Here is a 54654-nt window from a genome sequence, read left to right on the forward strand (position 1 = left end):
GATGACGGATGCCGCCGTGAAGCCGAGCGGCCGGATGAGCAGCAGATTGGCGATCAGGCCGATGACGACGAAGCCCATCGCCTTCCAGTCGGTCGGCGTCTCCTTTTCCTCCTCCGGCTGCCAGCCGCCGCGAAGCGCGGCAAGGATGAGCAACAGCGAAAGAACCACCAGGCCGAACATGGTGAGGTAGGGAAAGACGGTCGGGCCGACCTTGGAGTAGAGCGGCGACACCGGGATTGCCAGCGTCTGCCAGGCGACGGCGCCGGCGCAGGCCAGGAGCCCGATGCCTATCAACAATTCCGGCACGGCAAGGCGCAACGGCGCCGCCTGCTGGTCGCTGGTGCTCATCGGTATCCTCCCAAGATGGCCGGCATCCTCCAGCCGGCCGCATCCGCAGTTTCGCCGCATCATATGTCCATGCGGCAGGCGAGATGGGAAGGGGGCGGCACTCTAACCGCCCCCTGAAGACATCAGGCGAGGCCGAGATCCTTGAGGATCGCGGTGATGCGGGCCGTGTCCTCGGTGAGGAATTTTGCGTAGTCGTCGCCAGTCAAAAGGATGGGCGTCCAGTTGCGGTTTTTGCATTCGGTTGCCCATGCATCGCTCTTGGCCATGGTCTCGATCATTGTGACCATCGCCGCCTTGTCGGCGTCGGAAACGCCGGGCGGTGCGAAGACGCCGCGCCAGTTGAACAGTTCGACATCGATGCCGGCTTCCTTCAACGTCGGTGCGTCGATGCCGTCCTGACGCTTGTCAGCCGAGATGGCGAGCAGCCGCAGCGCGCCCGCCTTGACCTGCTCGGAGAACTCGCCAAAGCCGGAGATGCCGGCCGCGACCTGGTTGCCGAGCAGCGCCGACAACGCCTCACCGCCGCCGGCGAACGGCACGTAGGACAGGTTTGTCGCCGGCACGCCGACCGTCTTGGCAATCAAGCCGAACAAGATGTGATCCGAGCCGCCGGCGGAGCCGCCGGCGAGGGGAACCTTTGTCGGATCGGCCTTGAGCGCGGCGACGAAATCAGCGGCCGTCTTGAACGGTGACTCCGCCGGCACGACCAGGGCCTCGAACTCGCCGGTGAGGCGGGCAATCGGGGTGACTTGCGTCAGATTGTTCGCGGCCTTGTTGGCAATGATGGCGCCGACCATGACCATGCCGGCAACCATCAGGGAATTGCCTTTGCCGTTCCACTGGCTGATGAATTGCGGCAGCCCGACAGTCCCGCCGGCGCCGCCGACATTGGTGATCTGCGAACCCGAGATCAGCTTTTCACTGCGCAGCACCTGGTCGATCGTGCGCGCCGTCTGGTCCCAGCCGCCACCCGGTGCGGCAGGCACGAAGAGCTGTATCTGGGGCGCGCCTTCGGCGTAAGCGGGAGAAAGATGCGACGTCATCAGCCCGGCACCCACGGCTGCGGTGCTCATCAAAAATCTGCGTCTGTTCAGCATGGGGATTCCTCCAAATCACGACACCTCCTCCGGTGCCCGCCAAAACGCGCCTGCATCCAGACCCGTCATCGATTTCAAGCAGATGTTACGGAGTTCTGTCAACGGAAACGATATTCTACTGGACAGAACGATTTGGCGGCGCGACAGAGTCGCGTCGCTCGGCTTTCTTCAAACTGGAACCACCATGGACTCGCCAAGCAAATCGGCAGATGGGGAAATAGATCGCACCTCGGCGGACGGTGTTGCCGCGCTTGATCGAGCCATTGCCATCCTCGATGCCTTCACCACGGATGACCGGTCGCTCAGCCTGGCCGAAATCGCGGCGCGCACCGGCCTCTACAAGAGCACCATCCTGCGGCTTGCGAATTCCCTCATGCGCGGACGATTGCTCGAGCGCCTCGACAATGGGCGCTACCGCGTCGGACCCGCGACCTTTCGGCTCGGTGCGCTCTACCAGCGTTCGGTCGTGGCGGTCGATATCCTGCTGCCGATCATGCGCGATCTTTCCGAGCGAAGCTGGGAGAGCGTTGCCTTCTATGTTCGCTCGGGCGACGTCCGCACCTGTCTCTACCGCGTCGAATCCAAGCACCCGATCCGCTACACGATACGCGAAGGCGACGTATTGCCTTTGCTGCTCGGCTCCGGCGGCCGCGTGCTTGCAGCGTTTTCGGGCCAGCAGGGCGAACCGTACGAGACCATCCGCAAGACCTGCAACTGCCTCGCCGTGGGCGACCGCGACCCCGAGACGGGGGGCGTGTCGGCGCCGGTGTTCGGCCCGGGAGGCGTCCTGCTCGGCGCCTTGACCCTGGCTGGACCCAGCACGCGCGTCGACGCGGCATTTCTGCAGCGCATGAAGCGGCCGCTGCTCGAGGCGGCGGCCCGCGCCACCCGCGCCTTCGGCGAGGACGCCTCCATGCTCGAGCGGGCAAGCCTGGCAGCGGACGCCATGCCGTAGAACACGTTCTCGTTGGAAGCCCCGCTCAAGTCAGTTTGACCAGACCACAGCGGTTCTTGGCGCGGCCCGCCTCGTCATCATTGCTGGCGACAGGCGCCATCATGCCGGCGCCGGCAGCTGTCAGCCCGCGGCTCAGGTCACCGCGCCAGCAGGATGGTCGGAGTGTCGTGATAGGTGGTCTTCACCACTTCCCGGTAACCGCACTTCGCAGCCACCCTCAGCGACGCGCCGTTTTCCGGATCGATGATGCAGACGGTCTTCTCGCGCCCGAAAATCTCTTCGCTCCACGCCAGGATGCGGCCAACCACCTCGGTGGCGAAGCCCGCCCCGTGCACGGCCGGAACCAGCGCCCACCCGGCCTCGGGAATGCCTTCGATCGATGGTTCCATGTCGCGCTTCAGGTCGTGAAACCCGGCCTCGCCGATGAAGCGTCCGGTCGCCTTCTCCTCAATCGCCCAGAAGCCATAGCCGAGCAGCGACCACAGGCCGGCGTGACGCAGGAAGCGCATCCAGCTTTCTTCGCGCGTGCGCGGCTTGCCGCCGATGAAGCGGGTGACGACGGGATCGGTCCACATCGCGGCATAGGTGTCGAAATCATCCAGCCGGTGTGCCCGCAGGATGGTGCGCTTCGTTTCGATGACAGGGGCGCTGGTCGCTTGTGGATTGTTCATGGGATCTGCCTCGTACGGATCGCCAGCGCTTAGCAAATCGCCGGTGCGGCGCAAGGGGCCAGCGCAACACGGCCCATCATCCAGGCGCCGCTATGGGAATTTTGCGAGACGGTGTTATTTTTTCACGGCAGGCCGATTCAACGCCTGCCAGCGCGACCTTTCAGGCGCGCATTGCTGCCGTCAACCCCAGGGAAAGAGCATGGACACCACCGATCTTGTGCTTGCGATCTTCCATCATCTGCTGGTTTTTTCGCTGGCGGGGATCATCGGCGCCGAATTCGTCCTGATCCGCGGCGATCTGGGCGCTGCGACGCTCAAGAGGCTCGCCGGCATCGACCGCCATTACGGCATCATTGCCACGCTGATCATCGTCGTCGGCATCGGCCGCGTCTTCTATGGCCTCAAGGGCTGGGAATTCTACGTCTACAATTGGGTGTTCTGGGCCAAGATAGCGGCGTTCGTCATGGTCGGCCTGCTGTCGATCATCCCGACCGTCCGCTTCATATCCTGGAACAGGCAGGCGAGCGGCAATGCCTCGTTCCAGGTACCGGCGGCCGAGCTTGCGTCCGTGAAGACTTACATCCGCGCCGAAGCTTTCATCTTCCTGCTCATCCCGGTCTTCGCCGCGGCGATGGCGCGCGGCTACGGCTATTGAGGCCGAACTCTATTCGCAAGGTGGTCTCGATTATAAACTAGCGGCAATCTCCTGGATAAAATCCAGAAATGCTCTGACCTTAGCCGGCGGCAGATGGCGCGATGGGTGATAGGCGTAGAGCGGATAAAGTTCTTCCGACCACTCCCGCAGGATCGGCACGAGGTCTCCCCGTGCCAGGAACGGCGCAAGGCCGATGGCGAGGCTTTGGAAAATGCCTTGGCCCGCTACGCAGGCTGTGACCGCGACGGAAGGATCATCCAACACCAGGCGGCTTGAGATCTTGACCCTGACGATCTCCCCGCCCCGGAGAAACTCCCATGGAAAAGGAAGGCCGGTTTGAGGATCACGGAAGAGAAGCGCCTCGTGATGGACGAGGTCGTGCGGCGACTGTGGCTGGCCGTGCCGTTCGAGATAGGCCGGCGCCGCAACTGTCAGGATCGGGGTTTCCAGGAGCTTGCGTATGATGAGGGATGAGGCATCGGGCGGCCCGAAGCGTATCGCCACGTCCACGCCGGTCATCATCTCCTCGCGGTAGTTGCTGGTCGAGAAATCCAGCATCAGCAGCGGATAGCGGGCGAGGAACCGCTGCAGCCCGGCCGCGAGCACCATGCGTGCGAACCACGGGTCCACCGATACGCGCAGCCGGCCGCGTACGAGCGCCGCCGCGCCCGCGGCCTCGGCAGCCGCCTCATCCAGGCCTGCAAGAAGCGGCATCACTTGTGCGTGGAAGCGGCGTCCTTCCTCGGTGAGGGTGACTGCACGCGGATTGCGATCGAACAACCGCACGCCGACCCGCGCCTCCAGACGCGCGACGGCCCGGCTTACCCCTGAAGGCGTCAGGCCGAGCATCTCCGCGGCGCGAGCGAAATTCCCAGCCTCCGCAACCGCTGCCAGAACCCCGACGCCGGTCAGAAGCCGCGTGTCGAAAACCATTCGATTCCCCTTCGCCTCCGAGGCGAGCAATAGTGAATCTGAGTCACTGTAACATTGATTCTAATGCGCGTGAATCATGTCATGGCACGACTTACAAGTGACGTCCTGGCAACATTGCGGGCGAGCGGCCGGGAAAATCGGATTTCCCTCGATCCAGAAAGGAGTTGGTCATGAACCAGATCACACGCAGAACCATGCTTCAGCGCGGAGGAATGCTGGGGGCCATTCTGGCTCTCGATACGGTCAGCCCCGCCTTGGCCAAAAGAATGCCAGCCGGCTCGTCAGTGCAGTTCAAGGCGATCGACGCCGCCTTGCAGGCAGGCGTCTCAAACGACGACGTAGCCGGTGTCATCGCCGTCGCGGCGACGCGCAAAGGCATGGTCTACGAAGGTGCCTTCGGCAAGGCCAACGTCGCAACGGGCGCACCGATGACGCTCGACACGGTATTCTGGCTGCTGTCGATGACCAAGGCGTTCACGGCGACGGCCTGCATGCAGTTGGTCGAACGGGGCCGCCTGCATCTGGACGATGATGCGTCGAAGTACCTGCCGGAACTGGCCTCTCCACAAATCCTCGACGGCTTTGCCGAGGATGGAACGCCGCGACTGCGGCCGGCCAAGCGCGCGATCAAGGTTCGCCATCTGCTGACGCATACCTCCGGCTGCACCTACTCGATCTGGAGCGAGGCTCTGACCCGCTACGAGAAAGTGACGGGCATGCCCGACATCGCGACCTGTAGGACCGCCGCCTTCACCGCCCCACTCGAATTCGAGCCCGGCGAGCGATGGGAATATGGCATCAGCATGGACTGGGTCGGCAAGCTGGTCGAGGCGGTGTCTGATCAGTCGCTCGAAATCTACTTTCGCGAGAACATTTTCGCGCCGCTCGGCATGAAGGATTCAGGCTTCCTGATCGGGACCGAGCAGAAGCGGCGTGTCGCCAGCTTCCATAGCCGCCGCGCCGATGGCGGGCTGGAGCCGGCACCCTTCGAGATGCCGCAGCGGCCGGAGTTCTTCATGGGCGGCGGCGGCGCCTTCTCGACGCCGCGCGACTACATGGCCTTTCTGCAGGCGCTGCTGAACGGCGGCACGCTGCATGGCGAGCGAATCCTGCATCCGGAGACGGTCGCCATGATGATGCAGAACCAGATCGGCGAGCTGAACGTCCAGGAGATGCATTCGGCGCAGCCGTCCTATTCCCGCAGCTTCGACCAGTTCCCGGGACAGCCGCATAAATGGGGTCTGTCTTTCGACATCAACATGCAGGCAGGACCGAACGGGCGCTCCGCCGGCAGCATCTCCTGGGCAGGTCTGCTCAACTGCTACTTCTGGCTCGATCCGGTGAAGCATGTCACAGGCGCGCTCTTCACCCAGGTCCTGCCCTTCTACGACGAGCGGGTCGTCGCGCTCTACGGCGCGTTCGAGCGCGGCCTCTATGCCGGACTTGCCTGAACCCAGGCGATCGACATCAACATCTGGAGAACCATCATGTACGCAATCACCGGAATCACCGGCAAGGTCGGCGGCGCACTTGCGCGCAGCCTTCTCGCCGGGGGACTACCCGTCCGCGCCGTTCTGCGCGACAAGGCCAAGGCGGCGGAGTGGAGAACCCGGGGCTGTGACGTCGCCCTGGCCGAGATGGACGATGCGGCAAGCCTGACTTCAGCGTTTCGGGGTGCCACGGGCGTCTTCATCCTGCCGCCCTCCGAGTTCGACCCGGAGCCCGGCTTTCCCGAGGCCAGGCGCGTCATCGCGACCGTGGCGGCGGCTTTGGCCGAGGCGCGTCCCGGCAAGGTGGTCTGCTTGTCGACAATCGGCGCTGATGCTCCGCACGAGAACCTGCTGACCCAGCGCATGCTGATGGAACAGTCGCTGGGGGAGATCGGCCTTCCGATCACCTTCCTGAGGCCCGGCTGGTTCATGGAAAATGCGCTCTGGGACGTTCCCTCGGCGCGCGATGAAGGCGTGTTGCGCAGCTTCCTGCAGCCGGCTGACAGACCGTTCCCGATGGTTGCGACGCAAGATGTCGGGCGCCAGGCCGCCATGCTCCTCCGTGAGGACTGGAGCGGGACGCGGGTCGTCGAGCTGGAAGGGTCCGCACGCGTCTCACCCAACGATCTCGCCCGCGCCTTCGCCACGGTGCTGGAGCGCCCGGTCAGGGTCGAGACAGTGCTGCGTGAAAGCTGGGAGGAGATCTTCCGTTCCCAGGGCACGCAAAATCCGTCACCCCGGATCCGGATGCTTGACGGCTTCAACGAGGGCTGGATCGAGTTCAGCGACCACGGCCGATCAGCGGTGAAGGGCACCACGACACTTGAAAGCGTCATCGTCGAACTCGTCAGGGCGTGCCAAGGCAAGACAGCCGCCTGATGGGATCACGACTTACCGCATGGACTCCCGAACCAGCGGCGGCGCGAAGCGGCGGGGCGCGCGTGTAGCCCCGCCGCCACATCCGCGAAAGGACACCATCATGGAATCATCACCACACAGGGCGTTGTGATCCCACGCCTCGGCTTCGGTACGTTCCGCAGGCCAGGAGGCGACGCCCAGCCGATTGTCGAGAGGGCGATGGGATGCCGCATGAAATTGCAGGCGCATCTCGCGATCAATCGCCAGCTTTGTGAACCCAAACTCTGAGAACCTTTTGAGTGCGGATATCTGCGGATATCGGCAGTTTGCCGTTTGAGCCCGGTTGCTATTTGCTAGCTTGCCCTAGTTGTTGCTTCATGCGCAGCCGGTGTTGAGAGGAGTTCCGCGCAGCGGTTGGAGATTCATATCCCGGGAGGAGATCACGATGAGAAGATTTGTCGCCACTCTGGCTGCTGCCGCGGCCGTCGCGCTTTATGGGTTCACTGCCGGCGCGCAGACCTATCCTGAACGCACCATCACCGTTGTGGTGCCGTTTGCAGCCGGCGGCCCGACCGACACGGTCACGCGCCTCGTCGCGGAAGCGATGTCGAAGGATCTCGGCCAGCAGGTCATCGTCGAAAATGTCGGTGGCGCCGGCGGCACGCTGGGTGCCGGTCGCGTCGCCAACGCCGAGCCTGACGGCTATACGCTGCTGCTCCATCATATCGGCATGGCGACAAGTGCGACGCTGTACAGAAAGCTCGCCTACGACACGCTGAACGCCTTCGAATATGTCGGCCTCGTCACCGAGGTGCCGATGACCATCGTCGGCCGCAAGGACCTGGAGCCGACCGATCTCAAGGGGTTGGTGGAGTACGCCAAGGCCAACAAGGATTCCATTACCGTCGCCAATGCCGGCATCGGTGCGGCCTCGCATCTATGCGGCATGCTGTTCATGAGCGCCATCAAGACGCCGCTGGTCACCGTGCCCTACAAGGGCACCGGCCCGGCCATGACGGATCTGCTCGGCGGCCAGGTCGACATCATGTGCGACCAGACGACCAACACCACCAAGCAGATCCAGGGCGGCACCATCAAGGCCTATGCCGTCACCTCGCCGGAGCGCCTCGATGTGCTGAAGGACGTGCCGACGACGGTGGAAGCCGGCCTTCCCGATGTGCAGGTCGGCATCTGGCATGGCCTCTATGCACCCAAGGGCACGCCGGCCGGGATCACCGAACGCCTGTCGAAATCGCTGCAGGTCGCGCTGAAGGACCAGAACGTCGCGGCCCGCTTCGCCGAACTCGGCACCAAGCCGTCGCCCGAGGCCGATGCGACGCCCGCCGCACTGAAGGCCAAGCTGGAAAGCGAGATCGCGCGCTGGAAGCCGATCATCGAAGCCGCCGGCCAGTACGCCGACTGAGGTTTGAATAGGGGCGCCACCAGCGCCCCTATTCCGCTCGGCATCCGCTACCCACTGCGGGCTTGGGAGAACCATCATGAAACCTTTCGCGATCGACAGGGCCAACGGCCTGTGCGCCGCCCTGTTCATCGGTTTCGGCGCATGGTTCGCGCTGCAATCGCTCGGTCTCGAAATCGGCACCGCCTTGCGCATGGGGCCAGGCTATTTTCCGCTGGTCCTGGCGATCGTACTGATCCTGCTTGGCGCCGTCATTCTCGTCCAGGCCGTACGCGTCGAGGGCGAAGCGATCGGGCACATTGCGTGGCGCGGCATGCTGCTCATCCTGCCTGCTCCGATCTTCTTCGGCCTGACAGTGCGCGGCCTCGGATTCATCCCGTCGATCTTCCTGACGGCGCTGATCGCGTCGTTTGCCAGCCGCCGCATGAAGCCATTGACCGCGCTCGTGCTGTCGGCCGGCCTGACGTTGTTTGCCTTCCTCGTCTTCAGCTACGCGCTCGGCCTGCCGTTCCGCCGCTTCGGCCCGTGGCTGGCCCCAGGGTCGGCATCGTGAGGCGATGAGCATGGATCTCCTCGACAACCTCGCGCTCGGCTTTTCGACGGCGACGTCGTTGACCAACCTCGGTTTCTGCCTGATCGGCGTCCTTCTCGGCACGCTGATCGGCGTCCTGCCCGGCATCGGCGCCACCGCGACCATCGCCATGCTTCTGCCCATCACCTTCCAGATCGGCGACCCGGTCTCCTCCCTCATCATGCTCGCCGGCATCTATTACGGTGCGCAATATGGCGGCTCGACCACCGCCATTCTCATCAACATGCCGGGCGAATCCTCGTCCGCCGTGACCGCGATCGACGGCTACCAGATGGCCAGGAACGGCCGCGCCGGAGCGGCTCTCGCGATCGCGGCCATCGGCTCGTTCTTTGCCGGCACGGTGTCGACGTTCCTCGTCGCCATCTTTGCCCCGCCGCTGACGGCGATCGCGCTGAAATTCGGCGCGGCCGAGTATTTTTCGCTGATGATCGTCGGCTTGGTTTCGTCCGTCGCGCTCGCCCACGGCTCTATCGTCAAGGCGCTGGCCATGGTCGTGCTCGGCCTGCTGCTCGGCATTGTCGGCACCGACATCTACACCGGCACGCCGCGCTTCACGCTTGGAATCCGGGAATATGCCGACGGCTTGAATTTCGTTGCGGTGGCGGTCGGCGTCTTTGGCGTCGCCGAGATCCTGCGCAACCTCGAAAACGAGGATGAGCGCTCCGTGATGATCCGCAAGGTCACGGGCCTTATGCCGACCCGCGAGGACTTTCGGCGCATGGCAGCGCCCATCGTGCGCGGAACGATCATCGGTTCGGCGCTCGGCATCCTGCCGGGAGGCGGCGCGATCCTGGCAGCTTTTGCGTCCTACACGGTCGAAAAACGCGTCTCGAAAAACCCGCAGGAGTTCGGCAAGGGCGCCATCGAAGGCGTCGCCGGACCGGAATCGGCCAACAATGCCGGTGCGCAGACCTCCTTCATCCCGATGCTGACGCTCGGCATTCCAGCCAACCCGGTCATGGCGCTGATGATCGGCGCCATGATCATCCAGGGCATCGTGCCCGGCCCCAATGTCGCTACCGAACAGCCGGCGCTGTTCTGGGGTATAATCGCCTCGATGTGGATCGGCAATCTGATGCTGATCGTCCTCAACCTGCCGCTGATCGGGCTTTGGGTGAAGCTGCTGACGATCCCCTATTACGTGCTTTTCCCGATCATCATGGCGTTCTGCTCGATCGGCGTCTACAGCGTCAACAGCAACGTCTACGACCTCTATGCCGTCGCCTTCTTCGGCTTCCTCGGCTATCTCCTGACCAAGCTGCGCTGCGAACCGGCGCCGCTGCTGCTCGGCTTCGTGCTCGGCCCGCTGCTCGAGGAAAACCTGCGCCGCGCCATGATCCTCTCGCGCGGCGACCCGAGCACCTTCGTGACCAGACCGATCAGCGCCGGCCTGCTGCTCATCGCGCTCGCCGTGCTCGTCATCGTCTTCCTGCCGGCGGTCAAGAAAAAGCGCGAAGAGGTGTTTGTGGAGGAGAGTTGAATTACGCCGTCGCTCCGCTTCGGTCCTGAATCTCTTCGACAGGGTCGAGCGGTGCGATCGGCACCAGCGGTGCCGGCACATCGGTCGTCTTGACCTCGGCCTTGCAGATGTCGGCGATGACGCAGGCCGGGCAATCCGGCTTGCGCGCCTTGCAGACGTAGCGGCCATGCAGGATCAGCCAGTGATGTGCATGGCGCATATATTCGTCCGGAATGATCTTCAACAATCCTTGCTCGACCTGTTCCGGCGTCTTGCCGGGCGCCAGCCCGAGCCGGTTGCCGATGCGGAAAATATGCGTGTCGACAGCCATCGTGTGCTGGCCGAAGGCCATGTTGAGCACGACATTGGCAGTCTTGCGCCCGACCCCGGGCAGCTTGACCAATTCATCGCGACTGTCGGGTACCTCGCCGCCATGGTCGCGGATCAGCGCCTGCGACAGAGCAATCACATTCTTCGCCTTGTTGCGCCACAGCCCGATGGTGCGGATATATTCGCCGACCCTTGCCTCCCCCAGCGGCAGCATCTTGTGAGGCGTATCGGCGGCCTTGAACAGCGCCCGCGTCGCCTTGTTGACGCCGGCATCCGTCGCTTGCGCCGACAGCACCACCGCCACCAGCAGCGTGAAGGCGTTGACATGTTCGAGTTCGCCCTTCGGCTCGGGCCTCTGGACGGAAAAGCGCCGGAATATCTCGTGCACTTCGGCCGGGCTGTAGCGCGAGGTGCGCCGCACCGGCCGCGGGCGTGGCTTGGCGTTCGACCCATCGCGCCGTGCGGGCAACAGCTCTTTTTTGGACATGGAAGAATCTTTGGACTTGGGGCTCGCCATTTCCCTCCTATAATATCCCGCCATGAGCGACACAAACGCCTCGTTTCAGGCCGACGAGCCATTCTTTCAGGCGCTACTGACCCCGCACCGGTCGCTGGGCCGGACAGGCTTCTTCATCCTGATGGGCGCGCTGCTGTTCGGCTGGCTGGTGACAGGCGCGTTTTTCCTGTCGCGCGGCGCCTGGCCGGTGTTCGGCTTCTTCGGCCTCGACGTGGTCGCCGTCTACATCGCCTTTCGCATCAACTATCGTGCCGCTCGCGCACGCGAGGAAGTCTCGGTCTCGCGCACCAGCCTCGACATCCGCAAGACCGCCCCCTCGGGGAAATCGGAAGCGCATCGCTTCAATCCGTTCTGGGCGCGGTTTTCGGTGGCCCGTCACGCCGAGATCGGCATCACAGGGATGACGGTGGAAGGCCAAGGGCAGAACGTGCCGATCGGATCGTTCCTGGACCCCGATTCCCGCGAGAGCTTTGCCACCGCCTTTTCGCGGGCGCTGGCGACCGCCAAGGCACGCTGAGCCTGCCACGAGCGGTTCCTGGGCTCGAATTCCGTGTCCATCTGGGTATGCGCCGCAGGAAGGCAAGTTTCGGGTGGCGATCGACGCCCCGAGGGGCGATATTCCGGCTCAAGGAGACAGTTCCATGAGCACACACACCGCGGTCCTCAAAAAGGATATCACGCCTGAAGGCAGCGACTACGAGATCGTGCGCCGTGCCATCGAGAAGATCAGTCTCGACTATCGTGACCAGCCTTCCCTTGAAGAGCTGGCCGAGGAGGTCGGCGAGACGCCGACCGGCTTGCAAAAACTCTTCACCCGCTGGGCCGGCCTGTCGCCCAAAGCCTTCCTGCAGGCGGTGACGCTGGACCATGCGCGCAGGTTGCTCGATTCCGGCATGCCGCTGCTCGAGACCTCGTTCGAACTGGGCATGTCCGGCCCGGGCAGGCTGCATGACCTGTTCGTCACGCATGAGGCGATGTCGCCGGGCGACTACAAGACACGCGGCGCCGGGCTCGCCATCCGCTACGGCTTCCATTCCTCGCCGTTCGGCACCGCCCTGATCATGGCCACCGAGCGCGGGCTTGCAGGCCTGGCCTTCAGCGACCCCGGCGAGGAACGCGCCGCCTTCGCCGACATGTCCAGCCGCTGGCCGAACGCCGTCTACGTCGAGGACATGACTGCTACCGGTCCCTATGCCGCCCGTATCTTCGACCCAACGTTGTGGCGCCCCGACCAGCCGCTGCATGTCGTCATGATCGGCACCGACTTCCAGGTTCGCGTCTGGGAGGCGCTGCTCAAGATCCCGATGGGTAAGGCCCGCACCTATTCCTCGATCGCGGCCAGCATCGGCGCACCGTCCGCCAGCCGTGCGGTCGGTGCGGCCAACGGCGCCAATCCGCTCTCTTTCGTGGTGCCTTGTCACCGCGCCATCGGTAAATCAGGCGACCTCACCGGCTATCACTGGGGCCTGACCCGCAAGCGCGCCATTCTGGGCTGGGAAGCCGGGCAGGTATCGTAATATCGATTTTTCTCGAAATTCTGAAGAAAAACATAGGTATATCGGCGTTATTAAGTATAAGCGCAATTTCCACTGTGGTTTCCGCCTTTGCAACCGAGAGCAACCTCCGGTTCCTGTAATTGTTATTTTAAGCCGTTATTTTAGGTAACTCTAAATTAACCACGATAAAGTGATGATGCCCTCATATTAATCCGGACGATCCGGCTTGATAGGAGGTCCCGATGACATTGTTTCGCGCCGCCTGCGGCGCAGCTCTGCTGGTTGCCAGCATCGACGAGGCCGCGTTGGCCGCGACGCAGAATGTCATCTTCAATGGCACGATCGCGCCCACCTGCACGCTTGTCGTTGCCACCAACGGCACGATGACGGCCAGCCCCGATCTCCAGTCCCTCAGTTCCCACAACAGCGGCGGCTCGGCTGGGACCGTGACGCTGACGACGACCGGAGGTGTGTCGCTCAGCGTCGATCCGGTCACCACCATGACGGTGCCATCGGCAGACAGCACGTCGACGACCTGGACGCCGACCTACTCCGCCACCGGCGCGCATGCCATCGTCGAGACCGGCTCGGCAACCAGCATCACCACACCCGGCGCCGATCTCGTCTCGGTTCACCTCGCCGGAATCAAAGGCGGCAGCAATCGCTTCGCCAACGGCAATTATCAGGCAACGGTAACGCTGCGCTGCGAATGACGCGCAGCGAAGGAGGGGTCGTTGAAACATGTTCGAATCCTGGCGACGGCACTGGCCATCGGATTGGCGCCCATTGCCGTCAAGGCACAATCGATGTCGCCGATGCGTGGCGAGATCAACAGCTTCACCGACGTCTTCGCGGTCCGCATCTTCCCTGCCAATCCCTACGACAGGAAGATCCGGGTCGAAATCCACGTCTACGATCAGGATTTTCAGCCGGTAGATGCCAGAATCTCTCCAAATGTCTTCCAGCTGGCTTCCCAGGCTTCCCGTTCTGTCCTTGTGGTCGTGCCCTTTGATGGCGCCGGCGAGCGTAAAGTGCGTATCTGTACCGAAAGCATTCCCTTTCCCAATCAACAAACGCAGATAAGGGCACAGATATGCGGAAAGTTCTTCGGGCGCCGCAAGTCCTGACACTGGCGCTCGCGGCTGCTTGGGCGGGTGCCTCGCCGGCCGGGGCCGAGGACGTCTATAACCTCAACCAGAATGAGAGCGGCTTCAACCTGCCCGGTGTCACCTTGCCTCAGGGCCAGGACGAGGTCCGTGCCGCGGACGGCACCACATGCCGTTCCGCCGTCTCCGGCTCCGGGGCCTATGTCGATCTCGGCGTTATCAGAGGCAACAGCCAGTCCGACAATGATGTCGCCACTTACGGCCGGGTGGTGATCCCGATCGGGCGTACGCCGAAGCGCGTCGATTGCAGCCGCCTCTACGAGCTTGAGGTCGAGCGCCTGCATCTGGAACTGAAACTTCTCAAAATGGGCCTCGGCGCCGACGGCCAGACGGCCAGCGTAGCCGCCACCGCTCCCGCAGCCGCATCACCGGGGTGGGCCAACGAAGGCTGGAGCATCAGGACCGGAAATGGCGATGGCAAGAAAAAGAAGAAGCAGTAGCCGCGCGCTGTTTGCGATGGCTGCACTTGCCGGTTCCTGCCTTCCGGTGCAGGCAGCGATCATCGGCACCTGCACCATCATGGTCGGGGCGTCCGGAACGATGAAGGCCAATCCCGCCATCAACATACTGGGCTCTAAACAGGCAGGCGGATCGAGCGCCAGCGCCACCGTGGTGGCAAGTTCCCTGTTGTGCTCGATACTTAACTTGCTTGACTGCTATTCGGTTTCGGCGCCGGCGCCTGCCGCATTCTCCTCCGCACCGAGCGGCGGCGGCACCAACGTGATCTTCGCTTCAGTCTTCCGCCTCGATGGCTCGGGGGTCGATGTCAACGGAAGTGTGCCGCAGAGGGTTGCCAACGGCACCCACGCGATGCAGGTCGACCTCACCGCCACCAAGTCGAGCGGTATCTTTCCCGCCGGCAATTATCAGGGCACGGTCACCGTGCGCTGCGAATAAGGCCACGACACCTCAAATCGGACTGGACCATGCGCGTGGTCTGGCAAGCCGCGGCCTTACGGGTTAGCTTCCACGCAATCGGAACGATCTGCGTTCGCCCGGATGCACGAAGACGCTCCGACATTTTGAAGTTGCGTTGCCAGGAGGCCCTGCTTGATTATCGTCATCGGCTCGATCAACCTCGACCTTATCGCCAAGGTCGACCGCTTGCCGAGCCCCGGCGAGACGGTGGGCGGCTCGGCCTTCACCACCGCGCCCGGGGGCAAGGGCGCCAACCAGGCGCTGGCCGCCGCACGCGCCGGCGCCTCGGTGCGCATGGTTGGCGCCGTCGGCAGGGACAGCTTCGCCGCCGAGGCACTGGCATTGCTACGCGACGGCAAGGTCGACCTGTCCGGCGTTGCCGAGACTCACGCCTCGACCGGCACGGCACTGATCATGGTCGCCGACGACGGCGAAAACATCATCGCCGTGGTGCCGGGCGCCAACGCTTCCGTGGTCCCCGGCGATCTCTCCAAGGCCTTTCTGAAAAAAGGCGACGTCGTGCTGCTGCAAAATGAGATTCCGCTGGCCACCGTCGATGCCGCCCTCGACCAGGCAAGGGCGGCCGGCGCCATCACCGTGCTCAACACGGCGCCTTTCCAGGGGCAGGCAGCCGGCTTTCTCGAAAAGGCGGACTATATCGTCGCCAACGAAACCGAGTTCGACCTCTATGGCGAAGCGCTGTCGCTGCAAGGCCGCGACCGGGCGGCCCGCATGCGCGACTTTGCCGGAAAGACCGGCCGCATCGTCGTCGTCACGCTCGGCGGCGACGGCGTGATGGCGGCGACACCGACCGAGTTCCTGGCCGTTGCTGCGCGCAAGATAACGCCTGTCGACACGGTCGGCGCCGGCGACACCTTCTGCGGCTATTTCGCCGCCAGCCTGTCGTCGGGCCTCGCGCTCGAACAGGCGCTGGCGCGCGCCGGCGCGGCCGGTTCGCTGGCCTGCCTGAAGCCTGGCGCCCAACCGGCGATCCCGCTCGCCAAAGACGTCGATCAGGCGCTGCAGGAAACCCATTAAAATGCTGCGTCCTCAAACGAAACATGCCGTGCCGCCGGCAGGCGACATCTGCCGCCTGTCCGCGGTCGAACTCGCCGGCGCGATCCGGGAGAGAGAGCTTTCCGTGCGCGAGGTGGTGGCGGCATTCCTCGATCGCATCGAGGCGGTCAATCCGCAGGTCAACGCCATCGTCTCCTTGCGCGATCGCGCCGATATCCTGCGCGAAGCCGATGCGGCCGATGCCAGCCTGTCGCGAGCCAAAGCTGCGGGTCCGCTCTTCGGCCTGCCCATCGCCATCAAGGATCTCGCCTCGACGACGGGCCTCCGGACCTCCTTCGGCTCGCCGATCTTCGCCGATTTCGTGCCGCAGGAAGACGATTTCTTCGTCGAGCGCATCCGCAATGCCGGCGCCATCATCATCGGAAAGACCAACGTCCCCGAATTCGGGCTCGGCTCCAACACCTACAACGCCGTGTTCGGGCCGACGCTGAACGCGTTCGATCCGGCCCTGACCGCCGGCGGCTCGAGCGGCGGCGCGGCGGTGGCGCTGGCGCTCGACATGGTGCCCGTCGCCGATGGCAGCGACTTCGGCGGCTCGCTGCGCAACCCGGCCGCCTGGAACAATGTTTTTGGCTTCCGCCCGTCGCAAGGACTTGTTCCCGGCGGACCGGATTTAGAGATCTTTCATGCGCAGATGGGCGTCGACGGGCCGATGGGCCGCAACGTCCGTGACATGGCACTGCTGCTCGATGTGCAGGCCGGTTACCACCCGCACGCGCCATTGTCCTACGAGAAACCCGGCTCGTTCCTCGAAGGGCTTGGAATACCGGCAACTGCTGGCCGCATCGCCTGGCTCGGTGACCTCGGCGGTCATCTGCCGGTTGAAACAGGCATTCTCGGTCTGTGCGAGGCGGCACTCGGCCGCTTTGCGGAAGCATCCTTCGCGACTGAACCGTTGCTGCCGGATTTCGATTTCGAAGCGCTGTGGCAGGCCTTCGTGACGCTGCGCCAGGCCAGCAGCGGCTGTGCGCTCAAGACCCACTATGACGATCCCGCGAAGCGCCGCCTGCTCAAGCCGGAAGCCATCTGGGAAGTGGAGAACGCAATGCGGCTGACGGCGCCACAGATCCGCGCCGCCTCCGTGACCCGGACATCCTGGCATCGCACGCTGCTGTCGATCTTCGATCGCTATGATCTGATTGCGCTGCCGACCGCGCAGGTCTTCCCCTTCGATGTCGATACGCATTGGCCGCGTGAGGTCGCCGGACGCGCAATGGACAGCTATCACCGCTGGATGCAGGTTTCCGCCTTCGCGACCTTGGGCGGCTGCCCGGCGGCCAACGTGCCGGTCGGCTTCGACGATAGGGGCCGACCGATGGGCATGCAACTGATCGGCCGGCCGCGCGGCGACCTCGCCGTGCTGAAGGCGGCGGCGGCCTATGAGGCAACGCTGCCTTGGCAGACCGGCGCCTGAACCGGGCGGACTGGCGTGTCGCAGGGCGCTAGTTAGCGGCTTGCACCGGCTGCGCTGCTATGCATTGATTGTCCTCAAGCCGCGCCGCATCGGCGGCATTCCTGGGGAAAAGTCATGTCGCTGGAACTCTACGCCGCCTATGTCCTCGCTTGCATCGTCATTATCCTGGTGCCGGGCCCAACGGTCACGCTGATCATCGCCAACAGCATCCGCCATGGCTCCCGCGCCGGTCTCGCCAATGTCGCCGGCACGCAGGCAGGGCTTGCCGTGATGATCGCCATCGTCGGCATCGGCCTCAACACACTGATCTCGGGCATGGGCCACTGGTTCGAGTGGGTGCGGCTGATCGGCGCCGCCTATCTGATCTGGATGGGTGTGCAGATGTTCCGTTCCAAGGGCACGCTGAACGCCGATGGAACGGCCAGGAAACCGCGCGGCGGCTTCTTCCTGCAGGGCCTGCTGGTGGCGCTCAGCAACCCCAAGACGTTGATCTTCTTCGGCGCCTTCTTTCCGCAGTTCATTTCGCCGCAAGGCAACTACTCGCTGCAGATCGCCATCATGGGCCTGACCGCCATGATCTTCGCCGCCTTCTCGGATTCGACCTATGCGCTGGCCGCCGGCCGCGCCGGGCGCCTGCTGTCGGCCGGCCGCATCAAGCTTTTGTCGAGGATCAGCGGCAGCTTCATGGTCGGCGGCGGCCTGTGGCTGGCGTTTTCTAAGGCGAAGTAACAGCTCGCCGAGAGCCGGGACGAAAAGAGTTGCAGCGCCTTGGAATGGCAACAGATTGAAAGTGTGCTCTCTCACCACCACATGAATATGTGTTGAGGGACTCATGTCTGTCTTTTGGACTTGGAATGGTTTGAAGAGGAACGCGCCTGGCGTGATACTCTTTATCGGTGCGTTTGCGATTATGATCATGTCGGCGGCAAATAAATGGGCCAACGACGCCAGCCCGATCCGATCGGTCGACACATTCGACGCAAACGTCGAAAGTGTCCAGTTGGACCATGGCCGCGGCATATATCTGGTTTCTATCGAGAACGGTTCGTCTGTCCTTATCGATGACGATCGCCCGCATCTGATCGGCTCGCGCACAAGCATTGAACGCGTCACGCGCGACAATGGCTTCGTCTTCTACCGATTCGTGAATTGAACCATGGCGACAGCATTTTCTCTCAAAAACCGCCTGCTTCTGTTTCAGGCAGAATACTGCGATGCGGTTATTGGTGTCACTTTCTTCTGCACACTGCCTCTGGCGGCGCTGATCCCAATTGCGATGAACCAGGACAATCCGGTTGTGGCAACTCAGCGTGTGATGGGCACCGTCGAGTATGTCAGGTTAATGCCCATCAATCCGAAGATGGCCGCCGGGCGTGGGCTGTATTACACATACGACGTCCGCCTTGATGGCAGCAACGCGGTGACATCCATCGACGATGAAGTGGGGATGCCGCACCTCGTCGGTTCGGTCATCCCCATCGAGCGGCAACATCATAAGCGCGGCGGAGACACCTATCGGTTTCTCAATCGGTGAAGACGCGTGCTCACAAGTTCAGTTCTGTTCTGACGATCAGTTAAGCCGCCCCAACCTATCCACCAGCAACGCGAAAAAACCGTCATGGTCGATGTCGCGCATCACCATGGCGTTCTTTGGCCGCTTGGTGACGCCCCACCAGTCGATCACTGTCATGCCCATGGTCAGTTCCGAGGCGGTTTCCACGCTGACGTTGCAGTTGCGGCCCTTGAACAGGTCAGGCTTCAACAGATAGGCGATGACGCAGGGGTCGTGCAGCGGGCCGCCGTCGGTGCCGTATTTCTCCTCGTCGAAGCGCTCGAAGAATTCCAGCATCTCGGCGGTGGCGGTGCCGACCTTGGTGCCGAGCGCGCGGAAGGTTTGCGTGCGCTTGGCGGTGGTCAGCGCCTTATGGGTGACATCGAGGGGCATCATCACGATCGGAATGCCGGATTTGAGCACGACATCGGCGGCCTGCGGATCGACATAGATGTTGAATTCGGCGGTCGGGGTGACATTGCCGCCTTCGAAGAAGCCGCCGCCCATCAGCACGATTTCCTTGATGCGCGGTGCAATGCGCGGCTCGCGGATCAGCGCCAGCGCAATGTTGGTGAGCGGGCCGAGCGCACAAAGCGTGATCGTGCCGCTTTCTTCCCCCATCAGCGTCTCGACGATGAAATCGACCGCGTACTGGTCCTGCAGTTTCATCGTCGGTTCGGGCAATTGCGGTCCGTTGAGGCCGGTCTTGCCATGCACTTCCTCGGCGGTGACCAATTCGCGCATCAGGGGCCGGATGGCGCCGGCATAGACCTTGATGTCCGGACGGCCAGCCAACTCGCAGATCTTGCGGGCATTCTTTTCGGTAAGCTTCAGCGGCACGTTTCCGGCAACGGCTGATATGCCGACGATCTCCAGTTCGGAGCTGCCGAGCGCCAGCAATATGGCGACGGCATCATCCTGACCGGGATCCGTGTCGATGATGATCTTGCGTGATTGGGGCATTTCAATTCCTTGTTTGGCGAGGTCGTGGGCTTGAACCGATCCGATCGAAACATCCAAATGACGCCGAAGCGGTCGCGAGCTGCCATGTCGAACCGCTCGACCGGGAAAGACAATTCCCGACCTGCGCGCTTCTCCTTGCATCTGCTCGCCGTTTCAAGCGCCATGTGGGTCATTCCTGTGAGTCCACGCCTGGTCTTTTTGAGCGGGTCTGTTGACGGCTTGAACTTGGTCGCGGGGCGGACCATATCAAGGCCATCGGGAAAAATGCCATCTGGGTTTTTCCACTTTATGTCGCTCTTGAGAGGACAGTGTAACATGAGCCGAATGACGCCCTTTTCCAGCCCGCTTCTCCTTGGTTTCGACGCCATGGAAAAGACCCTGGAACGCCTGGCGAAATCCGGCGACAGCTACCCTCCCTACAACATCGAACGCCTCAGCGGCGCCGACGGCAAGACCGAAAGGTTGCGCATCACATTGGCGGTCGCCGGTTTCGCCGAAAGCGATCTCGATGTCACCACGGAGGAAAACCAGTTGGTCGTGCGCGGCCGTCAGACCGACGACACCGAGCGCGAATTTCTTCATCGCGGCCTCGCCGCACGCCAGTTCCAGCGCTGTTTCGTGCTGGCCGACGGCATGCGGGTGATCGCGGCGGAGTTGAAGAACGGTCTTTTGTCGATCGACCTCGATCGGCCTGAGTCCGAACGGCTGGTACGGAAAATAAACATATCGGTGAAAGACTGATCTTTACCACTGCATCGGCCGGAAATCGGCTCCGACTTTCCGAAAGCACGATGCAGCAAATTGAAATGGCTCTCATGCGGGATGGCCTTGAGCGGCGTCCTCGCGCCAAGGAGGCTTTGAAATGACCAGAACTGAAAACATCACCATGACCAATGGCGAATTCGCTCATCTCGGCGAAGGCTCGGTCGCTTATCTCAGAAAGGTCTCGAGCGACGAATTGCTCGGCCGTTTCCCCAATCTCGGCGAAATCGCCCCCGGCATGGAACTGTGGGCCTTGTTTGCCGCCAATGGCCAGCCGATCCTGCTTTCCGATGCGCGTGACCGCGCTCTGGCCGGCGCCATGGAAAACGACCTGACCACGGTCGCCATTCACTGAGAGCGATTCCGGCTGAAACGGAAAAGGGCCGCCCATGGCGGCCCTGTGGCAATATCATCCTCGAAGTTTAGGCCGCGTGCGAAGCCTGGGTGTCCGATAAAAGCGCGTGGATAGCGGAGGCGTCGCGCGTACCCCTGATCTTGGCCACCGTGTCGGCATCGCGCAGGACCCGCGCGATGCGCGACAGTGCCTTGAGGTGGTCGGCGCCCGCCCCTTCCGGCGCCAGCAGCAGAAACACCAGATCGACGGGCTGATCGTCCAGCGATTCGAAATCGACAGGCGTCTCCAGCCGGGCGAAAACACCTGCAATGCGCTTCACGCCGGCCAGCTTGCCGTGCGGAATGGCGATGCCGTTGCCAACGCCGGTCGAACCCAGCCGCTCACGCTGCAGGATGGTGTCGAACACCTCCCGCTCCGGAATGCCGGAAATCGCCGCTGCCCGTTCGGACAGCAGTTGCAGCAGCTGCTTCTTGGAGTTCGCCTTCAACGCCGGCAGTATCGCCGGAACGTTGATAAGATCGCTCAGATCCATGCTAGAAAATCCCTTGTTCGCCTGCCGTCACCAGTCCCCACCCCTCGTGCGGCCGGCTCTTATTGCCGTGCGACCCTTGTCGTCACCGTGCGACCCTTGTCGTCACCGTGCGACCTTTGTCGTCACGCTTGCGCGACCTTGGTCGTCGACGGGTCGATCCAGCCGATATTTCCATCGGGCCGGCGATAGACGATGTTGAGATGGTCGGTTCCCGCATTGCGGAAGACAAAGACCGGGCTGTCCTTGGTGTCGAGCTCGATGACCGCCGACGCCACCGACATGGTCTTCAGCGTCATGGTTGATTCGGCGACGATGGCGGGCGCGAAATTCTCCGGAATGTCCTCGTCGTCATCGGCAAGCGGCGCCATCACCGTGTAGGCGATGTCGGTCGGCTGGCCGTTGGCGGCGCCCGAATTGTGCGATTTCAGCCTGCGCTTGTAGCGCCTCAGGCGGGTTTCCAGACGGTCCGCCGCCGCCTCGAAGGCTAGCGTCGGATCCTGGGCATCGCCGGTGGCCTGCAGCGAAGCGCCGGAATCCAGCCGGATCATGCAGTCCGCCGAATAGCGCGAGCCCGATTTGATGACCGTGACATGTCCGGCAAAGCCGCGATCGAAATATTTGCCGATCGCTTCGCCGACGCGATCATTGATGCGTGTCCGAAACGCATCGCCGATATCCATGTGTTTTCCCGATATGCGCAGATTCATCTGAAAACTGACCTTCCTTGCTCAGGCTTCAAACTGGCCCGAGTTTATACTCGTGATCCGTGCGCACAAGCTTTGCGGCGTCACTTGCGCCGATTTTAAATCCAAACTTTCCGGTTGATCACAAGCCGCCCTTTGACCGTCCCGAGGCCAACGTCGTGACGGACCATCCGCATGCAGGCTTCTAGCCCTTCTCATGCGGGCGGGCTTCTAGCCACTTCACCGCGGCTTGTCAATGAAGTGCCGGCCTGTGGAAATCGACCCGCCTCAGCGCCCGGCGCTGGCCATCGCCCGTTTCTCGCGTCGGCGCTGCACCGAAGAGGGGATATTCATGCCTTCCCGGTACTTGGCGACCGTACGTCTTGCAATGTCGACGCCACTTTCGCGCAACATGTCGACGATCGCGTCGTCGGAAAGCACGTCGACGGGTTTTTCCTCGTCGATCAACTGCTTGATGCGGTCACGCACGGCTTCCGAGGAATGCGCATCGCCGCCGCCCGACGCGGCGATCGAGGCGGTGAAGAAGTAGCGAAGCTCGAACACGCCGCGCGGCGTCAGCATATATTTGTTGGCTGTGACCCGGCTGACCGTCGATTCGTGCATGCCGATGGCGTCGGCCACCGTGCGCAGATTGAGCGGCTTCAGCTGGCGCACGCCATGGACGAGGAAGGCATCCTGCTGGCGAACGATTTCCGAGGCGACCTTGAGGATGGTCTTTGCCCGCTGGTCGAGGCTGCGCGTCAGCCAGTTTGCATTCTGCAGGCATTCGGCCAGAAAATCCTTTTCCGCCTGGTTCTTGGCCTGCGGTGAGACCTGGGCGAAATAGATATGGTCGACCAAAACCCGCGGCAGCGTTTCGGCATTGAGTTCGACCGTCCAACTGCCGTCATTGGCCGCGCGCACCTCGACATCGGCGACGATCGCGTCGCTGGCGCCGCCCGAAAACGCCATGCCCGGTCGGGGATCGAGCGCCCGGATCTCCGCCAGCATGTCGAGCAGATCCTCCTCGTCGACACCGCATATCCGTTTCAATGCATGAAAGTCACGTCGTGCCAGGAGTTCGAGATTGGCGACCAGCGCCTTCATCGCCGGATCGAGCCGGTTGCGCACCGCAAGTTGCAGCGACAGGCATTCGGCCAGGTCGCGGGCAAACAGGCCAGCCGGCTCGAAGGCCTGACACACCGCCAGCACCTTCGCCACGGCAGCGGCATCCGCACCGAGACGAGCGGCGATCTCGGCCAGGTCGGCACGCAGATAGCCGGTCTCGTCAAGGCCGTCGGCGAGTTCGGCGGCGATCAGCCGTGCAGCCGGATCGGCGAAGGCTAGCGCCACCTGTTCACCGACATGGTCGCGCAACGTGATCGCAGCAGTCGCCATATCGCCGGCGTCAAACCACTCGGATGAGGAACCCGCGCCATTGCCCGAAGCCGATTTCCATTGTGCCGTCAGGTCGGGACCGAGCCGCTCGCTGGTCCCCGGGTCGTCGGGGAACAGGTTTTCCAGCGACGTGTCGAGCTTGTCCGAGATCGCCTCGGCGCTCCACTGCGTCTCGTTTTCGAACCAGTCGCCTTCGGCGGTGGCTTGCGGCTCCGCCTCGATCTTCTGCGCCTGGTCGCTGGCGGCATCGTCCTGCGGCTCGGCGCGCTCCAGCAGCGGATTGCGCTCGATTTCCTCGTCGATGAAATGCTCAAGCTCGACATGGGTGAACTGCAGCAGCCGAATCGACTGCATCAGCTGCGGCGTCATCACCAGCGACTGCGATTGTCGTAGCTGTAGTTTGGCCGCCAACGCCATGGTTCGGTTTCAAACGCCTCGTCTACGCATCCCGACTTCCGGGCAAGAATTTTGCAGCCGGCCATAAAAACTGGCCCGGCTTTTGCTTGTCAAGGCAATTGGTAGCAAAACGCGCTTACCGGAGCGTTATCCCGGAGCAAAATCGAGAAAAAAGCGCCGCTCGAACCGGAAAAATCGTGTCAGGAAACAAATTTCACGCTCAGAGCGTAAAACCCTCGCCGAGGTAAAGTCGCCGCACATCCGGGTTCGCCACCACTTCGTCGGCCCTTCCATGGGTCAGCACCTGGCCGGCATGGATGATGTAGGCGCGGTCGATGAGGCCGAGCGTTTCGCGCACATTGTGATCGGTGATGAGGACGCCGATGCCGCGCGCCGTCAGGTGGCGCACCAGTTGCTGGATATCCGCGACGGCGATCGGATCGATGCCTGCGAAAGGCTCGTCGAGCAGCATGTAGGCCGGACGCGTCGCCAGCGCTCGCGCGATTTCCAGGCGTCGCCGCTCGCCGCCCGAAAGCGACATGGATGGCGCCTTGCGCAGATGGCTGATGTGGAATTCCTCGAGCAGTTCGTCGAGATTGCGCTCGCGCACCTTGCGGTCCTTTTCGACCACTTCCAGCACCGCGCGGATATTCTGCTCGACATTGAGGCCGCGGAAGATCGACGCTTCCTGCGGCAGATAGCCGATGCCGAGGCGTGCGCGACGGTACATCGGCATCGACGTGACGTCGAAGCCGTCGATCTCGATCGTGCCTTCATCCACCGGCACGAGGCCGGTAACCATGTAGAAACAGGTCGTCTTGCCGGCGCCGTTGGGGCCGAGCAGCCCAACGGCCTCGCCAGCGCGCACGCCGATGGTGACGCCGCTGACGACCTTGCGGCCCTTGTAGCTCTTGGTCAGCCCCTTGGCGATCAGGGTTCCCTTGAACTTTCCCGCATCTACGGTCACCGTGGCCGGCGCCGAAAGCTTGCCGGCGGCCCGTCCCGGAAGACGCGCCGTCAGCGACGACAGGCTGGCCATCAGGGGTTCGTCGCTCCCGATTTCGGCGGCGGCGTGATCGACATCTGGACGCGTTGCCCAGCGCATGGATCCACCTGAGCCAGCCCGCTTTTCATCTGCACGGTAAGCTTGCAGCCCACCAGAATGTTGTCGTTTTGCGACAGAACGACCTTTTTGCCCGAAAGCACCAGAACCTGGCTCTTCATATCGAAGCTGCCTTGATCGCCTGTCGCGACCTGCGCATCCGACTTGATGTAAACCTTGTCGGAGATCTCCAGGTGATCGATGTTGGCCGAGCCCGTCATCGCCGCACCCGCGGCCTCCGTGCCCTTGGCAGCGGCGTTGGGGTCCTTGACGTAGTAGACCGTCATCTTGCCGGCCTTCATCAATGTCGGCCCCTGGACGACGCTGACATTGCCCGTGAAGATGGCGACACTGTCGGCCTGGCGGACTTCCAGCTTGTCGCTCTCGATCTGGATCGGCTTGTCGCCGGACAGTTTGAGGCCTGATTGACTGGTCGTCTGCGCCCATGACGGCACGAGTCCGAGCAGCAGCAACGCTGAAGTTGCAGCCGCGAGCCGCGTCGAACTACTGAGCCGCATTGGTTTCTCCGCTGTTTCCCTGTGCCGCCTTCAAGGCGGAGGAATCGATGTTGACGCGCACTTTGTTCTCGAAAACCAGAACCTTGCCATTGTCCTGGACCGACATCGTATCCGCTGTGATCCGCGACCCGCCACGGCTGACATCGACGGGATCTCCCGTCTTCATAGTGCCTTTGCCCATGTCGAGGAAGACCGATTTGAACTTGGCCTGCATGCCGTCGGTCGTGGTGATCGTCACGTCGCTGGTCAGGTTCATCGTATTGCCGTCGCGATCGTAGGTGCCGTGCGAGGCCTTGACCGCCGCCACATTGTCGGGCGCGATCGGCACCTTGGCGTCGATGCCTTCCAGCTCGATGATGCCTTGCGTGCTGACATCCTGAATGGCACGCAGCGCCGTCATCGAATAAGGCTGCTTCTGCTTGGTGAAACCGTTGAGCTTGGGATTGGCCATCACCAGCTTGCCGTTGGAAAAGGCAGTGCCTTCCGCCTGAACCTTCACGGCGACGGGTGCGGCGAGATAGGAATAGACCGGGAAAGCGACCGCTATCAGTGCCGCGGCCACCGGCACGGCAAATTTGAGAACGCGCACGCGGCGCGAATGACGCTGTGCACGGTCGAAAGCGTCGCCGCGCGTCCGGCCGTCCGCCGGGGGAGCCAACACCGCCTCGGCGTTGGTCGGTTCAATCGGTCGCGCTAACATTCACTGCTTTCTTTAACCCTGCCCACCCTTGAGCACCGCCTATAGGTGGGACGCCGGCGCTTTCAAGCAAGCACAAGCGCACGAAAACTGCAAAAATGTGACAGCCGCCTTTGTACAGACGAAAACGAGGTCCGCACAACTGCGTGTTCTCCATAGCAGAAACAGACACGCGGCGTAAAATTTATCCGCCGTCGGTCTCGTCGCCGACCTGGGGCGATTGCACAAACATGTGAGCAGACCAATACTTGTAGAGCGCCCAGCCCGGGCCGGTCGACTGTCGACGGAGATGGCCACCTCACGTCCAGGTGCTGACTTGTCTCGCCATACGCAAAAGAGAACTGCTTCCAGATGGGCGGATCATGGTCTAAAAGCGTCTCCTCCCGCCGACTGAAAGGCTGACCATGGCACTGAGAGCCGACGACCTGATCGACCGCCGCCGTTTGCGGCGCAAGCTGACATTCTGGCGCGTCGTCGCCATAGGCATCGTAGCCCTTGGGGTGATTGCGCTTTCAACCTGGTTCTATGGCGACGATTTCGGTGGCTCGACGGTCGACCATATTGCCAAGGTCAAGATCGAAGGCACGATCACCGAGGACGAGGAACTGATCAAGCGGCTGGAAACCATCCGTCTTTCATCGAAGGTGAAAGGCGTGATCCTGTCGATCGATTCGCCTGGCGGCACCACCGTCGGTGGTGAATCGATCTATGAAGAAGTGCGCAAGCTGGCCGCCGACAAGCCGGTGGTGGCGGAAGTCGGCACGCTCGCCGCATCGGCCGGCTATATGATCGCCAGTGCCGCCGATCACATCGTTGCCCGCAAGACCTCGATCGTCGGCTCGATCGGCGTGCTGATCCAGTATCCCGACGTCAGCGGCCTGATGGACAAACTCGGCGTCAAGCTGGAGGAGGTGAAATCCTCGCCGCTGAAAGCCGCACCCTCTCCCTTCAAGCCGACCAATGACGACGAGCGTGCCATGGTTCGCAAACTCATCCTCGACAGTTATAACTGGTTCGTCGACATCGTCGCCGAACGCCGCAAGATGACCCGCGAACAAGCGCTGGCGCTTGCCGACGGCTCGATATTCACCGGGCGCCAGGGCGTTGCCAACGGGCTGATCGACGCCGTCGGCGGCGAGGCGGTAGCGGTCGACTGGCTGGCGACCAAGGGCGTCGATGCCAAGCTCAAGGTCGTCGAGTGGAAGGATACCGAACAGCGCGGCGGCTTCCTGTTCTCGAAAGCGATGGCGCAAACCATCGGCAGTGCGCTCGGCCTGCCCGCCTACAGCGGCGACGTCATCCATGAACTCGGAGCCGACCGCTTGTTTCTTGACGGTCTCGTTTCCGTCTGGCACCCTTGAGACGCCGTTTGGGGCAAGTGAAAAAAGCAAATAAAATCATCCTCATAATTTTGACCGCACTGCTTTCACGGGGACCCGTCTCATGATCAAGTCCGAACTTGTGCAGATTATTGCCACGCGCAATCCGCATCTTTTCCTGCGCGACGTCGAAAACATCGTCGGCGCCATCTTCGATGAAATCACCGACGCCCTTGCCGAAGGCAACCGGGTCGAGTTGCGAGGCTTCGGCGCTTTTTCGGTGAAGAATCGTCCCGCCCGCACCGGTCGCAATCCGCGCACCGGCGAATCCGTCGAGGTCGAGGAGAAATGGGTGCCGTTCTTCAAGACCGGCAAGGAACTGCGTGAAAGGCTGAACGGCGGCAAGTAGGCGCGACGTCAGCGCCTGACGGCCTTTCGGACAGGCCAGCTTCCGACGGAAAACATCATGTTCAATCGCTTCATGCTCATCGCGATCTTCGTGCCCCTGGCGATCATCCTGATCGCACTCGCCGTTGCCAACCGCGAACTGGTCGCCTTCACGCTCGATCCGTTCAACCCCGGCAATCCGAAGCTGACCCTGACTTTGCCGCTGTTCATCTTCCTGTTCCTGGCACTCGCCATCGGCATGATCATCGGCAGCCTGGCAACCTGGGTCAAGCAGGGCCGCTATCGCAAGCTGGCGCGCCAGCGCGGCGTCGAAGCCGAGAACCTGCGCCAGGCGGTCAGCCGTGCGCCGGCGGTACCGCAAAGCCAGGCCCCAGGCTCCGCCCAAGGGTCCGCCCAAGGGTCCGCATTGCCGAAGCCGACCGCTTGAGCCGCCCGTCGGCGGTTTTGTCCCCACGGAGTTTTTCATGCTGACCATTTCGGCCGCAGAGGTCGACCATGCGCTGAGCTTTGCCGGGCTGGTCGAGACGCTGCGCACGGCGTTTCGCGACGGTGCGGTGCAGCCGGTCAGGCATCATCATACGATCGAGCGGCCAGATGGTGCCGCCTCCACACTGCTTTTGATGCCGGCCTGGACCGATCTCAACGCGGCGGGCACATCGACCGGCGGTCACGTCGGCGTCAAGATCGTCACCGTGTCCCCCGACAACAACGCCATCGGCAAGCCGGCGGTGATGGGACTCTACCTTCTGCTTAACGGCGCCACCGGCGAACCTGAAGCCTTGATCGACGGCCAGCGGCTGACACAGTGGCGGACCGCCTGCGCTTCGGCGCTCGCGGCCTCCTATCTCGCCCGCGACGATGCCTCGCGGCTGCTGGTGGTCGGCGCCGGCGCGCTGTCGCCCTTCCTCGCCAAGGCGCACTCGGCCGTACGGCCGATCAAGACCATCCGCATCTGGAACCGCACCCCGGCCAATGCCGAGAAAGTCGCCGCCGACCTGCGCGCCGAGGGTTTTGCAGCCAGCGCGGCGAGCGATCTCGATGCCGAGCTTGGGCAGGCCGACATCGTCTCCTCGGCGACGATCACGACGACGCCGCTGATCAAGGGCGCATTGTTGCGGCCGGGAACCCATGTCGACCTGGTCGGAGGCTTTACGCCGACGATGCGCGAGAGCGACGACGACGCGATCAGGCTTGCCCGCGTCTATGTCGACACCCGCGCCGGCGCCACCAAGGAAGCCGGCGACATCGTCCAACCGCTGGCCTCCGGCGTGCTGAAGCCGGAAACCATCGTCGCCGATCTGCACGAATTAGCGCGCGGCCAGAAGAAGGGTCGCGAGAGCGCTGGGGAGATCACGCTGTTCAAGTCGGTCGGCGCGGCGCTCGAGGATCTTGCCGCCGGCATTGCCGTCTACAAGGCGCTCACGGCCTAGTTCGCCGGTACAGCCATTTTGGCGCTCATCGCGTCGGCGATCACACGAAAATCGTGATCCCCGATTTCGAAAAGGCCAAAGCGAAGCTGATAACCCCAGTTCGACTTGGCCATGGTGAAGTCCAGCCTGTCGAGCAGCGGCTTGATCGGCGCTTCCTCGGCCTTGGCCCACGCCACATCGCGGCGGAAGGGCGTGAAGCCGGCGCCCATATCGCCCTGATAGGGCTCGCCTTCCCGCACGATGCCGATCGCGGTGAAGGCCCGCAGGCCATCTTTCTCGCCCAAAACAGTGTTCGGCGAGTAGTAGACGATGCCATCGCCTGGCTTGACGCGACGCAGCGGTGCCGCCTTGCCGTGGTTGACCTGCATGAAGCCGGCTGCGCGACCCCGCCGGACATGTTCGGCCGATGCCACCGCGATCCAGTACGCGCTCATTTCTGGTCACCATTGGCCTGTTCGCCATCGGACAGCCAATAGACGCGCAGGCGATGATTGTCGGGATCGAGCGCGACAAAAGTACGGCCGAAATCCATGTCGGTTGGCGTCTGCAGAATTGTCAGCCCGCGCCCGGACCAGTCGGCATGGGTGGCATCGACCGCATCGGGCGTATCCAGCGCAAAGACGATTTCGGCGCCACCGCCTGACATGGCGGCTGCCGGCTCCACCGTATGGCGCGACCACAGGCCGAACTTGAAGCCGGCATCGAGCACGAACAGCACGAAGGTCGGCGAACTTTCAACCGGCTCACGGCCGAGCAGCGCGCTGTAGAAGGCGCCGCTCTCAAGCGGCTGGTCGACATAGAGGATGACGAAATTCGGGATGGCCATATCTGCTCTCCAAGGTTCGGTGCTTCGACTTGGCGACCATAAGATGGGCTACTGTCAGATTATGGCAGCAGTCATCTCGAACCACGCGGCTTGTCGAGCGTTGCCCGCCATTCCTTGAGCAGCGCCTGGCGACGACGCGGATAGCGCGTGTCCGTTGCTTGGAGTTCGGCGATGCGATCGGCGCGAAAATGCCGGAAACCGTGCCGCATCTCGCACCACGCCACCACCACCCGCACCTTGTCGAAGAAGCCCAGCGCAAATGGCCACACGACACGCTCGGACGCAGCGCCGCCGGGGGCGCGGTAAAGAAAGCCGAGCTTGCGCTCGTTGCGGATGGCTTGCCGTACGAGGCCAAGGTCGATGGTCTCGATGGCCGTGGCGGGAGGGCCGACCAGCAGTGTGCTCGCGTCGAGATCCTCGCGCAGATCGTCCGGCAGGACCGCCGCGATCTTGGCCAACGCGTTGGCGGCGGCGGCAGAGAGACGCTGGTCGGGCTGCTTGGCGACCCAGCGCGAGCCGAGCACGATGGCTTCGATCTCCTCGTCGCTGAACATCAGCGGCGGCAGCATGAAGCCGGGCTTGAGCACATAACCGACACCCGCCTCGCCCTCGATCGGCGCGCCCTGGCCCTGCAGCGTCGCGATATCGCGGTAGAGCGTGCGGATCGAAACGCCCATCTCGTCGGCGAGCATGTGCCCGCTCACCGGCCGGCGATGCCGGCGCAAGCACTGTATGAGGTCGAGTAGGCGTTCGGAGCGGGACATCCGCTAGATTTGCCTGTTTCCTTGACATTGGTCCACCACGGCCAACCTGAACCGGAGAGGCCGACCTGTCGGAGTTGGTTGCGAAGCCGGTTGCCCTATGTCAAAAGCGGCCACGCCGTTCGGAGTTGCCCCCGCTTGAAGTCTTTTCGCGACAAACGCCGCGACAACCGTCCACATCCATCCGCGAAGGGTGCGGCGGACGTGTCACGTCCGCGTCCCGGCCAGGCTCCTGCCAGACCGGAAGCACCACCGCGCGAGCGCCATGAGTCGAAGACGGAAAGTCGTTCCGAACCGAACTCGGCCCCGCGCATCCTGGCCCGCCGCGAAGGCGCCCTGCCCACCGAACATCTTCCCGTGATCCTGGAAGTGGCGCCCAATGCCGATTATGCGCTGCTCGACAGCGGCACCGGCCAAAAGCTCGAACAATATGGCCCCTACCGTATCGTGCGGCCCGAGGGCCAGGCGATCTGGCAAAAGGCCTTGCCGGCAAAGGAATGGGAGCGGGCCGACGCCGTCTTCACCGGCGACACCGACGAGGAGGGCATCGGCCGCTGGCGTTTCCCCAAGCTGCCGCTCGGCGAGACCTGGCCGATGAAGCATGACGGCATCGACTATCTCGGCCGTTTCACCTCGTTTCGTCATGTCGGCGTCTTTCCCGAGCAGGCCTCCCATTGGGATCACATGGCCGGGCTGATCGCGGCGGCGAAGCGGCCGGTCAAGGTGCTGAACCTGTTCGGCTATACCGGTCTCGCCTCATTGGTGGCGGCTCGCGCCGGCGCCGAGGTCACCCATGTCGATGCCTCGAAGAAAGCGATCGGCTGGGCCCGTGAAAACCAGGAGATGGCCGGCCTCGGCAGCAAGCCGATCCGCTGGATCGTCGACGACGCGGTCAAATTCGCCGAGCGCGAGGAGCGCCGCGGCAGCCGCTACGACATCATCCTGTTCGACCCGCCGGCCTATGGCCGTGGCCCTAAGGGCGAGGTCTGGCAATTGTTCGAGGACCTGCCCGATTTGACCGATCTCTGCCGGGCGATCCTGACGCCGAAGCCGCTTGCCGTGGTGCTGACCGCCTATTCGATCCGCGCCTCCTTCTTCGCCATCCACGCCTTGATGCGCGATACCTTTGCCGGCATGGGCGGCAAGATTGAATCGGGTGAGCTGATCATCCGTGAAAAGTCCGCTGGCCGGGCGCTCTCGACCTCATTGTTTTCGCGCTGGGTGGCTGAATGAACGAGCGGCATGCAGGCGCACCTGGCCAGGTGAAGGAGGTCACCAGCCTCGCCAATCCGCTGGTCAAGGACATCAAGGCGCTCGCTCAGAAGAAATTCCGCGACCAGCAGAACGCCTTCATGGCCGAAGGGTTGAAGCTGGTTATCGATGCGCTCGATCTCGGCTGGCAGATCAGGACATTGGTTTTCGCCAAGGCCGGGCGCGGCAACGCGGCGGTGGAGAAGGTGGCCGCACGCACGGTTGCCGCCGGCGGCATGGTGCTCGAAGTGTCGGAAAAGGTGCTGGTCGCCATCACCCGTCGCGACAATCCGCAAATGGTGGTGGGCGTCTTTTCGCAAAAATTCCTCGCCTTGAAGGATGTCCGCGCCGACAATGGCGACGTCTGGGTGGCTCTCGACCGGGTACGCGATCCCGGCAATCTCGGCACCGTCATCCGCACCGTCGATGCAGTCGGCGCCAAAGGCGTCATCCTGGTCGGCGATACCACTGATCCGTTCTCCGTGGAAACGGTGCGCGCCACCATGGGTTCGATCTTTGCCGTGCCGGTGGCCAAGGCGACAACCGAGGCTTTCCTTACCTGGCGAGGCGGCTTCTCAGGGCTAGTCGCCGGCACCCACCTGAAAGGCGCCGTCGACTACCGCTCGGTCGATTTTTCACGCGGGCCCGTGCTGCTGATGATGGGCAACGAGCAGCAGGGACTGCCCGAAAGCCTGGCTGCGAGCTGCGACAGGCTGCTCAGGATTCCGCAAGCCGGCCGTGCCGATTCGCTCAATCTGGCCGTTGCCACCGGCATCATGCTGTTCGAGATCCGGCGCGGCGCGCTCAAGCTCGAGCCAATCCTGGACCAGCAATGAAGGTTGCCCGCCCGTGAGATCATGGTCTCCCTACGCACTGCTCGTCGTCGCGGCCATCGCGCTCGACCAGTGGGTAAAATACCTGGTCGAGGCCGATCTGCCTTTTCAGGAGAAGGTTGATCTGCTGCCCTTCCTGGCGCTGTTCCGCACCTACAATACCGGCATCGCCTTCTCGATGTTCTCGTCCTTCGGCGACACCGGGCTGATCGTCATCTCGCTTGTCGTCGTTGCTTTCGTGCTGTTCCTGGCGACGCGGATCGCGCCGTCCCAGATCCTTGCCCGCACCGGCTTTGCGCTGATCGTCGGTGGCGCTCTGGGCAATCTGATCGACCGCGCCGTCTACGGCCACGTCATCGACTACATCCTGTTTCACACGCCGGTGTGGTCCTTCGCCGTCTTCAACCTTGCCGACGCCTTCATCTCGGTGGGCGCGGCACTGGTCGTCTTCAACGAGCTGTTCGGCTGGGGACGCGAACCCAAAGCCAGGCCTTCCAAGGATTGACCCCGTGCGGCCATCGCCGCACAGTTCATGTCGCCAAACAAGATCGCGGAGAAAGACATGTCCGAAACCTTCAAAGCCATCCTCGTTTCGCGTGACGCCGAGAAAAAGCAGTCGGTCAACGTAACCGATTTCACTGAGGCCGACCTGATGGAAGGCGATGTCACCGTCGCGGTCGAGGCAACGACGGTGAACTACAAGGATGGCCTGGCGATCACAGGCAAGGCGCCGGTGATCCGCCGCTGGCCGCTGGTGCCGGGCATCGATTTCGCCGGCACCGTCGTCTCGTCCTCGCATCCCGACTGGCGCACCGGAGACAAGGTCATTCTGAACGGCTGGGGCGTCGGCGAAACCCATTTCGGCGCCTATGCAGGCCGTGCCCGCGTCAAGGGCGACTGGCTGGTGCCGCTGCCGCAAGGCATCAGCACGCATGACGCGATGGCCGTCGGCACCGCAGGCTACACCGCCATGCTCTGCGTCATGGCCCTGGAACGGCACGGCATCCTGCCCGATCGCGGCCCGGTGGTGGTGACGGGGGCGGCCGGCGGCGTCGGCTCGGTAGCGGTCTCGATCCTGTCCAGCCTCGGCTACCATGTCATTGCTTCCACCGGCCGCAATGCCGAAAGCCCCTATCTGATCGACCTTGGCGCCGCCGAAGTGATATCGCGCGACGAGCTTGCCCAGCCGGCCAAGCCGCTGGCCAAGGAGCGCTGGGCCGGCGGCATCGACGCCGTCGGTAGCCACACGCTGGCCAATGTGCTCTCGATGACCTCCTATGGCGGCGCGGTCGCCGCCTGCGGCCTGGCCGGCGGCATGGACCTGCCGGCCAGCGTCGCGCCCTTCATCCTGCGCGGCGTCTCATTGCTCGGCATCGATTCAGTGATGGCGCCGAAAGCAGTCCGCCTCGAGGCATGGCGCCGCATCGCCACCGACCTCGATCTGCAGAAGCTCGCCAGCCTGTCCAGCACCATCGGGTTCGACGGCATCGTCGATGCCGCGCGCGACATCGTCGACGGCAAGATCCGCGGCCGCGTCGTCGTGGATATGTGACTCCGCCCAACTGCCGGAAGGGATGGAATCGCCAGATCTGGTGGCAAACCCGCCGCGCCTCGGCAAAAAGCGCTCATCCGCTAAAATTCGAACGATCCGCCGCAATTTTCCATAATCTCTGTCTGGCAAGGATTTCGCATGATCGCGGAATCCGGCAGCCAACAGGCGGACACTGGCGACGACGTCGATGCGGTGCTCCCGCCGGCGTCGACGCGGCGCTTCGTCGCCGCGCCGCCGCTGGTGCCCGAGCCGGAATTCTCCAGGCGCGAAAGCCTGCCCTTTCTGACATTCGTCGCCATCGTGTTGGTGGCCGGGCTGGCGCATCTGACCGGGGCACCGATCTTCATCAGCGTCGCATTGCTGGCAACCGGCCTTGCCGGCCTTGCCCTGCATCTGCGCGCCAGGCGGAGCGAACATCGCACCTCCGCCCTTCTTGACGAAACCACTGCCCGCAGCCGCGCCGAGATAGAGACGCTGGCCGACCGCATGTGGGAGATGCAGGAGAGCGACGAGCGCTTTCGCGGCCTGATCGACGCGCTTGGCGATCTCGTCATCCATCGCGACCGCGACGGCTACATCGTCTATGCCAACAAGGTCTTCGCCGATCTCGTCGAGGTCGACCAGCGCGACCTTGCCGGCAAGACCCTGGCAGAACTGGGCATCGAGGTCGGCATGGTTCCCGATGCCGCCTTTTCCGACCATGAGTGTCTGAGTTCCACCGATGTCTCCATCAGCACGCCGAGCGGGCAGCGCTGGTTCTCTTGGATCGAACTGTCGGTGCGCGACAAGGACAGCGGCGCCGTTTCACACCGCGCCATCGCCCGCGACATCACCGCCCGCAAACGCGCCGAATCCTCGCTGATCACCGCGCGCGAACGGGCCGAATATGCCAGCCAGGCCAAATCGCGCTTCCTCGCCACCGTCAGCCATGAAATCCGCACCCCGATGAACGGCATCATGGGGATGGCCAGGTTGCTCGCCGACACCAGCCTGTCGCCGGAGCAGCAGACCTATGTCGGCGCCGTCTCGACCTCGGCCAGCGCATTGCTTGCCCTGATCGAGGATCTTCTCGACTATTCCAAGATCGAAGCCGGGCGCTTCGATCCCGAGCCGCAGCCGATGTCGGTGCGCGAGATCGCCGACAACATTATCGAATTGCTGGCCGCGCGCGCCTTCGCCAAGGATATCGGACTGGGTTGCCATGTCGAACCCGACGTGCCGCAATTGATCACCGCCGATCCGGGCAAGGTCAGGCAGGTGCTTCTCAACCTCATCGGCAACGCCATCAAGTTCACCGACAGCGGCGGCGTGCTGGTGAGCATAGCACGCGCACGCACCGAAACCAGCGACCGCATATGCTTCACCATCGCCGATACCGGTCCGGGCCTTCGTGATGCCGACCTGGAGCGCATTTTCGAGGAGTTCGAACAGGCCGACGGCACGTCGACACGCACGCATGGCGGGGCCGGCCTCGGCCTTGCCATCTCCAGGCGCCTGGTGGCCGCCATGGGCGGCACGATCTCGGTATCCAGCCGGCTCGGCCAGGGATCCGAATTCGTCTTCGAAATCCCTGCGATAGCGGCCACCGAAGCGCCACAGGGCCACCAGAATGCTCTCTCGGGCAGACGCGCGGTGATCCTGTCGAAGAACGCTGTCGAGGCCGACGCCATCGCCCGCACCATCCGCGCCAATGGCGGCGCGGTCGACATCGCCACCACTGCCGCACAGGCCGCGCCTTTCGCCGCCGGCTGCGATGCGATCCTGGTCGATGCAGCGATGGAAGAAGGCGACGGAAGGCTGCTCAAGCGCCTGCGCCAGAGCGGTTTCTCCGACTGTGAGGCGATCACGCTGATCGCCCCGACCGATCGCGGCATGCTTGGCGAGTTCCGCGCCAGCGGCTACGCAACCTTCCTGGCCAGGCCGGTGCGTGGCGGAACACTTCTGCGTGTTCTGCTGAGCAGCCATGCTCCGAGCCTCGGCCCGCCGCCGCCGGAAAAGCGCGGCGCACCGTCGCTGCGGGCCGTCGGCAACCGCCAGCGCGGCCTGTCAGTGCTGATCGCCGAGGACAATGACATCAACGCCATGCTGGCCCGCGCCACGCTGCTGAAGGCCGGGCATCGCGTCAAGGTGGTCGGCAACGGCAAGGCCGCCGTCGAGGCTGTCACCGGCGCCGCGCACAAGGACCGCTTCGACGTGGTCTTGATGGATCTGCACATGCCGGTCATGGACGGGCTGGACGCGATCGCCGCCATCCGCCGCCATGAGGAAGAAAGTGCCGTGCGGCCGGTGCCGATCATGGTGCTGTCGGCCGACAGCCAGGAAAAGACCCGTCATGCGGTGTTGGCCCATGGCGCCAGCGGCTTTGTCACCAAACCGCTCGACCCCGAAGCGCTGGTCAATGCCGTCGAGGGGCAGGTCGTCGCGGCCTGAGCTTTCCACCGCCATTCGGCACAGGCGATCACTTAAACGTAGCCGGTTGATCGTATTCGCCAGCCGACGAAGTATTGCCCATGACGTCGTATCACGGTACTGTCACAATCCTGTTGCACCTACACCGTATCCCCGTGCCAAGAGGGATGGCTCGAAGGAGAATCACTCGTGCATACAGTTATGCCGGAATGTGACACTCGGCCGAACGCCAGCAGCGCCTTGCTTGCCGGACGTAACGTCGATTCCGTCATAAAGGGCGCTGCGCTGGGCCGTATAGGCAATCTTGAAGTGCGGCTCGCTCGCAACGAGGCCGAGATCGCGGCCGCGCAGGAAGTGCGCTACCGGGTGTTCTACGACGAACTTGGCGCCAGGAAGGACCTGTTCCAGGCCCATGACCGCCGGGACGCCGACCGGTTCGATCCGCTCTGCGACCATCTGCTGGTTTTGGACACCACGCTTTCCGGTCCCGAACATCGCCGCATCGTCGGCACATATCGGCTGCTGCGGCAAGAAATCGCGGCCACGGCCGGTGGCTTCTATTCCGAAGGTGAATTCGAGCTGACCAAGCTCATCGCCCGCCACCCCGGCCAGCGTTTCCTTGAACTCGGCCGCTCCTGCGTTTTGCCGGAATACCGCTCGAAGCGCACCATCGAGGCGTTGTGGCAAGGCATCTGGGCTTACATCAATCATTACGAAATCGGTGTGATGACCGGTTGCGCGTCCTTTCACGGCACCGTGCCGGCGGCGCATGCCGAAGCGCTCACCTACCTCGCCCACCACTGCCGGACGAATTCGGCCTGGGACGTGCGCGCTGTGTCCGGGCGCTATTGCTCGATGGATCTGATGCCGATCGAGGCCGTCAATGCCAAGGCGGCGATCGCCGCGATGCCGCCTTTGGTCAAGGGCTATCTGCGCGTCGGTGCCCGCATCGGCGATGGTTGCGTCATCGATCGCGAATTCTCGACGGTCGATGTATTCGTCGTGATGCCGGTCAAGGAGATCGGCGCACGCTACGTCAACTATTATGGCGGCGAAGCCCAGCGCTTCGCTGCGTGACGCTGGCGAATAGAGAATAGCGGGAGCTATCTCGCTCAACCCCTATTCGCTACTCTCTATTCGCTATTCGCTTCCTTTCACAAAATATCTTCCGGCCGCCTGCCGGGTCGGCTCTTGTAGGACGGAAATGACCAGCCGAATTTGAGCGCACCACCGCGCACGAGGAACGCCGCCGCAAAGCCGGCGAGGTTCGAGGCGAGCGGCGGCAGTCCGGCAAGATCGCCAAGCGTGTAGAGGCCTGCACCCGCAAGGGCCGCCGTGACGTAGATTTCGGGCCTGAGCAGCACCGATGGCTCGCCCGCAAGGAGATCGCGCAAAATGCCGCCGAAAGTGGCGGTGAGCACGCCGGTGATGACGGACACGACCGGCGAGCCGGTAATCGCAAGCCCCTTGGCCGCGCCCATCACCGAAAAGGCGGCGAGCCCGATGGCGTCGAGCCAGAGCAGCCACTTCCAGCGCGATTCGACACGATGCGCGCTGAAGAAGACCAGCACCGCAACCGCGGCGCAGACCAGCACATAGCCGGAGTTGGCGACCCAGAAAACCGGCAGGTTGAGGATAACGTCGCGAAGCGTGCCACCGCCTATCCCGGTGACGCTGGCCAGGAACAGGAAGCCGATGATGTCGAGTTGCTTACGCGAAGCCGCCAGCGCCCCGGTCGCCGCGAAGACGGCGACACCGGCATAGTCGAGAAGCGCGATGGCATTCATGCAGACCAGGGGAGTAAGGGAAGAGGAGAATAGGAGAGTATGTTTATCACAAAGCCGCACCGTTGGTACGCTTCCCTACTCCCCTACTCCCTTACTCCCCTACTCCCTTACTGCCCTAACTACGCATCTTTCTCAGCCTGCTCATTCACCGGCCCCGGCTCAACCGGTGCTTCAGCGGCGGCGAACTTCGGACCACCCTTGGCGACGCCGACCATGGCCGGGCGCAGCACGCGGTCGCCGATCGAATAGCCCGGCTGCACGACCTGGACCACGGTGTTGGCCGGGACATCCGGATTGGGCACTTCGAACATCGCCTGGTGGAAATTGGGATCGAACTTCTCGCCTTCAGGCGCGAGCTTCTTGACCCCATGCCGTTCCAGCGCCGACAGCATGGCGCGCTCGGTGAGGTCGACGCCTTCGATCAGCGCCTTGAAGCCGGCGTCACCCGATGCCTTGGCCTCGGCGGGAATCGCATCCAGCGCGCGGCGCAGATTGTCCGACACCGACAACATGTCGCGGGCGAAATTCGCGACCGCGTAGGTGCGCGCATCGTGCACATCGCGCGCCGTGCGGCGACGCAGGTTTTCCATCTCCGCCGCCACGCGAAGCGCGCGGTCCTTCAGCTCCTCATTTTCCTTCAGCAGCCGCACAAGGGCTTCATAGTCGCCGTCGGTGCTGCCTTCCGTGCGCTCGGCTGCGGGCTCGGTCGCCTCGACTTCGTCGGGCGCGCGTTCGTCTTTTGCCTGGTCGCTCATCGCCGTTTCCCGTCAATCTCGAATGATGTGGATTTTGTGCCCGATATCGATGTTTGGCGGCCAAAAATCAAGGGGTAAGCGACTATGGAAGCCGCCGGCCAAGGCCGGACAATGACAGGCAAGACATTTCGACTTTAATTCAAATTTTACCTTAACCGCGGGCTTTGCTTGCCATACAGGCATGATGGGGGAACCATTCTCTTGCTGCAGGAGTTTCGAAGCCGACACAGGATTTTGAGATGATGACCCGCAACATGGGCGAAAAGGCAGAGGGGCTGGCCATCGAGATCAGGCGCCAGTTCGGCGCCGAGGCGGTGACCCGCTTTCTGCGCACCTTGCCGGCCTTCCGCACCGAGGCCGACATCCCCGATCGGTTCAGAGAACTGCTCGACCGCCTCGATGGGGCGGAGCGCGGTGACATCGGCTGGCGCCGGCCGTAACGCAACAATCGATCTTGGCAGCAAACCTCCTATCGGCAATAGCCGGGGAGAGCCGAACCATCTAAGGATAGATGTGTTGTGGTTCAATGGAGGACGTAAATGCGCAAGGTTTCGATCACCTCATCGCTGATAGCGTTTGTCGGCCTCGGCGCCCTCACCTTGGCGGCCTTTCCGGCACAAGCAGACAATCTTCAGCTGCAATTGGGCAAACATGGCCCGCGGCTGAAGCTCATGGAAGATTGCGACCCCGCCTACGACGATTGCGAAGGCCCCCGTCGCGACGATCGGCGCGACCGCCGTCAACGAGGCTGCACGGAAGACCGGGCTCTCGACAAGGCAGACCGAATGGGCATCCGCCGCGCAAGGATAGAGTCCGTCGGCCGCCGGGAGATCACGGTCCGCGGCAGACAGGGCGGCGACCGCGTGCGCGTGACTTTTGGCACCGAGCGCGGCTGCCCTATCCTCGATCGCGAATAGCGATCGACCAGCGGAAAACCGACGCTCAGAGCCATCAGCAGGTCGATTTGGCGGGTTGGCAGGCTCGATCGCCAAGCCACGCGACAATTACGCACAGTAATTTTGCGTGATGTTGCCTTGCGGCGGCGAGGCGCCCCGCCTATGCTTCCTGATGAACATGATTTCCCCTGAGGCGGTCGCCAACAGCAAGCGCGCCTGGTTGAAGATTCTCGCCCGCTACAAGAAGCCTGACAGGCGGCGCAGCGCCGTCGAACTCGCCATCACCCTCATTCCATTCGCCATACTCTGGGGGCTGTCTTCGGCGGCTTATGCCTATGGCCATTGGTGGGGACTGGTCCTCATCCTCCCCGCGGCCGGGTTTCTGGTGCGCATCTTCATGATCCAGCACGATTGCGGCCACGGCTCCTTCTTCGCCAATCGTTACGCGGACGACTGGATTGGCCGCGCGCTCGGCATCCTGACGCTGACGCCCTACGATTGCTGGCGGCGCGCCCACGCGACGCACCACGCCAGCGCCGGCAATCTTGACGAACGCGGCATGGGCGACATCCGGACGCTGACCGTTGCAGAATACCGGCAGATGTCGTGGCGGGGCCGCCTCGCCTATCGTCTCTATCGCCATCCGCTGGTGATGTTCGGGCTCGGTCCGATCTGGCTTTTCATCTTCGAGCAGAGGCTACCCGTCGGCATGATGCGCGGCGGCCTGACCCCTTGGGTGTCGTCGATGACCACCAACCTTGGCATCGCGGTCGCAGCAGCCGTCCTTATCTGGTTCGTCGGCCCGGGCGCTTTCCTGGTGGTTCACCTGCCGATCGTCATCCTCGCCGGTTCGGCCGGCATCTGGCTGTTCTACGTCCAGCACCAGTTCGAGGAAACAGAATGGGCGAAGGATGCCGACTGGGAATTCCAGCACGCCGCCTTGCACGGATCGTCGTATTACGATCTCCCGCCGGTGCTGAACTGGCTCACCGGCAACATCGGTGTCCATCACGTCCATCACCTCTCGGCCAAGGTGCCGTGCTACCGGTTGCAGGAAGTGCTGCGGGATTATCCCGAGTTGCGCGACATCGGACGGGTTACGCTGCTCGAAAGCTTGCGCTGCGTCAAACTGGCATTGTGGGACGAAAACCGCCGCAAGCTGGTGTCGTTCCGCGAGGCACGGGCGGCGGCTTAAGCAATTCCAGGAGAAGTGTGAACGGTTTTCCAGGGAAAACGCGTAGCGTTTTCCCTGGGCAATTGCGTCACAACAAAAAGACCGCCGCGCCATGGGCGCCGCGGCCTGGAGCTCCGATCAGGCAGCCCTGATCATGTCGGCGGCCTTTTCGGCGATCATGATGGTTGGGGCATTGGTGTTGCCACCAATCAGTGTCGGCATCACCGAGGCGTCCACGACACGCAAGGCTTCAAGCCCGCGCACCTTGAGTTGCGGATCGACCACCGCCATCTCGTCGACCCCCATCCGACAGGAGCCGACCGGGTGATAGACCGTGTCGGCGCGGGTACGGATATGGGTCATCAGATCGGCATCGCTCGGCTCGCCGGCGATGTGCATTTCCTTGTGCCGGTAGCGCGTCAGCGCCGGCGAAGCCAGCACCTGCCGGGTGATCCTCACGCCTTTCAGCAGCAGTTCCGCATCGCGCTGGTCACCGAGAAAGCGCGGATCGATGCGTGGCGCGGCAAGTGGATCGGCGCTGGCCAGCCCAACCTCGCCACGCGAGTGCGGCCGCAATATGCAGACATGACAGGAAAAGCCGAAGCCGTAGTGCAGCGTGCGCGCATGGTTTTCGACCAGGCCGATGACGAATTGCAGCTGCAGGTCAGGGCGCTCAAGCGCCGGGTCGGATTTGACGAAAGCGCCGCTCTCGGCCGACGGCGAGGCGATCAGCCCGGTTCCATCCCGCCGCCACTGCGCGATGTGCCTGAGGAAACCCCACGCGCCGCGCGGGCTCATACCGAGCATATCGGTGTCCTTCGATCTCCAGCCGACGATAAAATCGAGGTGGTCCTGCAGGTTCTTGCCGACGCCCGGCAATTCGTGGACGACGGGAACGCCATGCACGGCAAGTTCGGCCGCCGGGCCGATACCCGACAGCAACAGAAGCTGCGGCGAACCGAAGGCACCACCGCAGAGGATCACCTCGCGCGACGCCTGTGCCACTGCCTCGCCTTTGCGCGTCCGGTAGCGGATGCCGGTGGCGCGCTTGCCGGCAAGGACGATGCCTGTGGCGTGCGCCCGCGTGATCACGGTCAGATTGGTCCGCTGCATCACCGGATGGAGATAGGCGGCGGCAGTCGAACAGCGCTCGCCATTACGGGCGCCACCGGCAAACTGGGTCACCTGGAAATAGCCGGCGCCCTCTTGTTCCGGTCCGTTGAAATCGTCCGAGGCGCGAATCTGGTTTTCGGCACAAGCCTCTATGAAGGCCTTGGCGATCGGCCTCGGCGAGCGCTGGTTCGACACTTTCAGCGGGCCGTCCCCGCCATGCAAGGCATCAGTGCCGCGCTCATTGCCCTCGGCGCGCCGGAAATAGGGCAGAACCTCATCCCACGACCAGCCCTCGCAGCCCAGATTTGCCCATTCGTCATAGTCGCTGTGATGGCCCCTGACATAGAGCATTGCATTGATGGCGCTGGAGCCGCCCAGCGCCTTGCCGCGCGGCTGGTAGCCCTTGCGGCCGCCAAGACCTTGCTGCGGCACGGTTTCGAAGGCCCAGTTGTTGATCCTGGGCCGGCCGGAAAGCATGCCGATAATGCCAGCCGGAGCACGGATCAGCATATCCCTGCCCTCGCCGCCAGCTTCGATCAGGCAGACCGTTTTCGATGGATCTTCCGAAAGCCGCGCGGCAAGCGCACAGCCGGCGGACCCACCGCCGGCTATGACATAGTCGTAACGCATGAAGACCCCTCCCCGATCGTTCCACGGATTTTCCATCCGGATGATCAAGAGAAGGCCTGAACACGGCTGATGTAAAGACGCGCGGAATTACCGCAACGTCAGCTGCTGCGAACGCGTCGCCAGGAGTATTTCGGGCCTTTTGGTTCCGGCACGGCGGCTGGCTGGTAGTAGAGCCCCAATCCGCCGGTGCGGCCCTCCTCCAGGCGCTTCAACAGCACCGCATTGGAAATCTCGAACTCGTCGAAGCCCAGCCGCAGCATATGCGGCAGTTGGTCCACCAGCACCTGGCCCGTGGCGCGAACGGCACCTTCGAAATGGTAGCGGCCGCGCAGCAGTTCTCCCTTGGAGAAGGAGCGGCCGTCGCTGAAGGCCGGGAAGGCCAATGCCACCAGCGACAGCTGGTCGAGCAGGTCGGCAATCTTCTCGAGCTGATCACCAGGCTGCAGCAGGACGCCGAGCCGTTCCTTGGCCGAGCGGCGCACCTCCGGATCCAGATCGAGGAAGACTTGCAACGGCAGGATGAAGCGGCCGTTGCCGGACAGCGCATCGGCGCTTTCGGCATGCGTCCACTCATCGTCGTGAAAACCCGCAGGGGTCCAGAGTCGGGTCTCCGGTGTCGTCGGTTCAGTCATCAAAAAGTTCCTAAATAGTCAAACGAACCAAGGATGTGTTGAGATTCAGGTCAGGCTGAGTCGAAAATGGCAGCTTCCGAGAACCGGAGCGGAGCGTACTTGAAGTACGTGAGCACCGGAAGCGCAGGAAGCTGCCGTTTGCAGGCCAGCCTCACCTGAATATCAGCATATCCTAAAGGGATGCGTCGGTCAGCGACTTCTCCAGCCCCGACAGGTGAATGCCGCACTCGGTCTTGGCGTGACCGGCCCAGCGGCCGCTGCGCGCGTCCTCGCCCGGCTGCACCGGCTGCGTGCACGGGAAGCAGCCGATCGACAGATAGCCATAGGCGACCAGCGGATTTTCGCGCAGCGCATGCGCGCGCATGTAGTCCGCCTGGTCCGATGTCGTCCAATGCGCCAGCGGATTGATGCGGATGCGCGGACCGACCGCCTCGAACACCGGCAGCGCCGCCCGCGTCGCGGCCTGAAAACGCTTGCGGCCGGTGAGCCAGGCACGAAATGGCGCGACACCGCGCGCCAGCGGCTCCACCTTGCGCACGTCGCAGCAGGCGTCGGTGTTGCTCTGATGCAGATTGCCCGTCGGATCGATCCGTTCGAGTGCTGCTTCCTCGGGTTTGATCACCCTTATGTTGGTCAGCCCGAAATCGGCGGCGAGCGCGTCGCGATAGCCGAGCGTCTCCTCGAAATGCTTGCCGGTGTCGAGGAAAATGACCGGCAGCGTCCGGTCGATCTTGGCGATCATGTGCAGCAGCACAGCCGAATCCGCGCCGAACGACGACACCGCCGCGATCTCGTCGAGGAACAGTTCGCGGGCCGAGCGTTCGATGATCTCGATCGGCTTCAGATGACCATAGAGCGCATCGAGCCCCGCCGCTTTGGCGGCGATACCGTCATCGACGTCTCCGATACGGTCAAGCGGCCTTGGCTTCGCCAGCATAGAGCGCCTCCTTGAACGGCGCGGGACCGACTCGGCGGTAGGCGTCGATGAATTTCTCTTGCGGGTCGAGCCGGAGGCCGAGATAGGTCTCGACGATCTGCTCGATGGCGTCGGTGATCTCTTCCGACGAGAAGCCGCGGCCGATGATCTCGCCGACCGAGGTGTTTTCGTCGGCCGAGCCGCCCAGCGTCACCTGATAGAGCTCAGAGCCCTTCTTCTCGACCCCGAGGATGCCGATATGGCCGACATGGTGATGACCGCAGGCGTTGATGCAGCCGGAGATCTTCAGCTTCAGTTCGCCGATCTCGCGCTGCCGCTCAAGCGAGGCGAAGCGGCGCGAGATTTCCTGCGCGATCGGGATCGAGCGCGCCGTGGCCAGCGCACAGTAGTCGAGGCCCGGGCAAGCGATGATGTCCGATATCAAATTGGAATTGGCCGTCGCCAGGCCGATGCCGACCAGCGCATCATAGACCGCCTTGAGGTCGGCGCGGGCCACATGCGGCAGGATCAGGTTCTGCTCATGGCTGACGCGCAGTTCGTCAAAGCCATATTTCTCGGCGATGTCGGCGATTGCTTCCATCTGGCTGTCCGAGGCGTCGCCGGGCACCTCGCCGATGCCCTTCAGCGAGATCGTCACCGCCGCATAGTCGGGATGGCGGTGCGTCACGACATTCTGATCGAGCCACTCCGAGAACCCCTTGGAATCGAGCCGCGCCAGCTTGACCGCTTGGTCGCCTTCCGGCCGTCCGGCGAGCACCGGTGGCGCGAAATAGGCCTCGATGGCGCGGATGTCGGCTTCCGGCAGCTTCAGCTCGGCGTCCTTCAACTCCTGCCACTCGGCCTCGACCTGGCGGGTGATCTCCTCGACGCCGGTCTCATGGACGAGGATCTTGATGCGCGCCTTGTACTTGTTGTCGCGGCGGCCATAGAGGTTGTAAACGCGCAGGATCGCCGTGCAGTAGGACAGAAGGTCGGCTTCCGGCAGGAAGTCGCGGATCTTGCGGGCAACCATCGGCGTGCGGCCCTGGCCGCCGCCGATATAGACGGCGAAACCGAGTTCGCCGGCGGCGTTCTTCTTCAGGTGCAGGCCGATGTCGTGGGTCTGAATGGCGGCGCGGTCGCGCTCGGCACCCGTCACCGCGATCTTGAACTTGCGCGGCAGGAACGAGAATTCCGGATGCACCGACGACCACTGCCGCAGGATTTCCGCGTAGGGACGCGGATCGGCGACCTCGTCGGCGGCAGCGCCGGCGAAGTGATCGGCGGTGACGTTGCGAATGCAATTGCCGCTGGTCTGGATGGCATGCATCTCAACGCTCGCGAGATCCGCCAGGATCGCCGGAATGTCCGACAGCGCCGGCCAGTTGAACTGGATGTTCTGGCGGGTGGTGAAATGGCCATAGCCCTTGTCGTATTTGCGGGCGATGTGACCAAGCATGCGCAACTGCTTGCCGTTCAGCGTGCCGTAAGGCACCGCGATGCGCAGCATGTAGGCATGCAGTTGAAGATAGACGCCGTTCATCAGCCTCAATGGGCGAAACTGGTCCTCGGTGATCTCGCCGGCAAGACGACGCTGCACCTGGTCGCTGAACTCGGCGACGCGGGCCTGGACAAAATCGTGGTCGAACTCATCGTAACGGTACATGCTTGGTCTTTCAGGGCGCGTCCGCCCATGCCTGGTGTCTTGGTTATGCTGCCCGCGCAGCCTGCTTGCCGAGATCGTTGCGGATGGTCGGGCCGGCGGCGCGGATCTTCTCGCGCAGCCGCACCGGTTGGACGACACCGTTGACGACTTCAGCGTCGATCAAATTGACGTCGACCACTTCGTTGGCGGCATAGGCCTTGGCGCCGATCGCCTCGAGCCTGTCCTCGGCTGCCTTGTCGTGGGCGAGGTCAGCATGGTCCACCGTCTCGGCCCAGCCGCCGTCGGCGTACCAGACGGCAATGCCGTCGGTGAGGCGGTTGGCGGTCAGTATCTTCATTGCTGAACTCCTTCGGCGATCGAACTGGACGCACCTTCATGCCTGTGTGCCGCCAGCGGCTCGGATCGCTCAAAGTTGGCGCCGGCGACCGCATCGCCGATGATGGTCATGACCGGGCCGGAAAGATCGGCGCGCGCTTCCAGCGACGGCAGGTCGGCAAGCGTGCCGTGGAAGCGACGCCGGTTGGCGAGGCTGGCATTCTCGACCACGGCCACCGCGGTGTCCGGCGACAGACCGGCCTCGATCAGCCGTCCGGCAACCTCGGCGGCCACCGAGCGGCCCATATAAACGGCGACGGTGGCGCCGGAAATGGCGAGCTTGGCCCAGTCGGGCAGCGAATTGCCCTTGAGGTCGTGGCCGGTGGTGAACACCATCGACGAGGAGACACCGCGCAAGGTCAGCGGCAGTTCGAAATCGGCGGCGGCGGCAAAGGCCGCGGTGACACCCGGAACCACCTCATAGGCGATGCCGGCATCACGAAGTGCGGCCATCTCTTCGCCCGCCCGGCCGAACACCAGCGGATCGCCTGACTTCAGCCGCACGACACGCTTGCCTTCACGGCCAAGCTCGACCAGCAGCGCATTGATCTCAGCCTGGCTCTTGGTGTGGCAGCCCTTACGCTTTCCGACCGGCAGGCGCTCGGCATCGCGGCGCCCCATGGCAACGACCGCCTCGGGCACCAGCGCGTCATGGACGATGACATCGGCTTCCATCAGCAGACGATGGGCCCGCAAGGTCAAAAGATCCTCGGCGCCCGGACCGGCGCCAACCAGCGCGATGTGACCGCAAGCGGGCGTGTCCGACAGCAGAAGATCGACGGCAGCGTCATGCGCCTGCGAAAGCTGGCCGGCTTCGGCCGCGCGCGCAGGAGCGCCAGAGAAGAAATCATTCCAGAAGCGGCGGCGGGCATTGCCTTTCGGCAGCAGCTTCTCGGCAGCCCCGCGAAACGACGCCGCAAGAATTGCCAGCGGCCCGAGCGACGGCGACAGCATGCGGTCGATGCGGCCGCGCAACATCTGGGCAAGCACCGGGCCTGCACCTTCGGTGCCGATGGCGATGGCGACCGGCGCGCGGTTGACCAGCGCCGGGGTGAAGAAATCGCAAAGCTCAGGCCGGTCGACGGCATTGACCGGAATGCCTAGGCGGCGCGCATCCGCAGCCACCCGACGGTCGAGTTCCTCGTCGCCGCTGGCGGCAAACACCATGATCGCGCCTTCGAGCTGCGATGCGTCGTAAGCGGCGGCAAAATGGCTCGCGCCGGCCTGGGCGATGAAGGCGAGCAGGTCGGGCTCGGCGTGTTCCGCGATGATCCGCAGGACCGCGCTCGACTGTCCGATCAGCCGCGCCTTGGCCAGTGCCTCTTCGCCGCCGCCAACGATGGCCACGGCTTCGCCCTCGACCCGCATGAACACGGGGAAGGCGCTGAGCTTGGGAGCAGTGTGCGACATGGACGCGAGCGGAATCCTGAATGAGCTTGCAGTTCTACGCGCGGGCGCGAGAAACCAGAAGGAACGCACTCGCGCATCCCTTGTCGGGATGCAATTGCTTTTCTGAAAGCATCCCAGCCAAGAGAAAAATATTTCTCGTTTGCAGATGGAGCGGATTCAAGCTGCTGTCGCAGGCCTTGTTTTCCGGGTCTTTTAGCGCCCGGGGAGAAAAGCCGCAAAACTGTTTTTTCTAAATTCTACCAAATTAGTAGATTAAAGCCGCGAACTCTGGATAGCCAGAATGTTCAACGCTGACGCGGCGGCCGACTGGAACATTAGTGGCTCGGGGCGCGTTCTCAAAAGGCCTGTCATATCGGATCGAAACCCCGGCTGCGGAACGCCACGAAAGGCCACCACGCGGCTGAAAAGGAGCCTGTCATCATGAACACAATCATACTCAAGCACGGTATCTGGGTCATGGTGGCCGATGGCGAGAAGGCGCTTTTCCTCAGGAACGCCGGCGACAACAAATATCCGAATCTCGAGGTGGTGCAGGAAATACAGCAGGACAACCCGCCCACCCGCGAGCAAGGCAGCGACAGCCCGGGCCGGTACAATGATGGTCCCTCCGTACACCGCAGCGCAGTCCAGGATACGGACTGGCACCGCATCGGCAAGGAGCGTTTCGCCGATGAAATCGCCGCCCGGCTCTACAAGCTCGCGCATGACGGCGAATTCAACGAGATCGTGCTCGTCGCACCGCCGGTGGTGCTTGGGACAATGCGCAAAAAGCTGCACAAGGAGGTCGAGGACAAGGTGACCGCCGAAATTCCCAAGACATTGACCAACCATGCCATACCGGAAATCGAGGCCCTGCTGCGGGCAGGCTGATCATTGTCGATCGGCCCTGACGGATCGAGACGAATAGCACCGCACAAATTCCGATCCGGCCGGCAGCTTCTCAGCTGCCGGTCAAATTTTTGCGGCAGCGCCGTCGATTTCACGGATTCGCGGGTTGCATCGCCGACATACCATCCACCATATTGCCAAACAGGCGGCGGCTTTGGGCGGCGCTCATCCAACATCGCTGTTTTTGAAAGGCGCTCCATAGACAATGCCGCATGACACGCCCCTTATCGCCACCATCGTCGCCGGTCTGGGGCTGGCTTTCATCTTCGGGGCTCTCGCCAACCGCTTCCGTATCCCGCCGCTGGTCGGTTATCTCGTAGCCGGCGTGCTGGTCGGGCCGAACACGCCTGGCTTCGTCGCCGATGCCGGCCTTGCCAACGAACTGGCCGAAATCGGGGTCATCCTCCTGATGTTCGGCGTAGGGTTGCACTTCTCGTTGAAGGATCTTCTGTCGGTGCGCGCCATAGCCGTGCCGGGCGCCGTCGTCCAGATCGGCTTTGCCACCGCACTCGGTGCCGGGTTGTCGTGGATGCTCGGCTGGTCGATGGGCGCGGGACTGGTGTTCGGCCTGGCACTATCGGTCGCCTCGACGGTCGTGCTGCTGCGCGCTCTGCAAGAGCGGCGGATGATTGAGACCGAGCGCGGCCGCATCGCTGTCGGCTGGCTGATCGTCGAGGACCTGGCCATGGTGCTGGCGCTGGTGCTGCTGCCGGCGCTGGCCGGCGTGCTCGGCGGCCAGGAGCAGACCGACGCCCATGCGAGCGGGCTGCTGTCGCTGCCGGCCAGCTACGGCATCTGGGGCGTCGTCGGCATCACGCTGGCCAAGGTCGCCGCCTTCGTCGTCGTCATGCTGGTGGTCGGCCGCCGGGTCATCCCCTGGATCCTGCACTATGTCGCCCACACCGGCTCGCGCGAGCTCTTCCGGCTGGCGGTGCTTGCCATAGCGCTCGGCGTCGCCTTTGGCGCGGCCAAACTGTTTGGGGTCTCACTGGCGCTGGGCGCATTCTTCGCCGGCATGATCATGAGCGAATCCGAACTCAGTCACCGTGCCGCCGAAGAATCCTTGCCGCTGCGCGATGCCTTTTCCGTGTTGTTCTTCGTCTCGGTCGGCATGCTGTTCGACCCGTTCAGCCTGATCAGCAATGGCTGGCCGATCCTGGCAACGCTGGCCATCATCGTCATCGGCAAATCGCTGGCGGCGTTCGTCATCGTCGTTGCCTTCGGCTATCCCCTGGCCACCGCATTGATGATTTCGGCAAGCCTTGCCCAGATCGGCGAATTCTCCTTCATCCTGGCCGAGCTCGGCGTCGGGCTGAAACTGTTGCCCGAACAAGGTCGCGACCTCATTCTGGCCGGCGCCATCCTGTCGATCGTCCTCAACCCGCTGATGTTCCTGGCCATCGACTGGATGAAGCCGTGGCTGGAACGGCGCGCCGCCAGGACGGCACCGCCGGTCGAAGCAAAACCGGTTGGTCCGGCGACGGAGCCGGGCCAGGTGGCCTCTGTCGCGACAACGGCGAAAAGGGAGGACGGGCCGCCGCCAAAGACGGCACTCACCGGCCATGCCATCCTCATCGGCTACGGCCGTGTCGGTGGCCTGGTCGGCTCGGCGCTGAAAGACGCGGCACTGCCCTTCCTGGTCATCGAGGACGCCGACAAGACGCTGGCGAGGCTGAAAGCGGACAGCATCGAGACCGTCGCCGGCAATGCGGCCAATGCCGAAGTGTTTGCCGCCGCCAACCCCGAAGGCGCCAGCCGGCTGATCCTTGCCATCCCCAATGCCTTCGAAGCCGGTCAGATCGTGCTCCGAGCCCGCGCCGCTAATCCCGGTATCAACGTCATCGCCCGGGCCCATTCGGATGCCGAGGTCGAACATCTCAAGGGTTTGGGCGCCGATACCGTGATCATGGGTGAACGCGAGATTGCGCGCGGGATTGTGGAAGAAGTTCTCGGTTCCAAACCGGAGTTGAGGCGCGAAACCGCCGAGCCATCGGTGGCCTGAGTCCCAAGCCCAAGCTGCACTCTCGCGCGCTGGCAACGCGATCGGCTCGACCCAGCCTTCAAGTGAGCATTACGCCACGAATGCAGAGCCGCCATTTTGCGCGATACCACTGAGGTATTTGGCCGGCGGCTTCCCAAGCGCCTTCTTGAACATGGTGATGAAGGCCGTGACCGAACCATAGCCGAGATCGCCCGAGACTTGCTGGACACTCTTGCCGGAAGCCAGTTCCCGAATTGCAACAATCAAGTGCAATTGCTGGCGCCAGCGCCCGAAACTCAGCCCTGTCTCCTTTGTCACAAGGCGGGCGAGGCTGCTCTCGCTGAGCGCCATGCGCTTGGCCCAGTCCGCCAGCGTGCTGCGGTCGGCAGGGTCTTGCGCCAACGCCTCGGCGATCCTGTTCAAGCGCGGCTCGGATGAGATCGGCAGGTGCAATTGCTGGACAGGCATGCGTGGCAATTCGGTGAGCAGCATTTTGGTCAAGAGTTCGCCCCTCGCCTCGTCGTCCTGCAACCGATCGGAAAGCTCGATGATCAATTCGCGCAGCAGTGGCGAGATCGAAAGCGTGCAGCACCGCTCCGGCAGGTCGGCCGCTCCCGGCTCTATGTAGACGAAAAAAATCCGGGCGTTGGCGGTTGCGACATTGCTGTGCTCCATGCCGCCGGGGATCCACACCCCGCAATGCGGCGGCACCATCCATAGACCGCTTGGAACGCGGCATGTGACGCCGCCGCCGAGCGCGAAGACGAGCTGGCCTTTGCGGTGCCGGTGGGCGGGGACTTCCGCTCGGGTGTCGGGGATGTCGACGCGCACGGCAATCGCCAACGCGGAAGGGTCATCCACATCGAGATCAAGCCAGGGGTAGCTGAGGGGCCGTCTCATGATTGACTGCTATTAGCGATGAAACGCCATGATAGCTAAATTCTTTAACCGCGGAAGTCGATAGGCTCCGGTTCGCGCAGGGTTGATCTCGTGACGCTGCGCGCCATCGCCGGTATGGCTCGCTACCTACGTGGGTACTCAGCTTGCCGTGCTTTCCAACGCAAGCTGGCACCGACAAGCCAGCAACAAGGTACGCCATGCTCGCCCTGGTCATCTCTCCCGAAAGCGCGACCGGGTTGAGGCTCGCCGACGTCGCCGAGCCTCAACCGGCCTCGAATGAAGCGCTTGTCTCGGTCCACGCGACTTCGTTGAATCGCGGCGAACTGCGCCTGCTTGCCATACGCCCCAAGGGCTGGATACCCGGCCAGGACATTGCGGGGATTGTCGAACGAAGAGCAGCCGATGGTTCCGGGCCAACCGTCGGCGCCCGGGTTGTCGCGTTGGTCGACGAGGCTGGTTGGACCGAACGCATCGCAGTCCCAACCGACCGTCTCGCCGCCCTGCCGGATGACGTCAGCTTCGTTTCCGCAGCCACGCTTCCTGTCGCCGGTACGACGGCGCTGAGGACTCTACGCCATGGCGGGGACCTCGCCGGCCAGCAGGTCTTGATCACCGGCGCAAGCGGTGCGGTCGGTCGTTTCCAGATCCAGCTCGCCCGCCATCAGGGCGGATTCGTGACCGCTGTCGCCGCCGCCCGGCATGCCGACGATCTCCGCGATCTGGGAGCCAGGCAGATTGTCGAAGCAATCGAGCTGGCCGAGGGGCCGTTTTCGCTGATCACGGAGTCGGTGGGCGGCAAAAGCCTCGCTCACGCGATCGAGCGCGTCGCACCTGGCGGGACCATCGTCATGTTCGGTTCGAGCAGTGGCGAACTGACGCCCATTGGATTTCGCCAGTTCGTTCCGGATCACGAAGGGGCGAGGCTTCAGACTTTCGCGTACTACACGTCCGGTCCAGGCATTGGCGAGGACATCGCCTCGCTGCTCGCTCTGGTCGCAGCCGGCCGGCTCGAAACACGTGTGGCCTTGACCGTGCCATGGACAGACATCGCCCAAGCGCTGGACGCACTGCGACAGCGCAGCTTCAGCGGCAAGGCCGTTCTCACCATAACAGGATGAGCATCCTGTTTTGTCACACGTGCTGGCCGCCATTGATGTGAATTTCCGAGCCCGTCACATAGGACGCCTGCTGCGAACACAGGAAGAAGATGATGTCGGCGACTTCGGCCGTGGTGCCAAGGCGCCTGAGAGGAATGGTCTCGACGATCTTGTCAGTGCCCGGCGACAGGATCGCGGTGTCGATCTCGCCGGGCGCAATGGCATTGACGCGGATGCCGTGCGGGCCGAAATCATGTGCCATCTCGCGCGTCAGCGAGCCGAGCGCCGCCTTCGATGTCGCGTAGGCCGTGCCGGCGAAGGGATGCACGCGGGTTCCGGCGATCGAGGTTACGTTGACAATCGAGCCCTTGGCCGCCGCCAGCTCCTTGAACAGGCCGCGCGCCAGCATGATCGGCGCGAAGAAATTGACCTGGAACACGTCGCGCCAGACATGCATCGGCGTGTCGATCGAATCCATGCGGCTGTTGCCGTCCTTGAGCTTCGGCGAAATGCCGGCATTGTTGACCAGCGCATGCAACTGGCCGCCATGCGCCTCCAGCCGGTGGCGGATTTCGGAGACGGCGATGCCGACATCCTCCTGATCGGCGAGATCGACCTTGATGTGGTCTTCCGGCCCGGCCGGCCACGGGCAATCCTCGGCGAAAGCCTGCCTGGAGCAGGTGATGACGCGCCAGCCCTCGCGCGAAAAACGCTTGACGGTGGCGTGGCCAATGCCGCGGCTGGCGCCGGTCAGCACGATGGTCTTTCGGGTGTCGAGCTCAGTCATTTCAAGGTCTCCGACCGGCAGATGTAGCCGAACGCCGCCGAGGTGGCGAGAGGCCGAAATGTCACCATTCGCCTCGATGAGGGAACTGGCGGGCCCGCTCGCCGTTGGTCCGTGAATGCGGAAAGGGCGCGGGGTTCTGAATCAATCAATCGGGACAGAGCCATGACACAGACAGCACCCCTCGACATAGCCACCGCCTTCACCAAGGCGTGGACAAGCCACGACCTCGAAAAGGCAGCATCCCTGGTCGCCGACGACGTCGTCTTTGATGGGCCGATGCAGCAATCGACCGGCAAGAAACCCTATCTCGAGGGCCTGACCAAACTATCACAGGATGTGACCGGTGTGCGCATGATCGCGGCCTTCGGAGACGATCATCAGGCGCTGCTGATGTATGATTTGGTGACAAAGTCGTCCGGCGCGCTTTCCTGCGCCAAGCACCTCACCATCAGCGATGGCAAGATTCACAGCGACAACTGACCTTTGACAGCAAGAAGTTGGGCA

General features: G+C 63.3%; 62 protein-coding genes (1 of these 62 running past the window's edge). 37 read left to right on the top strand and 25 right to left on the bottom strand.

What is annotated here, in order from left to right; genetic code table 11:
• Both AC0L24_RS07275 and AC0L24_RS07280 read right to left on the bottom strand, forming a co-directional pair.
• Positions 1 to 348 carry the 5' portion of a tripartite tricarboxylate transporter TctB family protein gene (locus tag AC0L24_RS07275; protein ID WP_127397556.1) on the bottom strand. Its footprint begins 189 nt before the window's first position, so only the first 348 of its 537 coding nucleotides appear in the window; it begins with the start codon at positions 346 to 348; the stop codon falls past the left edge of the window.
• Positions 349 to 470: 122 nt separating this feature from the next.
• Positions 471 to 1445, bottom strand: a complete 975-nt coding sequence (locus AC0L24_RS07280; protein ID WP_127397555.1) for a Bug family tripartite tricarboxylate transporter substrate binding protein — start codon at positions 1443 to 1445, stop codon at positions 471 to 473.
• Positions 1446 to 1629: 184 nt separating this feature from the next.
• Between AC0L24_RS07280 and AC0L24_RS07285 the strand changes: the two genes are divergently transcribed.
• The gene (locus AC0L24_RS07285) at positions 1630 to 2400 is read left to right on the top strand and encodes an IclR family transcriptional regulator (protein WP_127397554.1); all 771 of its coding nucleotides are present in this window, start codon (positions 1630 to 1632) and stop codon (positions 2398 to 2400) included.
• A 137-nt stretch (positions 2401 to 2537) separates the two neighbouring features.
• Here the strand turns inward: AC0L24_RS07285 and AC0L24_RS07290 are convergent, their stop codons facing one another.
• Entirely contained in the window at positions 2538 to 3071 is a 534-nt protein-coding gene (locus tag AC0L24_RS07290; RefSeq protein ID WP_127379946.1) for a GNAT family N-acetyltransferase, read from the bottom strand.
• 199 nt (positions 3072 to 3270) lie between these two features.
• On the opposite strand from AC0L24_RS07290, the gene AC0L24_RS07295 reads away from it, so the two are divergent.
• The gene (locus AC0L24_RS07295) at positions 3271 to 3726 is read left to right on the top strand and encodes a DUF2214 family protein (protein WP_127809330.1); all 456 of its coding nucleotides are present in this window, start codon (positions 3271 to 3273) and stop codon (positions 3724 to 3726) included.
• Between the two features lie 30 nt (positions 3727 to 3756).
• On the opposite strand, the gene AC0L24_RS07300 is transcribed toward AC0L24_RS07295, so the two are convergent.
• Entirely contained in the window at positions 3757 to 4659 is a 903-nt protein-coding gene (locus AC0L24_RS07300) for a LysR family transcriptional regulator (RefSeq protein ID WP_127809329.1), read from the bottom strand.
• Positions 4660 to 4829: 170 nt separating this feature from the next.
• On the opposite strand from AC0L24_RS07300, the gene AC0L24_RS07305 reads away from it, so the two are divergent.
• The 5 genes from AC0L24_RS07305 (at position 4830) to AC0L24_RS07325 (ending at position 10499) form a co-directional block, all read left to right on the top strand.
• Positions 4830 to 6110, top strand: a complete 1281-nt coding sequence (locus tag AC0L24_RS07305; RefSeq protein WP_127809328.1) for a serine hydrolase domain-containing protein — start codon at positions 4830 to 4832, stop codon at positions 6108 to 6110.
• Positions 6111 to 6146: 36 nt separating this feature from the next.
• Positions 6147 to 7028, top strand: a complete 882-nt coding sequence (locus tag AC0L24_RS07310; protein ID WP_127809327.1) for an NmrA family NAD(P)-binding protein — start codon at positions 6147 to 6149, stop codon at positions 7026 to 7028.
• A 424-nt stretch (positions 7029 to 7452) separates the two neighbouring features.
• Positions 7453 to 8430, top strand: a complete 978-nt coding sequence (locus AC0L24_RS07315; RefSeq protein WP_127809326.1) for a tripartite tricarboxylate transporter substrate-binding protein — start codon at positions 7453 to 7455, stop codon at positions 8428 to 8430.
• A 76-nt stretch (positions 8431 to 8506) separates the two neighbouring features.
• The gene (locus AC0L24_RS07320) at positions 8507 to 8980 is read left to right on the top strand and encodes a tripartite tricarboxylate transporter TctB family protein (RefSeq protein ID WP_127271254.1); all 474 of its coding nucleotides are present in this window, start codon (positions 8507 to 8509) and stop codon (positions 8978 to 8980) included.
• A gap of 10 nt (positions 8981 to 8990) precedes the next feature.
• On the top strand, positions 8991 to 10499 hold the full coding sequence (locus AC0L24_RS07325) for a tripartite tricarboxylate transporter permease (RefSeq protein ID WP_127397027.1): 1509 nt from the start codon (positions 8991 to 8993) through the stop codon (positions 10497 to 10499).
• Between the two features lies 1 nt (position 10500).
• On the opposite strand, the gene nth is transcribed toward AC0L24_RS07325, so the two are convergent.
• Positions 10501 to 11325: an endonuclease III gene (nth, locus tag AC0L24_RS07330; RefSeq protein ID WP_127397028.1), complete on the bottom strand. Its 825-nt coding sequence runs from the start codon at positions 11323 to 11325 to the stop codon at positions 10501 to 10503.
• A gap of 22 nt (positions 11326 to 11347) precedes the next feature.
• On the opposite strand from nth, the gene AC0L24_RS07335 reads away from it, so the two are divergent.
• The 11 genes from AC0L24_RS07335 to AC0L24_RS07385 all read left to right on the top strand — a co-directional run bounded on the left by AC0L24_RS07335 (position 11348) and on the right by AC0L24_RS07385 (position 18930).
• Entirely contained in the window at positions 11348 to 11842 is a 495-nt protein-coding gene (locus AC0L24_RS07335; RefSeq protein WP_127397029.1) for a DUF2244 domain-containing protein, read from the top strand.
• 124 nt (positions 11843 to 11966) lie between these two features.
• The gene (locus AC0L24_RS07340) at positions 11967 to 12842 is read left to right on the top strand and encodes a methylated-DNA--[protein]-cysteine S-methyltransferase (protein WP_127809324.1); all 876 of its coding nucleotides are present in this window, start codon (positions 11967 to 11969) and stop codon (positions 12840 to 12842) included.
• A gap of 221 nt (positions 12843 to 13063) precedes the next feature.
• Positions 13064 to 13534 (top strand): hypothetical protein, encoded by a 471-nt coding sequence (locus tag AC0L24_RS07345; protein ID WP_127809323.1) that lies wholly within the window; start codon positions 13064 to 13066, stop codon positions 13532 to 13534.
• Between the two features lie 21 nt (positions 13535 to 13555).
• Positions 13556 to 13948 carry a hypothetical protein gene (locus AC0L24_RS07350; RefSeq protein ID WP_127322477.1) on the top strand — a complete coding sequence of 131 codons (393 nt, stop codon included), beginning with the start codon at positions 13556 to 13558 and terminating at the stop codon, positions 13946 to 13948.
• Positions 13915 to 14427: a hypothetical protein gene (locus AC0L24_RS07355; protein WP_127809322.1), complete on the top strand. Its 513-nt coding sequence runs from the start codon at positions 13915 to 13917 to the stop codon at positions 14425 to 14427. Before AC0L24_RS07350 ends, AC0L24_RS07355 begins: the two co-directional genes overlap by 34 nt.
• On the top strand, positions 14402 to 14884 hold the full coding sequence (locus tag AC0L24_RS07360; protein WP_164873791.1) for a hypothetical protein: 483 nt from the start codon (positions 14402 to 14404) through the stop codon (positions 14882 to 14884). Before AC0L24_RS07355 ends, AC0L24_RS07360 begins: the two co-directional genes overlap by 26 nt.
• Before the next feature lie 153 nt (positions 14885 to 15037).
• Complete coding sequence (locus AC0L24_RS07365) at positions 15038 to 15943, top strand: ribokinase (RefSeq protein WP_127397828.1); 906 nt, start codon at positions 15038 to 15040, stop codon at positions 15941 to 15943.
• A gap of 1 nt (position 15944) precedes the next feature.
• On the top strand, positions 15945 to 17396 hold the full coding sequence (locus tag AC0L24_RS07370) for an amidase (RefSeq protein ID WP_127809320.1): 1452 nt from the start codon (positions 15945 to 15947) through the stop codon (positions 17394 to 17396).
• A 114-nt stretch (positions 17397 to 17510) separates the two neighbouring features.
• Positions 17511 to 18125 carry a LysE family translocator gene (locus tag AC0L24_RS07375; protein ID WP_127379954.1) on the top strand — a complete coding sequence of 205 codons (615 nt, stop codon included), beginning with the start codon at positions 17511 to 17513 and terminating at the stop codon, positions 18123 to 18125.
• Between the two features lie 151 nt (positions 18126 to 18276).
• Positions 18277 to 18549, top strand: coding sequence for a hypothetical protein (locus AC0L24_RS07380; RefSeq protein ID WP_245481868.1), 273 nt, complete (start codon positions 18277 to 18279; stop codon positions 18547 to 18549).
• A 3-nt stretch (positions 18550 to 18552) separates the two neighbouring features.
• Positions 18553 to 18930 (top strand): hypothetical protein, encoded by a 378-nt coding sequence (locus AC0L24_RS07385; protein ID WP_127398896.1) that lies wholly within the window; start codon positions 18553 to 18555, stop codon positions 18928 to 18930.
• Positions 18931 to 18966: 36 nt separating this feature from the next.
• On the opposite strand, the gene AC0L24_RS07390 is transcribed toward AC0L24_RS07385, so the two are convergent.
• A complete protein-coding gene (locus AC0L24_RS07390) occupies positions 18967 to 19911 on the bottom strand; it encodes a nucleoside hydrolase (RefSeq protein ID WP_127398895.1) in 945 nt (314 codons plus the stop codon).
• Positions 19912 to 20226: 315 nt separating this feature from the next.
• On the opposite strand from AC0L24_RS07390, the gene AC0L24_RS07395 reads away from it, so the two are divergent.
• Positions 20227 to 20652 (top strand): Hsp20 family protein, encoded by a 426-nt coding sequence (locus AC0L24_RS07395; RefSeq protein ID WP_473563606.1) that lies wholly within the window; start codon positions 20227 to 20229, stop codon positions 20650 to 20652.
• 121 nt (positions 20653 to 20773) lie between these two features.
• Positions 20774 to 21028: a BQ00720 family protein gene (locus AC0L24_RS07400; RefSeq protein WP_023760740.1), complete on the top strand. Its 255-nt coding sequence runs from the start codon at positions 20774 to 20776 to the stop codon at positions 21026 to 21028.
• A 67-nt stretch (positions 21029 to 21095) separates the two neighbouring features.
• Here AC0L24_RS07400 and ptsN read toward each other — a convergent pair whose 3' ends face one another.
• From ptsN to lptC, 6 genes are all read right to left on the bottom strand, one after another.
• The gene (gene ptsN, locus AC0L24_RS07405) at positions 21096 to 21560 is read right to left on the bottom strand and encodes a PTS IIA-like nitrogen regulatory protein PtsN (RefSeq protein ID WP_127412739.1); all 465 of its coding nucleotides are present in this window, start codon (positions 21558 to 21560) and stop codon (positions 21096 to 21098) included.
• A 122-nt stretch (positions 21561 to 21682) separates the two neighbouring features.
• Entirely contained in the window at positions 21683 to 22267 is a 585-nt protein-coding gene (gene hpf, locus AC0L24_RS07410; RefSeq protein ID WP_013529588.1) for a ribosome hibernation-promoting factor, HPF/YfiA family, read from the bottom strand.
• Between the two features lie 264 nt (positions 22268 to 22531).
• A complete protein-coding gene (rpoN, locus tag AC0L24_RS07415; RefSeq protein WP_127809317.1) occupies positions 22532 to 24058 on the bottom strand; it encodes an RNA polymerase factor sigma-54 in 1527 nt (508 codons plus the stop codon).
• A gap of 199 nt (positions 24059 to 24257) precedes the next feature.
• Positions 24258 to 25076 carry an LPS export ABC transporter ATP-binding protein gene (lptB, locus tag AC0L24_RS07420; RefSeq protein WP_013529586.1) on the bottom strand — a complete coding sequence of 273 codons (819 nt, stop codon included), beginning with the start codon at positions 25074 to 25076 and terminating at the stop codon, positions 24258 to 24260.
• Positions 25076 to 25657 carry an LptA/OstA family protein gene (locus AC0L24_RS07425; protein WP_127328297.1) on the bottom strand — a complete coding sequence of 194 codons (582 nt, stop codon included), beginning with the start codon at positions 25655 to 25657 and terminating at the stop codon, positions 25076 to 25078. The genes lptB and AC0L24_RS07425 overlap by 1 nt, the downstream gene beginning before the upstream one ends.
• Positions 25644 to 26357 carry an LPS export ABC transporter periplasmic protein LptC gene (gene lptC, locus AC0L24_RS07430; protein WP_127809316.1) on the bottom strand — a complete coding sequence of 238 codons (714 nt, stop codon included), beginning with the start codon at positions 26355 to 26357 and terminating at the stop codon, positions 25644 to 25646. Before lptC ends, AC0L24_RS07425 begins: the two co-directional genes overlap by 14 nt.
• Before the next feature lie 401 nt (positions 26358 to 26758).
• On the opposite strand from lptC, the gene sppA reads away from it, so the two are divergent.
• From sppA to lhpI, 4 genes are all read left to right on the top strand, one after another.
• Positions 26759 to 27715 (top strand): signal peptide peptidase SppA, encoded by a 957-nt coding sequence (gene sppA / locus AC0L24_RS07435; RefSeq protein ID WP_127269998.1) that lies wholly within the window; start codon positions 26759 to 26761, stop codon positions 27713 to 27715.
• 82 nt (positions 27716 to 27797) lie between these two features.
• Positions 27798 to 28082, top strand: a complete 285-nt coding sequence (locus AC0L24_RS07440) for an integration host factor subunit beta (RefSeq protein ID WP_006200394.1) — start codon at positions 27798 to 27800, stop codon at positions 28080 to 28082.
• A 57-nt stretch (positions 28083 to 28139) separates the two neighbouring features.
• A complete protein-coding gene (locus tag AC0L24_RS07445) occupies positions 28140 to 28508 on the top strand; it encodes a LapA family protein (protein WP_127809315.1) in 369 nt (122 codons plus the stop codon).
• 37 nt (positions 28509 to 28545) lie between these two features.
• A complete protein-coding gene (gene lhpI / locus AC0L24_RS07450) occupies positions 28546 to 29511 on the top strand; it encodes a bifunctional Delta(1)-pyrroline-2-carboxylate/Delta(1)-piperideine-2-carboxylate reductase (protein ID WP_127809314.1) in 966 nt (321 codons plus the stop codon).
• Here lhpI and AC0L24_RS07455 read toward each other — a convergent pair.
• The 3 genes from AC0L24_RS07455 to AC0L24_RS07465 form a co-directional block, all read right to left on the bottom strand.
• Positions 29508 to 29945, bottom strand: coding sequence for an EVE domain-containing protein (locus tag AC0L24_RS07455; protein WP_127271652.1), 438 nt, complete (start codon positions 29943 to 29945; stop codon positions 29508 to 29510). The two genes, lhpI and AC0L24_RS07455, sit on opposite strands and share 4 nt — an antisense overlap.
• Positions 29942 to 30337, bottom strand: coding sequence for a VOC family protein (locus AC0L24_RS07460; RefSeq protein WP_127809313.1), 396 nt, complete (start codon positions 30335 to 30337; stop codon positions 29942 to 29944). Before AC0L24_RS07460 ends, AC0L24_RS07455 begins: the two co-directional genes overlap by 4 nt.
• A gap of 71 nt (positions 30338 to 30408) precedes the next feature.
• Positions 30409 to 31101, bottom strand: coding sequence for a helix-turn-helix transcriptional regulator (locus tag AC0L24_RS07465; RefSeq protein ID WP_127809312.1), 693 nt, complete (start codon positions 31099 to 31101; stop codon positions 30409 to 30411).
• Between the two features lie 135 nt (positions 31102 to 31236).
• On the opposite strand from AC0L24_RS07465, the gene AC0L24_RS07470 reads away from it, so the two are divergent.
• The 6 genes from AC0L24_RS07470 (at position 31237) to olsB (ending at position 38220) form a co-directional block, all read left to right on the top strand.
• A complete protein-coding gene (locus AC0L24_RS07470) occupies positions 31237 to 32331 on the top strand; it encodes an RsmD family RNA methyltransferase (RefSeq protein ID WP_127809311.1) in 1095 nt (364 codons plus the stop codon).
• Entirely contained in the window at positions 32328 to 33185 is an 858-nt protein-coding gene (locus AC0L24_RS07475) for a TrmH family RNA methyltransferase (protein ID WP_127809310.1), read from the top strand. Before AC0L24_RS07470 ends, AC0L24_RS07475 begins: the two co-directional genes overlap by 4 nt.
• A 13-nt stretch (positions 33186 to 33198) precedes the next feature.
• Positions 33199 to 33687 carry a signal peptidase II gene (gene lspA / locus AC0L24_RS07480; protein WP_473563607.1) on the top strand — a complete coding sequence of 163 codons (489 nt, stop codon included), beginning with the start codon at positions 33199 to 33201 and terminating at the stop codon, positions 33685 to 33687.
• A 57-nt stretch (positions 33688 to 33744) separates the two neighbouring features.
• Entirely contained in the window at positions 33745 to 34734 is a 990-nt protein-coding gene (acuI, locus tag AC0L24_RS07485; RefSeq protein ID WP_127809308.1) for an acrylyl-CoA reductase (NADPH), read from the top strand.
• A gap of 138 nt (positions 34735 to 34872) precedes the next feature.
• Entirely contained in the window at positions 34873 to 37164 is a 2292-nt protein-coding gene (locus tag AC0L24_RS07490) for a hybrid sensor histidine kinase/response regulator (protein WP_127809307.1), read from the top strand.
• A gap of 180 nt (positions 37165 to 37344) precedes the next feature.
• Complete coding sequence (gene olsB / locus AC0L24_RS07495; protein ID WP_023812526.1) at positions 37345 to 38220, top strand: l-ornithine N(alpha)-acyltransferase; 876 nt, start codon at positions 37345 to 37347, stop codon at positions 38218 to 38220.
• A 77-nt stretch (positions 38221 to 38297) separates the two neighbouring features.
• Here olsB and AC0L24_RS07500 read toward each other — a convergent pair whose 3' ends face one another.
• Positions 38298 to 38930, bottom strand: a complete 633-nt coding sequence (locus AC0L24_RS07500) for a trimeric intracellular cation channel family protein (RefSeq protein WP_127319279.1) — start codon at positions 38928 to 38930, stop codon at positions 38298 to 38300.
• A gap of 119 nt (positions 38931 to 39049) precedes the next feature.
• Positions 39050 to 39685 (bottom strand): nucleotide exchange factor GrpE, encoded by a 636-nt coding sequence (grpE, locus tag AC0L24_RS07505; RefSeq protein WP_027161324.1) that lies wholly within the window; start codon positions 39683 to 39685, stop codon positions 39050 to 39052.
• A 239-nt stretch (positions 39686 to 39924) separates the two neighbouring features.
• On the opposite strand from grpE, the gene AC0L24_RS07510 reads away from it, so the two are divergent.
• The 3 genes from AC0L24_RS07510 (at position 39925) to AC0L24_RS07520 (ending at position 41776) form a co-directional block, all read left to right on the top strand.
• Entirely contained in the window at positions 39925 to 40125 is a 201-nt protein-coding gene (locus AC0L24_RS07510; RefSeq protein ID WP_127319283.1) for a hypothetical protein, read from the top strand.
• A 99-nt stretch (positions 40126 to 40224) separates the two neighbouring features.
• Positions 40225 to 40602: a hypothetical protein gene (locus tag AC0L24_RS07515; RefSeq protein ID WP_127397791.1), complete on the top strand. Its 378-nt coding sequence runs from the start codon at positions 40225 to 40227 to the stop codon at positions 40600 to 40602.
• 151 nt (positions 40603 to 40753) lie between these two features.
• Positions 40754 to 41776: a fatty acid desaturase gene (locus tag AC0L24_RS07520; protein ID WP_127273297.1), complete on the top strand. Its 1023-nt coding sequence runs from the start codon at positions 40754 to 40756 to the stop codon at positions 41774 to 41776.
• Between the two features lie 117 nt (positions 41777 to 41893).
• On the opposite strand, the gene AC0L24_RS07525 is transcribed toward AC0L24_RS07520, so the two are convergent.
• From AC0L24_RS07525 to cysG, 6 genes are all read right to left on the bottom strand, one after another.
• Entirely contained in the window at positions 41894 to 43498 is a 1605-nt protein-coding gene (locus AC0L24_RS07525) for a GMC family oxidoreductase (RefSeq protein ID WP_127809306.1), read from the bottom strand.
• Between the two features lie 98 nt (positions 43499 to 43596).
• Positions 43597 to 44130 (bottom strand): DUF934 domain-containing protein, encoded by a 534-nt coding sequence (locus tag AC0L24_RS07530; protein WP_127809305.1) that lies wholly within the window; start codon positions 44128 to 44130, stop codon positions 43597 to 43599.
• A 172-nt stretch (positions 44131 to 44302) separates the two neighbouring features.
• On the bottom strand, positions 44303 to 45067 hold the full coding sequence (locus tag AC0L24_RS07535) for a phosphoadenylyl-sulfate reductase (protein ID WP_127272509.1): 765 nt from the start codon (positions 45065 to 45067) through the stop codon (positions 44303 to 44305).
• Positions 45042 to 46712: a nitrite/sulfite reductase gene (locus AC0L24_RS07540; protein WP_127272508.1), complete on the bottom strand. Its 1671-nt coding sequence runs from the start codon at positions 46710 to 46712 to the stop codon at positions 45042 to 45044. Before AC0L24_RS07540 ends, AC0L24_RS07535 begins: the two co-directional genes overlap by 26 nt.
• A 43-nt stretch (positions 46713 to 46755) precedes the next feature.
• Positions 46756 to 47049 (bottom strand): DUF2849 domain-containing protein, encoded by a 294-nt coding sequence (locus AC0L24_RS07545; protein ID WP_027037731.1) that lies wholly within the window; start codon positions 47047 to 47049, stop codon positions 46756 to 46758.
• Positions 47046 to 48497 carry a siroheme synthase CysG gene (gene cysG / locus AC0L24_RS07550; protein ID WP_127809304.1) on the bottom strand — a complete coding sequence of 484 codons (1452 nt, stop codon included), beginning with the start codon at positions 48495 to 48497 and terminating at the stop codon, positions 47046 to 47048. The genes AC0L24_RS07545 and cysG overlap by 4 nt, the downstream gene beginning before the upstream one ends.
• Before the next feature lie 420 nt (positions 48498 to 48917).
• On the opposite strand from cysG, the gene AC0L24_RS07555 reads away from it, so the two are divergent.
• Positions 48918 to 49367, top strand: coding sequence for a baeRF12 domain-containing protein (locus AC0L24_RS07555; RefSeq protein WP_127809303.1), 450 nt, complete (start codon positions 48918 to 48920; stop codon positions 49365 to 49367).
• Between the two features lie 223 nt (positions 49368 to 49590).
• The gene (locus AC0L24_RS07560; RefSeq protein ID WP_473563608.1) at positions 49591 to 51387 is read left to right on the top strand and encodes a cation:proton antiporter domain-containing protein; all 1797 of its coding nucleotides are present in this window, start codon (positions 49591 to 49593) and stop codon (positions 51385 to 51387) included.
• 69 nt (positions 51388 to 51456) lie between these two features.
• On the opposite strand, the gene AC0L24_RS07565 is transcribed toward AC0L24_RS07560, so the two are convergent.
• Entirely contained in the window at positions 51457 to 52266 is an 810-nt protein-coding gene (locus AC0L24_RS07565; protein ID WP_127271895.1) for an AraC family transcriptional regulator, read from the bottom strand.
• Positions 52267 to 52463: 197 nt separating this feature from the next.
• Between AC0L24_RS07565 and AC0L24_RS07570 the strand changes: the two genes are divergently transcribed.
• Entirely contained in the window at positions 52464 to 53384 is a 921-nt protein-coding gene (locus AC0L24_RS07570; RefSeq protein WP_292334071.1) for a zinc-binding dehydrogenase, read from the top strand.
• Positions 53385 to 53397: 13 nt separating this feature from the next.
• Here AC0L24_RS07570 and AC0L24_RS07575 read toward each other — a convergent pair whose 3' ends face one another.
• On the bottom strand, positions 53398 to 54150 hold the full coding sequence (locus AC0L24_RS07575) for an SDR family NAD(P)-dependent oxidoreductase (protein ID WP_023812510.1): 753 nt from the start codon (positions 54148 to 54150) through the stop codon (positions 53398 to 53400).
• Positions 54151 to 54312: 162 nt separating this feature from the next.
• Here AC0L24_RS07575 and AC0L24_RS07580 point away from each other — a divergent pair, with 162 nt between their 5' ends.
• A complete protein-coding gene (locus AC0L24_RS07580; RefSeq protein ID WP_473563609.1) occupies positions 54313 to 54630 on the top strand; it encodes a nuclear transport factor 2 family protein in 318 nt (105 codons plus the stop codon).
• Positions 54631 to 54654: the final 24 nt, after the last annotated feature.

The organism is Mesorhizobium sp. WSM4809 (assembly GCF_055811655.1).

Coding starts and splice junctions, on each gene's coding strand:
- AC0L24_RS07280 (WP_127397555.1), bottom strand. CDS start 1,445: ATGCTGAACAGACGCAGATTTTTGATGAGCACCGCAGCCGTGGGTGCC.
- AC0L24_RS07285 (WP_127397554.1), top strand. CDS start 1,630: ATGGACTCGCCAAGCAAATCGGCAGATGGGGAAATAGATCGCACCTCG.
- AC0L24_RS07290 (WP_127379946.1), bottom strand. CDS start 3,071: ATGAACAATCCACAAGCGACCAGCGCCCCTGTCATCGAAACGAAGCGC.
- AC0L24_RS07295 (WP_127809330.1), top strand. CDS start 3,271: ATGGACACCACCGATCTTGTGCTTGCGATCTTCCATCATCTGCTGGTT.
- AC0L24_RS07300 (WP_127809329.1), bottom strand. CDS start 4,659: ATGGTTTTCGACACGCGGCTTCTGACCGGCGTCGGGGTTCTGGCAGCG.
- AC0L24_RS07305 (WP_127809328.1), top strand. CDS start 4,830: ATGAACCAGATCACACGCAGAACCATGCTTCAGCGCGGAGGAATGCTG.
- AC0L24_RS07310 (WP_127809327.1), top strand. CDS start 6,147: ATGTACGCAATCACCGGAATCACCGGCAAGGTCGGCGGCGCACTTGCG.
- AC0L24_RS07315 (WP_127809326.1), top strand. CDS start 7,453: ATGAGAAGATTTGTCGCCACTCTGGCTGCTGCCGCGGCCGTCGCGCTT.
- AC0L24_RS07320 (WP_127271254.1), top strand. CDS start 8,507: ATGAAACCTTTCGCGATCGACAGGGCCAACGGCCTGTGCGCCGCCCTG.
- AC0L24_RS07325 (WP_127397027.1), top strand. CDS start 8,991: ATGGATCTCCTCGACAACCTCGCGCTCGGCTTTTCGACGGCGACGTCG.
- nth (WP_127397028.1), bottom strand. CDS start 11,325: ATGGCGAGCCCCAAGTCCAAAGATTCTTCCATGTCCAAAAAAGAGCTG.
- AC0L24_RS07335 (WP_127397029.1), top strand. CDS start 11,348: ATGAGCGACACAAACGCCTCGTTTCAGGCCGACGAGCCATTCTTTCAG.
- AC0L24_RS07340 (WP_127809324.1), top strand. CDS start 11,967: ATGAGCACACACACCGCGGTCCTCAAAAAGGATATCACGCCTGAAGGC.
- AC0L24_RS07345 (WP_127809323.1), top strand. CDS start 13,064: ATGACATTGTTTCGCGCCGCCTGCGGCGCAGCTCTGCTGGTTGCCAGC.
- AC0L24_RS07355 (WP_127809322.1), top strand. CDS start 13,915: ATGCGGAAAGTTCTTCGGGCGCCGCAAGTCCTGACACTGGCGCTCGCG.
- AC0L24_RS07360 (WP_164873791.1), top strand. CDS start 14,402: ATGGCAAGAAAAAGAAGAAGCAGTAGCCGCGCGCTGTTTGCGATGGCT.
- AC0L24_RS07370 (WP_127809320.1), top strand. CDS start 15,945: ATGCTGCGTCCTCAAACGAAACATGCCGTGCCGCCGGCAGGCGACATC.
- AC0L24_RS07375 (WP_127379954.1), top strand. CDS start 17,511: ATGTCGCTGGAACTCTACGCCGCCTATGTCCTCGCTTGCATCGTCATT.
- AC0L24_RS07385 (WP_127398896.1), top strand. CDS start 18,553: ATGGCGACAGCATTTTCTCTCAAAAACCGCCTGCTTCTGTTTCAGGCA.
- AC0L24_RS07390 (WP_127398895.1), bottom strand. CDS start 19,911: ATGCCCCAATCACGCAAGATCATCATCGACACGGATCCCGGTCAGGAT.
- AC0L24_RS07395 (WP_473563606.1), top strand. CDS start 20,227: ATGAGCCGAATGACGCCCTTTTCCAGCCCGCTTCTCCTTGGTTTCGAC.
- AC0L24_RS07400 (WP_023760740.1), top strand. CDS start 20,774: ATGACCAGAACTGAAAACATCACCATGACCAATGGCGAATTCGCTCAT.
- ptsN (WP_127412739.1), bottom strand. CDS start 21,560: ATGGATCTGAGCGATCTTATCAACGTTCCGGCGATACTGCCGGCGTTG.
- hpf (WP_013529588.1), bottom strand. CDS start 22,267: ATGAATCTGCGCATATCGGGAAAACACATGGATATCGGCGATGCGTTT.
- rpoN (WP_127809317.1), bottom strand. CDS start 24,058: ATGGCGTTGGCGGCCAAACTACAGCTACGACAATCGCAGTCGCTGGTG.
- lptB (WP_013529586.1), bottom strand. CDS start 25,076: ATGGCCAGCCTGTCGTCGCTGACGGCGCGTCTTCCGGGACGGGCCGCC.
- AC0L24_RS07425 (WP_127328297.1), bottom strand. CDS start 25,657: ATGCGGCTCAGTAGTTCGACGCGGCTCGCGGCTGCAACTTCAGCGTTG.
- lptC (WP_127809316.1), bottom strand. CDS start 26,357: ATGTTAGCGCGACCGATTGAACCGACCAACGCCGAGGCGGTGTTGGCT.
- sppA (WP_127269998.1), top strand. CDS start 26,759: ATGGCACTGAGAGCCGACGACCTGATCGACCGCCGCCGTTTGCGGCGC.
- AC0L24_RS07440 (WP_006200394.1), top strand. CDS start 27,798: ATGATCAAGTCCGAACTTGTGCAGATTATTGCCACGCGCAATCCGCAT.
- AC0L24_RS07445 (WP_127809315.1), top strand. CDS start 28,140: ATGTTCAATCGCTTCATGCTCATCGCGATCTTCGTGCCCCTGGCGATC.
- lhpI (WP_127809314.1), top strand. CDS start 28,546: ATGCTGACCATTTCGGCCGCAGAGGTCGACCATGCGCTGAGCTTTGCC.
- AC0L24_RS07455 (WP_127271652.1), bottom strand. CDS start 29,945: ATGAGCGCGTACTGGATCGCGGTGGCATCGGCCGAACATGTCCGGCGG.
- AC0L24_RS07460 (WP_127809313.1), bottom strand. CDS start 30,337: ATGGCCATCCCGAATTTCGTCATCCTCTATGTCGACCAGCCGCTTGAG.
- AC0L24_RS07465 (WP_127809312.1), bottom strand. CDS start 31,101: ATGTCCCGCTCCGAACGCCTACTCGACCTCATACAGTGCTTGCGCCGG.
- AC0L24_RS07475 (WP_127809310.1), top strand. CDS start 32,328: ATGAACGAGCGGCATGCAGGCGCACCTGGCCAGGTGAAGGAGGTCACC.
- acuI (WP_127809308.1), top strand. CDS start 33,745: ATGTCCGAAACCTTCAAAGCCATCCTCGTTTCGCGTGACGCCGAGAAA.
- AC0L24_RS07490 (WP_127809307.1), top strand. CDS start 34,873: ATGATCGCGGAATCCGGCAGCCAACAGGCGGACACTGGCGACGACGTC.
- olsB (WP_023812526.1), top strand. CDS start 37,345: ATGCCGGAATGTGACACTCGGCCGAACGCCAGCAGCGCCTTGCTTGCC.
- AC0L24_RS07500 (WP_127319279.1), bottom strand. CDS start 38,930: ATGAATGCCATCGCGCTTCTCGACTATGCCGGTGTCGCCGTCTTCGCG.
- grpE (WP_027161324.1), bottom strand. CDS start 39,685: ATGAGCGACCAGGCAAAAGACGAACGCGCGCCCGACGAAGTCGAGGCG.
- AC0L24_RS07510 (WP_127319283.1), top strand. CDS start 39,925: ATGATGACCCGCAACATGGGCGAAAAGGCAGAGGGGCTGGCCATCGAG.
- AC0L24_RS07515 (WP_127397791.1), top strand. CDS start 40,225: ATGCGCAAGGTTTCGATCACCTCATCGCTGATAGCGTTTGTCGGCCTC.
- AC0L24_RS07520 (WP_127273297.1), top strand. CDS start 40,754: ATGAACATGATTTCCCCTGAGGCGGTCGCCAACAGCAAGCGCGCCTGG.
- AC0L24_RS07525 (WP_127809306.1), bottom strand. CDS start 43,498: ATGCGTTACGACTATGTCATAGCCGGCGGTGGGTCCGCCGGCTGTGCG.
- AC0L24_RS07530 (WP_127809305.1), bottom strand. CDS start 44,130: ATGACTGAACCGACGACACCGGAGACCCGACTCTGGACCCCTGCGGGT.
- AC0L24_RS07535 (WP_127272509.1), bottom strand. CDS start 45,067: ATGCTGGCGAAGCCAAGGCCGCTTGACCGTATCGGAGACGTCGATGAC.
- AC0L24_RS07540 (WP_127272508.1), bottom strand. CDS start 46,712: ATGTACCGTTACGATGAGTTCGACCACGATTTTGTCCAGGCCCGCGTC.
- AC0L24_RS07545 (WP_027037731.1), bottom strand. CDS start 47,049: ATGAAGATACTGACCGCCAACCGCCTCACCGACGGCATTGCCGTCTGG.
- cysG (WP_127809304.1), bottom strand. CDS start 48,497: ATGTCGCACACTGCTCCCAAGCTCAGCGCCTTCCCCGTGTTCATGCGG.
- AC0L24_RS07555 (WP_127809303.1), top strand. CDS start 48,918: ATGAACACAATCATACTCAAGCACGGTATCTGGGTCATGGTGGCCGAT.
- AC0L24_RS07560 (WP_473563608.1), top strand. CDS start 49,591: ATGCCGCATGACACGCCCCTTATCGCCACCATCGTCGCCGGTCTGGGG.
- AC0L24_RS07565 (WP_127271895.1), bottom strand. CDS start 52,266: ATGAGACGGCCCCTCAGCTACCCCTGGCTTGATCTCGATGTGGATGAC.
- AC0L24_RS07570 (WP_292334071.1), top strand. CDS start 52,464: ATGCTCGCCCTGGTCATCTCTCCCGAAAGCGCGACCGGGTTGAGGCTC.
- AC0L24_RS07575 (WP_023812510.1), bottom strand. CDS start 54,150: ATGACTGAGCTCGACACCCGAAAGACCATCGTGCTGACCGGCGCCAGC.
- AC0L24_RS07580 (WP_473563609.1), top strand. CDS start 54,313: ATGACACAGACAGCACCCCTCGACATAGCCACCGCCTTCACCAAGGCG.